Source organism: Rhodanobacter sp. DHB23 (genome assembly GCF_014842975.1).
In the GTDB taxonomy this organism is placed as follows: Bacteria; Pseudomonadota; Gammaproteobacteria; order Xanthomonadales; family Rhodanobacteraceae; genus Rhodanobacter_A.
Genome location: NZ_JACYXK010000024.1, coordinates 1 through 57671, shown reverse-complemented (window position 1 = coordinate 57671; position 57671 = coordinate 1). Strand labels below are relative to the sequence as shown.

The 57671-nt window shown below is 64.6% G+C and carries 43 protein-coding genes, 1 tRNA gene and 1 pseudogene; 14 read left to right on the top strand and 31 right to left on the bottom strand.

The window, feature by feature from the left end; genetic code table 11:
• Positions 1–46: 46 nt before the first annotated feature.
• From IHE47_RS06620 to IHE47_RS06605, 4 genes are all read right to left on the bottom strand, one after another.
• The gene (locus IHE47_RS06620) at positions 47–544 is read right to left on the bottom strand and encodes a hypothetical protein (RefSeq protein ID WP_192105097.1); all 498 of its coding nucleotides are present in this window, start codon (positions 542–544) and stop codon (positions 47–49) included.
• 116 nt (positions 545–660) lie between these two features.
• Positions 661–1575, bottom strand: a complete 915-nt coding sequence (locus IHE47_RS06615; RefSeq protein ID WP_192105096.1) for a 5'-nucleotidase — start codon at positions 1573–1575, stop codon at positions 661–663.
• A 174-nt stretch (positions 1576–1749) separates the two neighbouring features.
• Positions 1750–2511 carry an NAD kinase gene (locus IHE47_RS06610; protein ID WP_192105095.1) on the bottom strand — a complete coding sequence of 254 codons (762 nt, stop codon included), beginning with the start codon at positions 2509–2511 and terminating at the stop codon, positions 1750–1752.
• A gap of 146 nt (positions 2512–2657) precedes the next feature.
• Complete coding sequence (locus tag IHE47_RS06605; protein WP_343227452.1) at positions 2658–7451, bottom strand: NAD-glutamate dehydrogenase; 4794 nt, start codon at positions 7449–7451, stop codon at positions 2658–2660.
• Here IHE47_RS06605 and IHE47_RS17965 point away from each other — a divergent pair.
• The 3 genes from IHE47_RS17965 (at position 7425) to IHE47_RS06595 (ending at position 12617) form a co-directional block, all read left to right on the top strand.
• Positions 7425–7619: a hypothetical protein gene (locus IHE47_RS17965; RefSeq protein WP_343227453.1), complete on the top strand. Its 195-nt coding sequence runs from the start codon at positions 7425–7427 to the stop codon at positions 7617–7619. The two genes, IHE47_RS06605 and IHE47_RS17965, sit on opposite strands and share 27 nt — an antisense overlap.
• A gap of 353 nt (positions 7620–7972) precedes the next feature.
• The gene (locus tag IHE47_RS06600) at positions 7973–9160 is read left to right on the top strand and encodes an efflux RND transporter periplasmic adaptor subunit (RefSeq protein ID WP_192105093.1); all 1188 of its coding nucleotides are present in this window, start codon (positions 7973–7975) and stop codon (positions 9158–9160) included.
• A gap of 277 nt (positions 9161–9437) precedes the next feature.
• Positions 9438–12617: a multidrug efflux RND transporter permease subunit gene (locus tag IHE47_RS06595; protein ID WP_192105092.1), complete on the top strand. Its 3180-nt coding sequence runs from the start codon at positions 9438–9440 to the stop codon at positions 12615–12617.
• Positions 12618–12796: 179 nt separating this feature from the next.
• Here IHE47_RS06595 and IHE47_RS06590 read toward each other — a convergent pair whose 3' ends face one another.
• Positions 12797–13957, bottom strand: coding sequence for an acyl-CoA dehydrogenase family protein (locus IHE47_RS06590; RefSeq protein ID WP_192105091.1), 1161 nt, complete (start codon positions 13955–13957; stop codon positions 12797–12799).
• A gap of 176 nt (positions 13958–14133) precedes the next feature.
• On the opposite strand from IHE47_RS06590, the gene IHE47_RS06585 reads away from it, so the two are divergent.
• From IHE47_RS06585 to metH, 3 genes are read left to right on the top strand one after another with little or no spacing between them, the layout of a single operon-like run.
• A complete protein-coding gene (locus IHE47_RS06585) occupies positions 14134–15066 on the top strand; it encodes a metalloregulator ArsR/SmtB family transcription factor (protein ID WP_192105090.1) in 933 nt (310 codons plus the stop codon).
• Between the two features lie 10 nt (positions 15067–15076).
• On the top strand, positions 15077–16159 hold the full coding sequence (locus IHE47_RS06580; RefSeq protein ID WP_192105089.1) for a homocysteine S-methyltransferase family protein: 1083 nt from the start codon (positions 15077–15079) through the stop codon (positions 16157–16159).
• A complete protein-coding gene (metH, locus tag IHE47_RS06575) occupies positions 16159–18954 on the top strand; it encodes a methionine synthase (protein WP_192105088.1) in 2796 nt (931 codons plus the stop codon). The genes IHE47_RS06580 and metH overlap by 1 nt, the downstream gene beginning before the upstream one ends.
• Positions 18955–18997: 43 nt before the next feature.
• Here metH and IHE47_RS06570 read toward each other — a convergent pair whose 3' ends face one another.
• Complete coding sequence (locus tag IHE47_RS06570) at positions 18998–19330, bottom strand: lipid-A-disaccharide synthase N-terminal domain-containing protein (RefSeq protein WP_192105087.1); 333 nt, start codon at positions 19328–19330, stop codon at positions 18998–19000.
• A gap of 99 nt (positions 19331–19429) precedes the next feature.
• On the opposite strand from IHE47_RS06570, the gene IHE47_RS06565 reads away from it, so the two are divergent.
• From IHE47_RS06565 to IHE47_RS06540, 6 genes are all read left to right on the top strand, one after another.
• A tRNA-Val gene (locus IHE47_RS06565) sits at positions 19430–19504 on the top strand.
• A gap of 821 nt (positions 19505–20325) precedes the next feature.
• Positions 20326–20769, top strand: coding sequence for a hypothetical protein (locus tag IHE47_RS06560; RefSeq protein WP_192105086.1), 444 nt, complete (start codon positions 20326–20328; stop codon positions 20767–20769).
• 134 nt (positions 20770–20903) lie between these two features.
• Positions 20904–21581 (top strand): hypothetical protein, encoded by a 678-nt coding sequence (locus tag IHE47_RS06555; protein ID WP_192105085.1) that lies wholly within the window; start codon positions 20904–20906, stop codon positions 21579–21581.
• A gap of 219 nt (positions 21582–21800) precedes the next feature.
• Positions 21801–22658, top strand: coding sequence for a GIY-YIG nuclease family protein (locus IHE47_RS06550; RefSeq protein ID WP_192105084.1), 858 nt, complete (start codon positions 21801–21803; stop codon positions 22656–22658).
• A 548-nt stretch (positions 22659–23206) separates the two neighbouring features.
• Entirely contained in the window at positions 23207–23401 is a 195-nt protein-coding gene (locus tag IHE47_RS06545) for a hypothetical protein (protein WP_192105083.1), read from the top strand.
• Entirely contained in the window at positions 23402–23947 is a 546-nt protein-coding gene (locus IHE47_RS06540) for a hypothetical protein (RefSeq protein WP_192105082.1), read from the top strand.
• Here the strand turns inward: IHE47_RS06540 and IHE47_RS06535 are convergent.
• From IHE47_RS06535 to IHE47_RS06425, 23 genes and pseudogenes are all read right to left on the bottom strand, one after another.
• Positions 23910–24470 (bottom strand): hypothetical protein, encoded by a 561-nt coding sequence (locus tag IHE47_RS06535; RefSeq protein WP_192105081.1) that lies wholly within the window; start codon positions 24468–24470, stop codon positions 23910–23912. The two genes, IHE47_RS06540 and IHE47_RS06535, sit on opposite strands and share 38 nt — an antisense overlap.
• A gap of 182 nt (positions 24471–24652) precedes the next feature.
• Positions 24653–24766, bottom strand: a pseudogene (locus IHE47_RS17855) (glycine zipper 2TM domain-containing protein); the annotation flags it as partial.
• Positions 24767–25118: 352 nt separating this feature from the next.
• Positions 25119–25391 (bottom strand): hypothetical protein, encoded by a 273-nt coding sequence (locus IHE47_RS06525; RefSeq protein ID WP_192105079.1) that lies wholly within the window; start codon positions 25389–25391, stop codon positions 25119–25121.
• Between the two features lie 55 nt (positions 25392–25446).
• Positions 25447–26199 (bottom strand): hypothetical protein, encoded by a 753-nt coding sequence (locus IHE47_RS06520; RefSeq protein ID WP_192105078.1) that lies wholly within the window; start codon positions 26197–26199, stop codon positions 25447–25449.
• Between the two features lie 331 nt (positions 26200–26530).
• Positions 26531–27322, bottom strand: a complete 792-nt coding sequence (locus tag IHE47_RS06515; RefSeq protein ID WP_192105077.1) for a hypothetical protein — start codon at positions 27320–27322, stop codon at positions 26531–26533.
• Positions 27323–27499: 177 nt separating this feature from the next.
• Complete coding sequence (locus IHE47_RS06510; protein WP_192105076.1) at positions 27500–28963, bottom strand: YadA-like family protein; 1464 nt, start codon at positions 28961–28963, stop codon at positions 27500–27502.
• 120 nt (positions 28964–29083) lie between these two features.
• Complete coding sequence (locus IHE47_RS06505) at positions 29084–29320, bottom strand: hypothetical protein (protein WP_192105075.1); 237 nt, start codon at positions 29318–29320, stop codon at positions 29084–29086.
• Between the two features lie 323 nt (positions 29321–29643).
• Positions 29644–30219 carry a hypothetical protein gene (locus IHE47_RS06500; RefSeq protein ID WP_192105074.1) on the bottom strand — a complete coding sequence of 192 codons (576 nt, stop codon included), beginning with the start codon at positions 30217–30219 and terminating at the stop codon, positions 29644–29646.
• A 15-nt stretch (positions 30220–30234) separates the two neighbouring features.
• Positions 30235–32001: a type IV secretion system DNA-binding domain-containing protein gene (locus IHE47_RS06495; protein ID WP_192105073.1), complete on the bottom strand. Its 1767-nt coding sequence runs from the start codon at positions 31999–32001 to the stop codon at positions 30235–30237.
• A 1-nt stretch (position 32002) separates the two neighbouring features.
• Positions 32003–32281 carry a hypothetical protein gene (locus IHE47_RS06490; RefSeq protein ID WP_192105072.1) on the bottom strand — a complete coding sequence of 93 codons (279 nt, stop codon included), beginning with the start codon at positions 32279–32281 and terminating at the stop codon, positions 32003–32005.
• 120 nt (positions 32282–32401) lie between these two features.
• Complete coding sequence (locus IHE47_RS06485) at positions 32402–33484, bottom strand: UvrD-helicase domain-containing protein (RefSeq protein WP_192105071.1); 1083 nt, start codon at positions 33482–33484, stop codon at positions 32402–32404.
• On the bottom strand, positions 33465–35069 hold the full coding sequence (locus IHE47_RS06480; protein WP_192105070.1) for an AAA family ATPase: 1605 nt from the start codon (positions 35067–35069) through the stop codon (positions 33465–33467). The genes IHE47_RS06485 and IHE47_RS06480 overlap by 20 nt, the downstream gene beginning before the upstream one ends.
• A gap of 205 nt (positions 35070–35274) precedes the next feature.
• Positions 35275–36090, bottom strand: a complete 816-nt coding sequence (locus IHE47_RS06475; protein WP_192105069.1) for a hypothetical protein — start codon at positions 36088–36090, stop codon at positions 35275–35277.
• Between the two features lie 332 nt (positions 36091–36422).
• Positions 36423–40523, bottom strand: coding sequence for a MobF family relaxase (gene mobF / locus IHE47_RS06470; RefSeq protein ID WP_192105068.1), 4101 nt, complete (start codon positions 40521–40523; stop codon positions 36423–36425).
• A gap of 13 nt (positions 40524–40536) precedes the next feature.
• Positions 40537–40875, bottom strand: a complete 339-nt coding sequence (locus IHE47_RS06465; protein WP_192105067.1) for a hypothetical protein — start codon at positions 40873–40875, stop codon at positions 40537–40539.
• A 129-nt stretch (positions 40876–41004) separates the two neighbouring features.
• Positions 41005–41181 carry a hypothetical protein gene (locus IHE47_RS06460; protein WP_192105066.1) on the bottom strand — a complete coding sequence of 59 codons (177 nt, stop codon included), beginning with the start codon at positions 41179–41181 and terminating at the stop codon, positions 41005–41007.
• A complete protein-coding gene (locus IHE47_RS06455; protein ID WP_192105065.1) occupies positions 41178–41399 on the bottom strand; it encodes a hypothetical protein in 222 nt (73 codons plus the stop codon). The genes IHE47_RS06460 and IHE47_RS06455 overlap by 4 nt, the downstream gene beginning before the upstream one ends.
• Before the next feature lie 45 nt (positions 41400–41444).
• Positions 41445–42809: an AAA family ATPase gene (locus IHE47_RS06450; protein ID WP_192105064.1), complete on the bottom strand. Its 1365-nt coding sequence runs from the start codon at positions 42807–42809 to the stop codon at positions 41445–41447.
• Positions 42802–43269, bottom strand: coding sequence for a hypothetical protein (locus IHE47_RS06445; protein WP_192105063.1), 468 nt, complete (start codon positions 43267–43269; stop codon positions 42802–42804). The genes IHE47_RS06450 and IHE47_RS06445 overlap by 8 nt, the downstream gene beginning before the upstream one ends.
• The gene (locus tag IHE47_RS06440; protein WP_192105062.1) at positions 43262–44167 is read right to left on the bottom strand and encodes a hypothetical protein; all 906 of its coding nucleotides are present in this window, start codon (positions 44165–44167) and stop codon (positions 43262–43264) included. The genes IHE47_RS06445 and IHE47_RS06440 overlap by 8 nt, the downstream gene beginning before the upstream one ends.
• A gap of 47 nt (positions 44168–44214) precedes the next feature.
• Entirely contained in the window at positions 44215–44373 is a 159-nt protein-coding gene (locus IHE47_RS06435; RefSeq protein WP_192105061.1) for a hypothetical protein, read from the bottom strand.
• A gap of 107 nt (positions 44374–44480) precedes the next feature.
• Positions 44481–44957, bottom strand: coding sequence for a hypothetical protein (locus IHE47_RS06430; protein WP_192105060.1), 477 nt, complete (start codon positions 44955–44957; stop codon positions 44481–44483).
• The gene (locus tag IHE47_RS06425) at positions 44954–46063 is read right to left on the bottom strand and encodes a site-specific integrase (RefSeq protein WP_192105059.1); all 1110 of its coding nucleotides are present in this window, start codon (positions 46061–46063) and stop codon (positions 44954–44956) included. The genes IHE47_RS06430 and IHE47_RS06425 overlap by 4 nt, the downstream gene beginning before the upstream one ends.
• A 380-nt stretch (positions 46064–46443) precedes the next feature.
• Here IHE47_RS06425 and IHE47_RS06420 point away from each other — a divergent pair, with 380 nt between their 5' ends.
• Together IHE47_RS06420 and tssA are read left to right on the top strand one after the other, a co-directional pair.
• On the top strand, positions 46444–49821 hold the full coding sequence (locus tag IHE47_RS06420) for an autotransporter domain-containing protein (RefSeq protein WP_192105058.1): 3378 nt from the start codon (positions 46444–46446) through the stop codon (positions 49819–49821).
• Positions 49822–49961: 140 nt separating this feature from the next.
• A complete protein-coding gene (gene tssA, locus IHE47_RS06415; protein WP_192105057.1) occupies positions 49962–50999 on the top strand; it encodes a type VI secretion system protein TssA in 1038 nt (345 codons plus the stop codon).
• A 28-nt stretch (positions 51000–51027) separates the two neighbouring features.
• Here the strand turns inward: tssA and IHE47_RS06410 are convergent, their stop codons facing one another.
• Together IHE47_RS06410 and IHE47_RS06405 are read right to left on the bottom strand one after the other, a co-directional pair.
• Positions 51028–52146, bottom strand: coding sequence for a hypothetical protein (locus IHE47_RS06410; protein ID WP_192105056.1), 1119 nt, complete (start codon positions 52144–52146; stop codon positions 51028–51030).
• A 10-nt stretch (positions 52147–52156) separates the two neighbouring features.
• Entirely contained in the window at positions 52157–55063 is a 2907-nt protein-coding gene (locus IHE47_RS06405) for an S-layer family protein (RefSeq protein ID WP_192105055.1), read from the bottom strand.
• Between the last annotated feature and the right edge of the window lie 2608 nt (positions 55064–57671).

Below are 57671 nucleotides of genomic sequence, written 5' to 3'. Positions count from 1 at the left end.
GCTCAGCGAGCCAGAAGTAAGTGAACCCGACCCTCGTTTCCCAATCCTATTTCGGCCATCCGAACATATGCATTGTCTGTGCATGAAACCGATCACGACACGCTACGATGAACTGCCGAACTTGTGCCACGTCACCACCACCATTGGCCTTAATGACTTCAGCTGCGGACATAGCATCAGGGTATACACCGTGCTCCATCGCGTAGCCGGCAATTTTTGCCAAGACCTGTATGCAGGGTTGTGAAATAGTCCCTCTGATCATCCTCTCCTGTAATTCGTACCACTCAATTCCATAAAGCGCTTGCTTCAAGAAGAAAGGAAAATCCGCCCATGGCTTCTTACCGGACAATGGCGACATTTTCATCTGCAAGTAAAGGTCATAAAGACAGTTGCAACTAGTGAAGATGTAGAGTGCCGCCCTTGCATCTTCCGTTAAACTCATCTCCGCAATAGCTTTCTTATTGACAAAATCACCCTGGAAGAATGCGTAAGAACCGCGCTTCAACGCCTCGCCGGTTCGACCTTTCTGTCCAAATGCAAACATGGCCTCACCCCTGAATGAACCACAAAAAAATTTATGCCACTTTCAGTACAAAGGCAGAAGAAGGCGCATCTATCTAGAAATTTTTAACACTTTCCAGGCCATCCCTTGATCATCCGTCATCGGTTGCTCACCCCATGCGGCACATGCCCCGTCGCCACATGCTTGCGCGCGGACTCCACGTTGGCCGGTGAGTCGTCGAAGAAGATATCGGCACCGAAGGCATCGAGGAAGGGGCCTTTGTCGCGGCCGCCGAGGAACAGCGCCTCGTCGATGCGCACGCCCCAGCGGCGCAGGGTGAGGATCACGCGCTTGTGCGCGGGCGCGGAGCGCGCGGTGACCAGGGCGGTGCGGATCGGCGAGTTCTCCGCGGGGAACGCCGCCTGCAACCGGTGCAATGCGGTAAGGAAGCCCCGGAACGGGCCGACCGAGAGCGGCTCCTCGGCGTGCTCGCGCTCGCTGCGGTGGAAGGCTTCGAGGCCTTCCTCGCGCGAGACGCGCTCGCCCTCGTCGCCGAAGATCACCGCATCGCCATCGAAGGCGATGCGCAATTGTTCGCTGGCGCGCGGCGGCGCCACGCTGGGCAGGATGGTGGCCGCCGCCACGCCGGCCTTGAGCGCACGGCCCACGTCCTCGGCGTTGGCGGAGAGGAACAGGTCAGCCTTGAACGGCGCAATGTAGTCGGAGGTGGGCGCGCCGCTGGTGAAGGCGGCGCGGCTGATCTCCAGGCCGTGGTGCTGGATCGCGTTGAAGATGCGCAGGCCGGTGTCGCCGGAGTTGCGCGACAACAGGATCACTTCCACCGGCGGCACGTCGCCCGCCAGCTTGTTGAGGCCGAGCAGTTTCTGCACCAGCGGGAAGGCCACGCCGGGTTGCAGGATCTCGTCCTCGTGCTCGATCTGGAAGTTGCGGTAGGCGTCCAGCCCTTCGCGCTCGAACAACTCGTGGCTGTTGCCCAGGTCGAACAGGGCGCGCGAGGAGATCGCGACGACGAGGCGGTTGTCGGTGGCGGCGGAAGAGTCGTGGGTCGGCATGCGGTCAATCTAGCGCATGCCATGCGCACAGCGTGAGACTCGCTTTGCGTAGGCGCACCCTGTGCGCGATTGCCTTGCGCTCCGATCGAAGCAGTCCGCAATCGCGCACAGGGTGCGCCTACCGAGAAGCCGCTTCGCATCCAGCCTTGCCCGCGGTGTGGGGAAAAAAGCGGGTCAGTCCGCGGCGAACTGCTCGTCGAGGATGCGCTGCTCCAGGTTGTGCTCGGGATCGAACAGCAGGCGCACGCCCTGCCCCTCGGCCTGGCGCACCGACACTTCGCGCACGTCGCGCACTTCGTGGAAATCGGCGGTGGCGCTGACCGGGCGCTTGCCGGGATCGAGCACGCGCAGGCTGACCCGGGTGCGGTGCGGCAGGATCGCGCCGCGCCAGCGGCGCGGGCGGAACGGGCTGATCGGGGTGAGCGCCAGCACGTTGGCGTCCAGCGGCAGGATGGGCCCGTGCGCGGAGAGGTTGTAGGCGGTGGAACCGGCGGGCGTGGCGACCATCACGCCGTCGCAGATCAGGTTGGGCAATTTCACCGCGTCGTTGAGCTTCACTTCCAGATGTGCGGCCTGGTTGCTCTGGCGCAGCAGCGAGACCTCGTTGAAGGCCAGCGCGGTGTGCGCATGGCCGGCCGTATCGGTTACCTGCATTTCCAGCGGGAACAGTTCGGCGGCATGCGCACGCGCCACGCGCTCGGGCAGCTCGTCCACGCGATGCTTGTTCATCAGGAAGCCGACGCGGCCGAGCTTCATGCCGTACACCGGTACGCCCAGCGCGAGATGCGCGTGCAGGGTGCGCAGCATGAAGCCGTCGCCGCCCAGCGCCACGATCAGCTCGGCCTCGTCGGCGGGCACGTCGCCGTAACGCTCCACGAGCTTGCGCCGCGCCTGCTGGGCGACGCTGGTGTCACTGGCGACGAAGGCTATGAGCATGGGATTCGGGATTCGGGATTCGGAATTGGGGATTCGGAAAAGCCGGCGCCCCGGCTCTTCCGATCATCCCGGCAAGGCACGCGGCAAATCAAGCTCGCGTGCCCCGCTTTTGCGAATCCCCAATCCCTATTCCCGAATCCCGGCCTTCAACCCACCGGAACCTGCGCCAGCTGCGCAAGACGGCGCACGGCCACCGAGGCGATCGGGTAGTCGGCGTTCTGGGTGAGGATCTCGGCCAGCATGCCGCGGGTGTGCTGCAGGGTGGCGTCGTCGCGCTGCAGCCATGCCTGCACCGGCGAGACGTCCTTGCCGCCGCCGCCCAGCTTCAGCACCTGCTGCGCCAGCGCGCGATGCTGGTGGTTGAGCTCGTCCAGCAGCGAACCGCGTGCCTGCGCGTGCCAGTGGCCTTCCACCGGCAATGCCTCGATCTGGCCGCGCAACCATTCGAGGTCCAGCGCCTCGCCCAGTTCGTAGAACACGCCGGCCACCTTCTCGACGGGCTGGCCGGTCTGCTGCGCCACTTCGACCATGTCCAGCGCGGCGCGCAGTTCCGACAGCCTGGCCAGGCGCACGGCCAGCTCGGCGGGCAGGCCCAGGCCTTCCCACTTCTCCTGGCTGCAGGCGAAGTCGCCCTTGCCGGTCGGCGTCAGCGCTTCGGGCAGGGCCTTGCGCAGCGCGCTCACGCCGGCCTGGTAGCGCTCGACGTTGGCGGCGATCTCCAGCGTGCCGCCGGGACGGTTGAGCAGCCAGCGCGTCATGTGGCGCAGCAGCGACCAGATCTGCATCACCGCGTCGACCTGGGTGCCCTCGGCCACCTTGCTGTCCAGCGCCTCGATCTCGGCCCACAGCTCGCGCGCGTCGAGGATCTCGCGCGCGGCGGTGTAGGCCTTGGCGATCGCCGCCGGGCCTTTGCCGGTGTCCTCCTGCATGCGCATCATGAAGGTGGCGCCCATGCGGTTGATCGTCGAGTTGGTCACCGCGGTGGCGATGATCTCGCGCTTCAGGCGGTGGCGCTGCATGTGCGCGGCGTACTTCTCGTGCAGCGGCGCGGGGAAGTAGCGCACCAGCTCCTTGGAGAGGTACGGGTCTTCCGGCACGTCGGAATCCAGCAACTGCTGGAACAGGCGGATCTTGTCGTAGGAGAGCAGCACCGACAGCTCCGGACGGGTCATGCCCTGGCCGCGCGTCTTGCGCTCGGTCAGCTCGGCCTCGCCGGGCAGGTTCTCCACCTGGCGATCCAGCGAACCCTCGGCTTCCAGCGTGCGGATGAAGTGCGCCATCGAACCGAGGCGCTTGGCCGACTGGTGCTCCATCAGGGTGATCGCCTGGTTCTGGCGGTAGTTGTCCCACAGCACCAGTTGGCCCACCTCGTCGGTCATCGCGGCGAGCTGGGTATTGCGCGCGGCCTCGGTGAGCTCGCCGCGCTGCACGGCGTCGTTGAGCAGGATCTTGATGTTCACCTCGTGGTCGGAGGTGTCCACGCCGGCGGAGTTGTCGATGAAGTCGGTGTTGAGCAGCACGCCCTTCTGCGCCGCCTCGATGCGGCCCTTCTGGGTCATGCCGAGGTTGCCGCCTTCGCCCACCACCTTGCAGCGCAGCTCGTTGCCGTCCACGCGCAGGCCGTTGTTGGCGCGGTCGCGGGCGTCGGCATGGGTTTCGCTGCTGGCCTTGACGTAGGTGCCGATGCCGCCGTTCCACAGCAGGTCCACCGGCGCCTTGAGGATGGCGTTGAGCAGCTCGTTCGGCGCCAACTGCGTGACATCGGCCTTGAGGCCCAGCGCCGCGCGCACCTCCGGCGACACCGGGATGGCCTTGGCCGTGCGCGGCCACACGCCGCCGCCGGCGGAGATCAGCGACTTGTCGTAGTCGTCCCAGCTCGAACGCGGCAGCTTGAACATGCGCTCGCGCTCGACGAAGGAGCGCTCCACGTCCGGGTTCGGGTCGAGGAACACGTGGCGGTGGTCGAACGCGGCCAGCAGCCTGATGTGGCGCGACAGCAGCATGCCGTTGCCGAACACGTCGCCGGACATGTCGCCGATGCCCACGCAGCTGAAGTCCTCGCTCTGGCTGTCGCGGCCCAGCGCGCGGAAGTGGCGCTTCACCGACTCCCACGCGCCCTTGGCGGTGATGCCCATGCCCTTGTGGTCGTAGCCGTTGGAGCCGCCGGAGGCGAACGCGTCGCCCAGCCAGTAGCCGTGCTCGATCGAGATCGCGTTGGCGATGTCGGAGAAGGTGGCCGTGCCCTTGTCGGCGGCGACCACCAGGTACGGGTCGTCCGCGTCGTGGCGCACCACGTCGTGCGGGTTCGCCACCTTGCCTTCGACCAGGTTGTCGGTGATGTCGAGCAGGCCGTTGATGAACAGCTTGTAGCAGGCGATGCCTTCGGCCAGCTGCGCGTCGCGGTCGCCCCCCACCGGCGGCTTCTTGACGAAGAAGCCGCCCTTCGAGCCCACCGGCACGATCACGGTGTTCTTCACCATCTGCGCCTTCACCAGGCCCAGCACCTCGGTGCGGAAATCCTCGCGGCGGTCCGACCAGCGCAGGCCGCCGCGCGCCACCGGGCCGAAGCGCAGGTGGATGCCTTCCACGCGCGGCGCGCACACCCAGATCTCGCGGTACGGCACCGGCTTGGGCAGCTCGGGCACGGCGTGCGAGTCGAGCTTGAAGCTGATGTAGTCGCGGTACGCGCCGTTCCACTGCTGGAAGAAGCTGGTGCGCAGCGTGGCGTGGATCACCGCGACGAAGCTGCGCAGGATGCGGTCCTCGTCGAGGCTGGCCACGTTCTCCAGCAGCAGGTTGATCGCGGCCTCGATGGTCTTGCACTGTTCGGCGCGCGGCTGCGCCAGCGCGGCGGCGAGACCGTCGACCAGCACGGGATTCGCCGCCTGCACGCTGGCCGGGATCAGCGCGGACATCTCGTCGTGCAGCAGTTTGCCCGCGGCCTTGCGTTCGTCGGCCGACAGCGATTCGCGGCGCGGGTCGAACTTGGCGAGGAACAGCTCCACCAGCAGGCCGGCGATGGCCGGATAGTTGTTGAGCGTGTCCTCCATGTACGACTGCGAGAACGGGCTGCCGGCCTGCAGCAGGTACTTGCAGTAGCCGCGCAGCATCGCGATCTGGCGCCAGCTCAGCTGGGCGCCCAGCACGAGACGATTGAAGCCGTCGTTCTCGGCGTTGCCGCGCCAGATCTGCTCGAACGCGTGCTCGAACAGCGAACCCACCTGCTCCACGCTGAAGGTGAGCTTGCCCACCGGCTGCACCTCGAAGTCCTGGATCGACAGCGGCACGCCGTCGCCCTGGATCTCGTAGACATGCTCGGTCAGCACGCGCAGGCCCAGGTTCTCCAGCTGCGGCAGCACTTCGGACAGCGCGATGTCGCCGCCGGAGCGATAGACCTTGAAGCGCAGCGTCTCCGGCGCCTTCGGCGGATGGTAGAAGGACATGCGCAAGGCGTTGTCGCCTTCCAGCAGCGACAGCTGGTACACGTCCTCGGCGGCCACCGCCGGGCTCACGTCGTCGATGTAGCCGGGCGGAAGCGCACGCGCGTAGCGGTTCGCCAGCACCACGCCTTCGTGCTCGCCGCGCTGCTTCACCAGCGCGTCGCGCACGTCGTCGTGCCAGTTGCGCGCGATCGCCGCCACGCCCTGCTCCAGCGCGGCCAGGTCGTATTCGGGCTGGTCGCCGATCTTCGGGCGCAGCACGATGTAGAGGCGCGCCAGCGCGTCCTCGCCCATCAGCACCGAGGAGTCGACCTGCTCGGCGTGCAGGGCTTCGCCCAGCAGCGCCTCGATGCGTTCGCGCACCGAGGTGTTGAAGCGCTCGCGCGGCACGAACACCTGGCAGGCGAAGAAGCGGCCATAGCGGTCGCGGCGCATGAACAGGCGCGTGTGCGCGCGCTGGCGCAGCTCGAGGATGCCGCTGGCGATGGCGGACAGCTCGTCCTCGCTGCTCTGCAGGAGCTCCTCGCGCGGCAGCGTTTCCAGCGTATGGCGCAGCGACTTGCCGGAGTACGAGTCGCGCTTCAGGCCCGAGCGCGCCAGCACCGCCTCCACCTTGTGGCGCACCAGCGGCACGTCCTGCGGGCGCGCCATGCCGGCGCTGGAGGTGAACAGGCCGAGGAAGCGCTGTTCCGACACGGCACGGCCGTCGGCGCCGAAGCGCAGCACGCCGATGTAGTCCATGTAGCCGGGGCGGTGCATGCGCGAGCGCGCATTGGTCTTGGTGAGGATGACCGCGTCCACCGCACCGGACTGCGGCAGCTCGCTGGCCGCCAGCGTCTTCAGCGAGCGCGGCGCCAGCGACTGTTCGTTCCTGCGCAGGATGCCCAGCCCGGAGCCGTCGATGGCACGCAGCACGCGGTCGCCGTCGGCGTCGGTCACTTCGTATTCGCGGTAGCCGAAGAAGGTGAAGTTGTCCGCGGCGATCCAGCGCAGGAACTCGCCGGCCTCGCGCGCCGAGGCCGCGTCCAGCGCGGGCTTGCGCTGCGGCAGCTCGTCGGCGATGGCGAGCGCCTTGTCGCGCATCGCCGCCCAGTCGCCCACGGCGGCGCGCACGTCGTCCAGCGCGGCCTCGACCTGCGCGACCAGTTGCGCCTGTTCGGCGGCATCGGCCACGCGGTCGATCTCGAAATGCATCACCGACTCTGCCACGCCCTGCCCGCCGCCCAGCTCCAGCAGCTTGCCGCCGGCGTCGCGTCGCACCGGCAACACCGGATGGACCACGGCATGCACGCGCGAACGCGCCGACACCACCATGCTCACGGTGTCGATCAGGAACGGCATGTCGTCGGTGACGATCTGCAACTGGCCGTGGCCGGCCTCGGGGTTCAGCACGCGCACGGCGGCACGCCCCGGCGTGCGCTGCTGCATGAAGTCCAGCAGGCCGCCCACCACGGTCGCCCATCGCGCCGGGGTGTGCAGGCCACGATCGCCCTCGCTGATCCGCGCGAAGAAGGCTCCGATAAAAAATTGCGCCTCATCAAGGCGCTGGGCGGGGAATCCGGTTTGCTTCAGCGCCTCGAGAACGGCGGACTGAAACGGAACTTCATGGTCTGCACGAATGGCATTCATGGCATCTACTGTGTAGTGGAGACGAAAGTGACGCGATAAAGCCCCAAAAGGATACGCTTCAATCCATCGTTGTGCCTTGTGCATAGCGTCATGGACGGCGCTTCATTCATGCTCGCGGGGACAGTACGCAAACGCATCGTCGAAGCCCCGATGCAGACGCGCACGGCGGGCACGCGACGTCACCGGCGCGACATCACGGCGACACATGGCGGAAACGCGGCACCGCTTCCCCCGCGCCCGTCCGGACCGGTCGCCCGGAAAACCTCCCGCAAGCCCTTCAATAAATTGTGAACCGTGCGGTATAGTAGCGAGCCGCGAACCCGCACCTGCTCTTTTTACGGCGCGCGTGAAGCGCCGTCATCCGACCACGATCAGCACGCCCCGGAGTCCCCATGAAATCCCCGTCCCTGCGCGCCCCCGCGTTGTGCCTCGGCCTGCTGGCCCTGACCGCCTGCGGCAAGAAGGAACAAGGCCCGCCGCAAATGCCGCCGCCGCAGGTGGGCGTGGTCACCGTGCAGCCGCAGAACGAGCCGCTGACCAAGGACCTGGTCGGCCGCCTGTCGTCCTTCCGCAGCGCCGACGTGCGCGCCCGCGTGTCCGGCGTGCTGCTGAAGCGCGTCTACGTCGAAGGCTCCGACGTGAAGAAGGGCGACCTGATGTTCCAGATCGACCCGGCGCCCTACCAGGCCGCGCTGAATTCCAGCATCGCCAACCTCGCCTCGGCCAAGGCCACCTACACCAATGCGCACGTGGTGGCCGAACGCGACCGCCAGCTCATCCCGCAGGGTTACATCGCACGCGCGCAGCTGGACGCCGACGAGGCCACCGAGCGCAGCGCCGCCGCCGCCGTGCAGCAGGCGCAGGCCGCCGTGGAAACCGCCCGCATCAACCTCGGCTACACCCGGGTGGTGTCGCCCATCGACGGCCGCTCCGGCCAGCAGCAGGTGACCGAAGGCGCCATCGTCGGCAACGGCACCGCCGACACCGGCGCCAGCGCGACCCTGCTCACCACGGTGGACCAGATCGACCCGCTGTACGTGAACTTCACCATGAGCGTGGCCGACATGGAGCAGCTGCGCCAGGCGCAGACCGGCGGCGGCGTCACGCTCGCCCAGCCGAACACGGCCACCGTGCGCGTGACCCTGCCCGACGGCAGTACCTATGCCGAACCGGGCGTGCTGGACTTCACCGCCGCCACGGTGGACCCGTCCACCGGCGCGATGAACCTGCGCGCGCAGATCCCCAATCCCAGGCACAGCCTGCTGCCCGGCATGTACGTGACGCTGAAGGCGAAGCTGGGCGAGCAGCACCAGGTGTTCCTGGTGCCGCAGACCGCCGTGCTGCGCGACACCGCCGGCGCCTACGTGTTCGTGGTCGGCGGCGACGGCAACGTCAAGCGCCACGACGTCGCCACCGGCGGCATGAGCGGCAGCAACTGGGTGGTCACCGGCGGCCTCGCGGCCGGCGACCAGGTGGTGGTGTCCGGCGTGCAGAACGTGCGCGACGGTGCGCCGGCCAAGGCTTCGCCGTGGCAGCCGCAGCCGGCCGCGGGCGGTTCCGCAGCGGCAGCCGGCAAGTAACGGAAGAGCCTGCTCATGATCCCCAAGTACCCCGCGTTGCCGTCGAATGGCTGCCAGGTGGTAGTGCGTGGCGCCGGCCTGACTGGCCGTCAGGCCAAGCCGCGCGCTGCCGCATGGCGGCCATTCGACGGCAACCCGCAGGGCCGGGTCTGTTTGCCCGCATCCCTGCGTCATCACTCAGTCGTGGACCGACGTCCACTCCTTCGCTCTTCCTTGGCCTACGCGCAAACAGATCCCGGCGCGGGGTGCTTGGGGATCATGAACAGGCTCTAAGACCATGCCGAGTTTCTTCATCGACCGCCCGATCTTCGCCTGGGTGGTGGCCATCCTGATCTCGCTGGGCGGCGTGCTGGCCATCCTCAACCTGGGCGTGGAGTCGTACCCGAACATCGCGCCGCCGCAGGTCGTGGTGAACGCCACCTACCCCGGCGCCAGCGCCGACACCACCGAGAAAACCGTCACCCAGGTGATCGAGCAGCAGCTCACCGGCATCGACCACCTGCTGTATTTCAACTCCTCCTCCAGCGCCACCGGCAGCTCGCAGATCACGCTCACCTTCGAGACCGGCACCAACCCGGACATCGCCCAGGTGCAGGTGCAGAACAAGGTGTCGCTGGCCACGGCGCGCCTGCCCAGCGAGGTGACCCAGCAGGGCGTGGTGGTGGCCAAGGCCAACGCCGGCTTCCTGATGGTGGTGGCGCTGAAGTCGGACAACCCGAGCATCGACCGCGACCACCTCAGCGACATCGTGGCCTCGCAGGTGCTGGACCAGGTCTCGCGCGTGCCCGGCGTGGGCAGTACCCAGCAGTTCGGTGCCGAATACGCGATGCGGATCTGGCTGAACCCGGACAAGCTGCAGGGCTACAACCTGTCGGCCGCGCAGGTGTACAACGCGATCTCGGTGCAGAACGTGCAGTTCGCCGCCGGCTCGATCGGCGCCGACCCGGCCCTGCCCGGCCAGGGCCTCAACGCCACCGTGTCCGCCGAGGGCCGCTTCACCACGCCCGAGCAGTTCGCCGACATCATCCTGCGCGCCAACGCCGACGGCACCGTGGTCAAGCTGGGCGACGTGGCGAAGATCAGCTTCGGCCCCACCAGCTACGGCTTCGACACCACCTGGGACGGCAAGCCCATCGCCGCGTTCGCGATCATGCTGCTGCCCGGCGCCAACGCGCTGGACGTGGCCACCGCGGTGCGCGCGAAGATGGACGAGCTGGCCCCCAGCTTCCCGCAGGGCGTGAGCTGGTTCAGCCCCTACGACAGCACCGCCTTCGTGCACATCTCCATCAACGAGGTGGTGCACACGCTGGTCGAGGCGATCATCCTGGTGTTCCTGGTGATGCTGCTGTTCCTGCAGAACGTGCGCGCCACCATCATCCCCACCCTGGTGATCCCGGTGGCCCTGCTGGGCACCTTCCTCGGCATGCTGGTGCTGGGCTTCACCATCAACCAGCTCACCCTGTTCGGCATGGTGCTGGCCATCGGCATCGTGGTGGACGACGCGATCGTGGTGATCGAGAACGTCGAACGCATCATGACCGAGGAGAACCTGCCGCCGAAGGAGGCCACGCGCAAGGCGATGGGCCAGATCACCGGCGCGGTGGTGGCGATCACCGTGGTGCTGGCGGCGGTGTTCGTGCCGTCGGCGCTGCAGCCCGGCGCCTCCGGCGTGATCTACAAGCAGTTCGCGCTGACCATCGCGGTGTCGATGGCGTTCTCGGCCTTCCTCGCGCTGTCGTTCACGCCGGCGCTGTGCGCCAGCTTCCTGCAGCCGGAGCACCACAAGAAGAAGAACATCGTCTTCCGCAAGTTCAACGACTTCTTCGACTGGACCACGCACACCTACACCGGCCACGTCGGCGGCGCGATCAGGCACGCCCCGCGCTGGATGGTGGTGTTCGCGCTGATCGCCGTGCTGGCCGGCTTCCTGTACACCCGCCTGCCCGGCAGCTTCCTGCCCGAGGAGGACCAGGGCTACGCGATGTCCATCATCCAGTTGCCGCCAGGCGCCACCAAGCAGCGCACCAGCGCGGTGATGGCGCAGATGCGCGCGATCCTGGACAAGGATCCGGCGGTGGAAGGCGTGCTGCAGGTGACCGGCTTCAGCTTCATGGGCTCGGGCGAAAACGCCGGCATGGCCTTCATCAAGCTGAAGGACTGGTCGCAGCGCCAGGGCACCGCGATGGACTTCATCCAGCGCGCCAACCGGGCGCTGTACGGGATCCGCGATGCGCGCATCTTCGTGGTCAACCTGCCCACCATCCAGGGCCTGGGCCAGTTCGGCGGCTTCGACATGTTCCTGCAGGATCGCGCCGGCCTCGGCCGCGACGCGCTCACCCAGGCACGCAACATCCTGCTCGGCAAGGCCGCGCAGGATCCGCTGCTCACCGGCGTGCACCCGAACTCGCTGGAGGACTCGCCGCAGCTCAACCTGAGCGTGGACCGCGTGCAGGCGCAGTCGATGGGCCTGTCGGTCAGCGACGTCTACAACGCGGTCAGCATGATGCTGGCGCCGGTGTACGTGAACGACTTCACCTATGGTGGCCGCGTGAAGCGCGTGATGATGCAGGCGGACTCCGCCTACCGCATGAGCCCGGACGCGCTGCAGCACTTCTACATCCCCAGCAGCACGCAGACCAACGCCAACGGCACGCCGGCGATGATCCCGCTCGCCAACGTGGTGCAGGCGAAGTGGGGCATGGGCTCGCCCGCGCTGACCCGCTACAACGGCTATTCCGCGGTGGAAATCGTCGGCTCGCCCGCGCCGGGGCACGCCTCGGGCGAGGCGATGAACGAGATGCAGAAGATCGTCAGCCAGGACCTGCCGAAGGGCTTCGGCAACGACTGGACCGGCCAGTCCTACCAGGAAATCCTCTCCGGCAACGCCGCCACGCTGCTGATGGTGCTGTCCATCTTCATCGTGTTCCTGGCGCTGGCCGCGCTGTACGAGAGCTGGTCGATCCCGGTGGCCGTGCTGCTGGTGGTGCCGCTGGGCCTGCTCGGCGTGGTGGTGTTCACCATGCTGCGCGGCCTGCCCGACGACATCTACTTCAAGATCGGCCTGGTCACGGTGATCGGCCTGGCGGCGAAGAACGCGATCCTGATCGTGGAGTTCGCGGTGGCCGAGCAGAAGGCCGGCCGCACGCTGCGCGAAGCCACCGTCGACGCCGCGCGACTGCGACTGCGCCCGATCCTGATGACCTCGCTGGCCTTCATCCTCGGCGTGTTCCCGTTGTTCATCTCCAGCGGCGCCGGCGCCAACGCGCGCCACGCCATCGGCACCGGCGTGATCGGCGGCATGCTGTTCGCCACCTTCCTCGGCGTGCTGCTGATCCCGGTGTTCTACATCGTGGTGCGGCGCCTGCTGGGCGACAAGATGGACGGCGACGGCAAGCCGCAGGCGGCCTCGGGCACGAACATGCAGTCGTTCGACTCCAACCCGCAACACGGGCATTGAGAGTCGGGGAATCGGAAAGCCCGTTCCCGCAGCCTTGAAGCAAAACGCCCCGGCACCTGCCGGGGCGTTTTTGTATCGCGGCCGACACGGCAACGGGACTTTTACGGGCCCAAAGCGCATCGAGCCACGCTGCTCTCCCGAATCCCGAATCCCGAATCCCGAATCCCGAATCCCGGCTCTTACCGCAATCCCGTCTCGTTGCGCGCGATCACGATGCGCTGGATCTCGCTGGTGCCTTCGTAGATCTCGGTGATCTTGGCGTCGCGGAAGTAGCGCTCCAGCGGCATCTCGCGCGAGTAGCCCATGCCGCCGTGGATCTGCACCGCCTGGTGGGCGATCCACATCGCCGCCTCCGAGGCGGTGAGCTTGGCGATGGAGGCCTCGGTGCCGAAGCGGCCGCCGTTCCTGTCCGCCTCGCCCTTCGCCCACGCCGCGCGCAGCGTCAGCAGGGTGGCGGCGTCGAGCTTGCACTTCATGTCGGCGATCTTCGCCTGGGTCATCTGGAACGTGCCGATCGGATGGCCGAAGGCCTTGCGGTCGCGCGACCACTGCAGCGCGGCCTCGTATGCCGCGCGGGCGATGCCCACCGCCTGCGAGGCGATGCCGATGCGCCCCGCGTCGAGCAGGCTCATGCCCATCGCGAAGCCCTTGCCCTCCTGGCCCAGCAGGTTCTGCTTCGGGCACACGTAGTCGGTGAACTCGATCTCGCAGGTGGCCGAGGCGCGGATGCCCAGCTTGGGTTCGCTCTTGCCCGCGTGGAAGCCCGGCAGCTGCGTGTCGATGATGAAGGCGGACACGCCCTTGGCACCGATGCCCGGCGTGGTTATGGCGAACAGGATGATGTAGCGCGCCACCATGCCGGAGGTGATCCAGCTCTTCTTGCCGTTGATCACCCAGTCGCCGTCGGCGTTCTTCGTGGCGCGGGTGTGCATGGCCGAGGCATCGGAACCGGACTGCGGCTCGGTCAGCGCGTAGGCGCCGATCGCCTCGCCCTGCGCAATGGCGCGCACGTACTTCTGCTTCTGCTCCTCGGTGCCGTGCTTGAGGATGCCGTTGCAGAACAGCGAATTGTTGACCGACATGATGGTCGCGGTGGCGGCGTCGGCCGCGGCGATCTCGATCATCGCCAGCGAGTAGGCGATCGGGTCCATGCCCGCGCCGCCGTACTCGGTCGGCACCTCGATGCCCATCAGGCCGAGCTGGCCCATCTCGCGGATGTTCTCCAGCGGGAACTCCCCCTTCTCGTCCAGCTCGGCTGCCACCGGCGCGATGCGCTTCTGTGCGAAGTCGCGGGCAATGGCCTGGATAGCCAACTGGTCTTCGGTAAAGCTGAAATCCATGGGGGACTCCGGTAGCGAAACGGGGGATGAAAAGCCGGTCATTTTAGCCGCGTCGGCCGCTTCGCCTTGTGCGGGCGCAACAAAGGCCGGGCGTGGATGGAACGAGCGCGGCGCTTGACGCACGGCAAGCCACGGCCCAGACTTCGCATCTCTTTATCGCGATATAGGGATAACGCATGGATCTGGCCACTGCGTCCAGCATCTTGCGCCTGCTGGCCGACCCCACCCGCGTGCGCCTGCTGGCCCTGCTGGAAGGCGAGGAGCTCACCGTGGCCGAGCTGGCTGCGGTGCTGCACCTGGCGCAGCCGCGCGTCTCCACCCACCTCGCCAAGCTCAAGGAAGCCGGTCTGGTGCGCGATCGCCGCGCCGGCGTCTCCGCCTACTACCGCGCCAACGGCGAGGGCGACGAACACCAGCATGCGCTGATCGCCTCGCTGCGCGAGAACATCGACGACGCCCTGCTGCGCGAGGACGCCGCCCGCCTGCCCGGCGTGCTGGCCAACCGCGCCCGCTCCGAAGGCTGGGCCGACACCGTGGCCGGCGACATGGAGCGCCACTACTCGCCCGGCCGCACCTGGGAAACCCTGGCGCGCGCGCTGTTGCAGTTGCTGGGCACCGGCGACGTGCTGGACATCGCCTCCGGCGACGGCATCACCGCCGAACTGCTGGCGCCGCACGCGCACTCCATCGTCTGCGTGGACTCCAGCGAACGCGTGGTCGAAGCCGCGGCGAAGCGCCTGCAGGCCTTCCCCAATGTCGAAGTGCGCGCGGGCGACATGCACGCGCTGGAACTGGGCGAGCGCCGCTTCGACCTGGTGCTGATGCTGCACGCGCTGACCTACGCCGAGCGCCCCGCGCAGGCGGTGGCCGAAGCCGCGTGCCTGCTGCGCCCCAACGGCCGCCTGCTCGCGGTGACGCTGGGCAAGCACGACCACCGCGCCGCGGTGGAGCCGTTCGACCACCGCAACCTCGGCTTCACCGAAGCGGAATTGCACGACTACGCCAGCGCCGCCGGCCTGCAGGTGCTCAGCTGCAACCGCATCAGCCGCGAGCGCAAGGCGCCGCATTTCGAAGTCATCAGCCTGCTCGCGCAAAAGCCGAAGAAGTGAGAAACATCCCATGAGTGCCCTGCCCTGGCTGCACCCCGAACGCGTCGCGCTGCTCGAAGCCGCGCTGGCCGAACGCATCCTGATCCTCGACGGCGGCATGGGCACCATGCTGCAGGGCCACCGGCTGGACGAAACCGGCTTCCGCGGCGAGCGCTTCGAGCATGGCCATGACGGTGCGCACGCACATCACCACGATCACCCCGGCTGCGACCTCAAGGGCAACAACGACCTGCTCACGCTGACCCAGCCGGCGATCATCCGCGGCGTGCACGAGGCCTACCTCGAAGCCGGCGCGGACCTGGTGGAAACCAACACCTTCAACTCCACCCGCATCAGCCAGGCCGACTACAAGCTGGAACATCTCGCGCACGAGCTGAACCTGGAAGGCGCCAGGCTGGCGCGCGCCGCCTGCGACAAGTTCACCGCGCTGACGCCCGGCAAGCCGCGCTTCGTGATCGGCGTGCTCGGCCCCACCAGCCGCACCGCCTCGCTGTCGCCCGACGTCAATGACCCCGGCTTCCGCAACGTCACCTTCGAGGAACTGGCAGCCAACTATCGCGAGTCCGCCGCCGGCCTGGTCGACGGCGGCGCCGACATCGTGATGGTGGAAACCATCTTCGACACGCTCAACGCCAAGGCCGCGCTGTACGCGCTGTCCGAGCTGTTCCGCGAGCGCGGCGCGCGGGTACCGGTGATGATCTCAGGCACCATCACCGACCGCTCCGGCCGCACGCTTTCCGGCCAGACCGCCGAGGCGTTCTGGTACTCGGTGCGCCACGCGCGGCCGCTGGCGGTCGGGCTCAACTGCGCGCTGGGCGCTGCCGACCTGCGCCCGCACATCCAGACCCTGGCCGACACTGCCGAATGCTTCGTCAGCACCCACCCGAACGCCGGCCTGCCGAACGCCTTCGCCGAATACGACGAGACGCCGGAGCAGATGGCCAGCGTGATCGGCGGCTTCGCCCGCGACGGCCTGCTCAACCTCGTCGGCGGCTGCTGCGGCACCACGCCGGCGCACATCAAGGCCATCGCGGAAGCCGTGCGCGACTACCCGCCACGCGCACTACCCAGCGAAGCGAAGGAAGCCGCGTAATGCCCCGCCACACCCGTCTCTCCGGCCTCGAACCGCTGGTCATCACCCCCGACCTGCTGTTCGTCAACGTGGGCGAGCGCACCAACGTCACCGGCTCCGCGCAGTTCCGCAAGCTGATCAAGGAAGACCGCTACGAAGAGGCGGTGGAAGTCGCGCGCCAGCAGGTCGCCAACGGCGCGCAGATCATCGACGTCAACATGGACGAGGGCCTGATCGATTCCGAGGCGGCGATGGTGCGCTTCCTCAACTTGATCGCCGCCGAACCGGACATCGCCCGCGTGCCGGTGATGGTGGACTCCTCCAAGTGGAGCGTGATCGAGGCTGGCCTGCGCTGCCTGCAGGGCAAGGGCATCGTCAACTCGATCTCGATGAAGGAAGGCGAGGCGGCCTTCCTCGATCATGCGCGCAAGGTGCAGCAATACGGCGCCGCCGCGGTGGTGATGGCGTTCGACGAGCAGGGCCAGGCCGACACCGCCGAGCGCAAGATCGCGATCTGCTCGCGCGCTCATGAACTGCTGACGCAGGAACTCGACTTCCTGCCCGAAGACATCATCTTCGATCCGAACATCTTCGCCATCGCCACCGGCATCGAGGAGCACGACAACTACGCGGTGGACTTCATCGAGGCCACCCGCGAGCTGAAGCGGCGCTTCCCCGATTGCCACATCTCCGGCGGCGTCTCCAATGTCTCGTTCTCGTTCCGCGGCAACGACACCGTGCGCGAGGCGATCCACTCGGTGTTCCTGTACCACGCCATCCAGGCCGGCATGGACATGGGCATCGTCAACGCCGGCGCGCTGGCGATCTACGACGACCTCGACGCCGAGCTGCGCGAGCGCGTGGAAGATGTCGTGCTGAACCGCCGCAAGGACGCCACCGAGCGCCTGCTCGAGATCGCCGACCGCTACAAGAAGAAAAAGGGCGAAGCCGTCGTCGAGACGCTGGCCTGGCGCGAGAAGCCGGTGCGCGAACGGCTCAGCCACGCCCTGGTGCACGGCATCGACCAGTACGTGGTCGAGGACACCGAGGAAGCGCGCCTGCTGGTCACGCGCCCGCTCGACGTGATCGAGGGCCCGCTGATGGACGGCATGAACGTGGTCGGCGACCTGTTCGGCGCCGGCAAGATGTTCCTGCCGCAGGTGGTGAAATCCGCCCGCGTGATGAAGAAGGCGGTGGCCTACCTGCTGCCCTTCATCGAGGAGGAAAAGGCGCGCACCGGCGACGTCGGCAAGAACAACGGCAAGATCGTGATGGCCACGGTCAAGGGCGACGTGCACGACATCGGCAAGAACATCGTCGGCGTGGTGCTCCGCTGCAACAACTTCGAGGTGATCGACCTGGGCGTGATGGTGCCCACGCAGAAGATCCTCGACACCGCCATCGCCGAGGGCGCCGACATGATCGGCCTGTCCGGCCTGATCACGCCTTCGCTGGAAGAGATGAGCCACGTGGCGCGCGAGATGCAGCGGCAGGACTTCCGCATCCCGCTGCTGATCGGCGGCGCCACCACCTCGCGCGCGCACACCGCGCTGAAGATCGAGCCGCACTACAAGTCGCCCTGCGTGTGGGTGAAGGATGCCTCGCGCGCGGTGGGCGTGGCGCAGTCGCTGGTCAGCAAGGACCTCGTCGACGACTTCATGGCGAAGATCCGCTCCGAATACGCCGAAGTGCGCGAACGCCACCGCAACCGCGGCCCCGGCAAGCAACTGGTGCCGTTGGACAAGGCACGCGCGCAACGCTTCACCTGCGACTGGGCGAACTACCTGCCGCCGCAACCGGCCAGGCCAGGCCTCACCGTGTTCGACGACTACGACCTCGCCGAACTGCGCGGGTACATCGACTGGAGCCCGTTCTTCAACGCATGGGAACTGGCCGGCCACTACCCCGCCATCCTCACCGATGAAATCGTCGGCGCGCAGGCCAGCGAACTGTTCCGCGACGCGCAGGCGATGCTGGACAAGCTCATCGCCGAAAAGTGGCTCACTGCCCGCGGCGTGATCGGCTTCTGGCCCGCCGCCAGCGTGGGCGACGACATCGAACTGACCGCTCTGCTCCCCTCTCCCTCCGGGAGAGGGGCCGGGGGAGCGGGTGCGGGCGAAGCGCTGACTTCCGGTGCAACCGAACCCTCATCCGCCCCTTCCGGGGCACCTTCTCCCGAAGGGAGAAGGGAAAGCGCCATCGTGCTGCACCACCTGCGCCAGCAGGCCGACAAGCCCGTCGAGCGCCCCGACTTCTGCCTGTCCGACTTCATCGCGCCGAAGGAACACGGCAAGCGCGACTGGATCGGCGGCTTCGCCGTCACCGCCGGCCTCGGCATCGAGCCGCACCTCGCGCGCTTCCACGCCGAACACGACGACTACTCGGCGATCATCCTCAAGGCGCTGGCCGACCGCCTCGCCGAGGCGTTCGCCGAACGCATGCACGAACGCGTGCGGCGCGAGTTCTGGGGCTACGCCGCCGACGAGCAGCTCGACAACGAGGCGCTGATCGCCGAGCAGTACAAGGGCATCCGCCCCGCCCCCGGCTACCCCGCCTGCCCCGACCACACCGAGAAGACCGCACTGTTCCAGTTGCTCGACGCCACCAACAACGCCGGCATCGAACTCACCGAGGGCTTCTCGATGTACCCGGCCGCCGCGGTGTCCGGCTGGTACTTCTCGCACCCGGGCAGCCAGTACTTCGTGGTCGGCCGCCTGACCCGCGAACAGGTGGAGGACTACGCCAGGCGCAAGGGCTGGTCGCGCGAGGAAGCCGAGCGCTGGCTGGCCCCCAACCTCGACTACGACCCGGAATGAGGGCAAGGCGGGGGCGTGCCCGACACGTCCCCGCATCAACGGATCAGGCGATCTCGTCGCCCGTGACGTTGTTCTTGTGGTGGCGCAGGTGCACCCAGAGGTTGTAGACCGAGACGAACGCCGGGAAGAAATTCGAGATGATGCCCACCGAATCGTTCTTGCCGATGGTGAAGTACGCCAGCAGCAAGGCGCTGCCCAGCACCGACAGCCACCAGAACGACAGCGGCATCACCACCCGCTTCAGCTTGCGCGTGTAGTAGAGCTGCACGAACCAGCGGCTGGTGAACATCACCGAGCCCAGCAGGCCGACCGCCTTCCACGGCGTCAGCTGGAACTGCTGCAGCGCCTGCAGGGCGTGGGAAAGGTCGTGTGACATGCGGCAGGTCCGGTCGGCGGCGAAGCCCGGCATTTTACGCGATGGCTTCGCCATGGTTGACCTGCCTGCCCTCACCCCGTATATTTGCGCGCTCCCGGCGGGCGGTTAGCTCAGCGGTAGAGCACTGCCTTCACACGGCAGGTGTCACAAGTTCGATCCTTGTACCGCCCACCACTAGTTCCAGCAATACAAGCACTTACGAAAAAGCCCGATTCGCACCGAATCGGGCTTTTTTGTGCGTTTTGTGACTCAGGTGTACCGTTCGCGTACCGGCGTTTCATGACGTTTCGCAGCGTTTCAACGGGGCTGTACCGCACACGTACCGCACCGCCGCTCACGTTGGAGAAATGCGACGACCGGATACGTTTCGTGCAGGCATGCCAAAGGCCGCCACAGGCCCCGAAGCGGGACGCCGTGACGGCGAAACAACAGGCGACCAAGCCCGCGCAGCGCCGGAAATTCCGGGCTACGCGAGGAAGCGCGTCGACGCCGAAAAACGAGTTGTTGCGCGATCGTGTCAGATTCGTTCGATGCATTTCAGCCGAAGAATTGGCTGGGTCTTGACGCGTTGCAACGCTTGAAACTAGATTGAATGCAACCCGTCGTTGGCTACAACGGGCCAGACCAAACCCGCGCAGCGTCCTGAGGACGCTCGCGATGGAAAATCAAGCCAATCCTACTGTCGGCCGACACGGTGCCGACGCCCTAACGCATCTGCTCGCTCGGTACGGCGAGATGATGCTACTCGGCGACCTTGCAGTCGAGCTTCGGTCGACTTCTAACGCATTGCGTTTGCGCATTTTGCGCGGCGGCGATATGCCGCCCGAGTGCCCCCAGCACCTCCGCCTGAGTCGAGCGCACAGATACATGACTCGTGACGTCGCTGCGTGGCTGTTTGGCGAGGCTGAGCCCACCGTGCCACCTTTGCCTACTCGGCCCTTGCCTGCACGACCCCGTGGACGTCCGCGGGGCTCTGTTGCACGGAGGGCTGCACGATGAAGACCGCAACCCACAAACTGCGCGAGGTGGTCCGCGCCGAGCTCGGCGTCGATGACACCCGAATCATTGAGATCTTGGCGGTGGGACGTCGTGCTGGCCTAGCTGAGGACGACGCCCTGGCTACGGTCTGGCTTGCGGAGCGAGATCCGATGCATTACGCGGGGTCGCGTGGGCCTCGACCAAGGGACCCACTCCTGCGTGCGCTGCAGGTGGAAGGTGAACGGCAGGCTGCGATGGCTGCAGATGATTTGGACACATCGACGCCCGCGGCAGTCGAGGCGGCGGAAATGCTGGCCGAAGTAATCGCATCCTCCTGGCGACACGGCCGCGCACGCGGGACGCGACCGCAAGTTGAGCGGCGGGCAACAGCGCGACGTGAGCAGGCAGCAGCTGCCGGCCAAGACAGCTTCCGCGGCTTCGGCTGGGGGGTGCCGGCATGAGCACCATATACGTCCGCGCTCGATCAGGCGTCAACGTGCTGATCACACCATCATCGACGGTCCGAGATACCAGCATTAGCTACAGAGCCGCTGGAGTGTTGTCACGGATGTTAGACAACGCTGAGGGATTCGGCATGACGGCCGAAGACTTAGCGAGAGGCGCGGGTCGTGAGGGACGCGATGCGATACGTACCGCACTGCGCGAGCTGCAGGATGCTGGATACATAGTGCGGCGATCCCAACGGACCTCGAGCGGCACATTCGGAGGCCAAATACTGTACGTCTTTGACACGCCGCAGGCCTCAAAGCACCGAGAGCCTGAAAATCCGCTCGCGGGAAAACCACCCGCTGAAAAGCCGCCCGCTGAAAAGCCGGTTCGGAAAAGCAGTAAAAGCACCACCCAAGTAACTACATCAACACGAGTACGAGCAGCAGCAGCAAGTCTGCACGTGCCTGCTGCTGCAAATATTTCGCCTCAAAAATTTAAGAAAAAAATCGTACACCCCAACGGCGTCGAGAGCTGGTACGACTCCGACGTAACCGACGCCCAAATGCTTACATCCGACGAGCACGATGATGACATTCGTGCTGCTGTCGCTGCAGTCGAAGCGCGCGGCCAAAGCCCCGTCGCCTCGGTGGTCCGACGCGAGATCAAAAAGCAGCGATCAAGGCCTAGTGGTGAGACCATGCAGAAAAGCCGAGGCATGCAGGCGATGGATGCGCTGGACGAAGTGATTGCTCAGATCAAGCAAGGTCGGACGCAGCTAGCCACTGGATCTAAGCCAGCGCTACCGCATGATCCGCACGAATAACTCGTCACCAGCCGCCGGAGACGCGAAGCCGAGCGTGCCACTTCGTGGCTCAGCCGCCCTGCGGGCTCGGCCCGCTGTCGGGCTGCCTGTGCGGCCCTGCTGCCGTGGAGGGGCAGCTGGATCTGGCCGACGATTCCGCAAGCTCTCTGCACGTGTTTGAAGTCCACCTGCAGCCTTCCCTGCCCCGCCGTATGATTCGCGGACCAACAGGGGACACACATGCTCACGTTCAATGCTTTGCTTGAATCGGCCGGGATTTCGCCCAAGGAAACCCGCATGGCACGGCATCAACGGAAGCGCGGCGAACTGGGTGTGACGCCGGCAGACTTGTGGCGCAAGGAGGATGGCTCGTTTAAGCGGTACCAGGACTATCAAAGTGAAGACAAATTTGGCGACGCGAAGTACATCGCCAACTTCGTGCCCGGTCCTGTAGGTGAAACGCTGTTCGTTGGCCTCTACCGCGTTTTGAGCAAAAGCATCTGCAAGGATCCCAGCCTCACCTGTCCCATCAGCGGGCATTCGGTCCTGGAGCATCAGTTCTACGAGACCGAACGCGTCGAGGCCATGGATCCCTTTATTGGGAAGGTGGTCGTTGAGTGGGGACCCGCACACATCGCTTGGGTCCAACGTGCCGATCGACAGCCCAAGGACATCCTGGAAATCCGGAAGAGCATCACGGAACCCGACTTCCCTGGGTATATCGAATTCATCAGCACCATTCGCAAACTTCCCGATGAGCCCAGCTCATGGCGGTCGAATCTGTCGACAGCCCGGGGCATCTATCTGCTCGTGTCTCTGAAGAACGGGAAGAACTACGTCGGGAGCGCCACGGGGAGCGACGGCTTCTGGGGGCGGTGGATGGACTACCTGCAAAACGGCCACGGTGGCAACGACGGCCTGCAGTTGACCGCGGACGCGGACTACCAAGTGACCATCCTTGAGGTTGCGGCATCCAGTGCGACTGTCTCAGAAATCATCGAGCTTGAACATCACTGGATGCGCAAACTCATGACGACCACATACGGCCTCAACACCCAGCCGATGCCGGGCAAGGCCAAGGTGAAAGCGAAGGTCTAGAACAGGCTAACGGAGTCGCTGACCAGGCGTAGGAAGTGCTGCATCTCGTCGCAAATGAACTCCATCCGTCACACCCCGATAGCTGATGCACTGCGAGCGGCCGACTGGGGCTAAGCTCGCCACTTCGCGGCTCGGCCTCCCTGCGGGCCCTGCCCGCTGTCGGCCCGCTTGTGCGGCCCAGACGCCCCATCCGCCGTGGACGGGCTGTTGAAGGCTTGGAGGGAATGGGTTTGGCGGGAAAGGCATAGGCGCCATCAGGTCGGCCTCCCGATTGTCATGACCAAGACAATAAGTATGAGCATGCCGGCACCCCCGAGAAGGACGCCAACATCAGTTGCACCCGCAAGTCCCCCAGTAATCACACCGACGACGCCGACGGCGGTGATGAGGAGGCGTTGTGCAGTTCTGCGTGTCATAGTGACTCCCTGCATTCTGCATTGAATAGGAGTCCTCACTGTAGATCCACCGATTCATCCAGTTGGTCCGCCAACGCTTGATTCAACGGGCCGTAAGCGGCACGGATCACCCCACCTCAGGATGCGCCTCACATGATTGAATTTCTGAAAGGGATGCTCGATGGCTTTCGCAAAGGCAAAGCGAAGCCGTGGAGCGTAGTTGTGGCCGGCTATTTCACGCCGTTCACGGGCCTGATGAGGTCGATCTTTTCGTGGATCGATCAGGCTACAGTTGAGGCTCAGCGCCGGCACGATCAAAAAATCGCTGATCGACACAGGAGCACGTGAATGGGCTTCTACCTCTGCATTCTTGGCGTGCTTACCGCTGGTGGTTTCCTGGCCTGGAACATCAATCGCCGCATCCGAACCAGCACCAAGCCGGGCAATGATGACTCCGCAGCAGCGATCAAATTTTTCGGTTTTGGTCGCATTCCTTACGAGCTGATTCCTGACGATCGTCCGCCGGCCTCAGACTGCTATGTGAAGGATGGATTCGGATCACTCGCGACCTTCGAGTTGATGTCGCTGCGCGGCGTAGCCCTCGACACTTTGCATATCGATCATTTTGCGTTGGACGCATCGCGAAAAGGAAAACGATTGGCCGAGTCTGTGCTACGTGGTTTCGCACGGCTAGTAGCTGAGCAAGCTCCACAGATCAAACGCATCACATTCGACCTATACCGCTCCAGCGAGGGCAGTGAAATCACAAAGTTGGCACAGGCACGCTCCAACTTACTGAATAGGATCGGCGCGCGCGAAGTAGCCCAGCACCAGCCAAACATGCACTGCATCTGCGTTAGTGGAGTTTGGGACAAGGCGCACTGGAGCAACTGAAATTCTGTTGCGCTTTCTCCAGCGCTTCTAGGCGCTTCATCAGATCTTCGACGATATTCCAACCGACGCCTTGCTGGACACAGCTTTCAAGCTCCGTGATGCGTTGCTCAAACATGAATGTTCGCGCCGGCCGAGCCCCAATGAACACTAGCGTTGCCCCCTGTGCACGCCACCGTTCAATGGCGGATTTCAACTCCGGCATGCCCATGCAGGTCGAGCAGAATTCTAAAATCATCGCCGCGAAATCGTCCAAACCCAGCCAAGACATCAGAGTGTCGCCTTCGCCATCATTCTCATCTACACACCACGCGCGATCTTCAAGCACCTGCACCCACTGCGATGTGTCCAACCATCTAAAAAGTACGATGCAACCATCCTCGGGAGCGAGCTTAAGTCCTTCACCTTCGATTTTTTCAGCATCGCAGATTTCGCATTCGGTACGGCGGCAATTTTCATTCCGCGCCGGCCAGATCCGCACACCGCGCTCGTAGTTGAAATCCTGTAGCAGGCTGATGTTGCTCATGGCGCAACCTCCATCGGCACAACGCGGGCTGGCTGATTCCAGCCACCACCGATGAGCTGTACATGCTGACCTGCTTGGAGTCGCACATCAGCCGCCTGCGTGACATTCACGATCTGGCCACTGTCCAACCGAACGGTGACTGACAGCCCAGCCTGAGTGCCGGCTGCATCACCCAGCTTGTTGCCTGCGACAGCGCCTCCTACGGCCAGCGCAGCTGTGGCAACTAGCTTGCCGTTGCCCTGCCCCACTTGATGCCCCAAAAGGCCGCCGACGGCGGCACCGATCAAGCTATCGCCCTCCGTAGTACCTGGCGTTTGGTGGATGGTGACAGCGCGCACGCTCAGCACTGTGCCGAGCTGCACCTGCTGAACCTGCTGCACTTGGCCAGCGTTGTAGCGGTCGGCGCTCGATTGCTGCCCTCCGCCTAGTGCCGAAGGAAGTGTGGCGCAGCCGGCGAGAGTCAGCCCGAGCGCTACCACTACACCGCGGGCAAGGGCGAAGGGAATGACGGGAAGGATCTTATGGAACGTGTTCATGAGTAGCTCCCTGTTCGTTGAGTGACGACTGGCGAAGGCTGGAGGGGGTCTCGTAATCGATGCCCCTCCCCCACTTGTTGGAGTTTTCGTGGTCAACACGCAGGGAGAAGGCTCATTGGCAATCGGAAGGCCAGTTATCGACGGGGCACCACTTTTGCGAAGCAGCTGTAGCTGCCGGCGCGGGCGTCTGTACGGCCGCCTTGGCGATCTGCTCAAACATGGTTTGCTGCGCGTTCTGTTCGGCCAGCACGTGCCGAATTTCAATGTGCCCAGCAATCAGAAGCGCAACGAGAGAGGTCGCTGACAACAAGACGCGCAGGTTCTCGATGGCGAGGCTGGCCACCATGGTGGCCAGGTCGGCGATGGTGTCGATGAGGTACTTCATGATGTGCTCCTTGGGGCTGAAGTGCAGGAACCGCTGCTGCGGCTGAGGTGAGAAATCAGGCGTAAGCCGTCCAGTGATCGACCGGCCAGACGCGCAGGCCATCAACCTCCGTAAGCGGTTCGATCTTGCTGGCACGCTGGAAGCTCGACAGGCGCACGGTGTTGCTCGAACCATCGACCTTGCAGCGGATCGGCTCACCCGTGAACTTGCCAGGCAGCGGTGTGCAATCGCCCTGCATGCCGCCTGTTGCTTCCCTGCGTGCAGCGATGGGGCGCAACGTGACTTGCGTGCGGCCGTGGCGCGCAGTGACTTCGTAGTAGTCCACGTTGGTCTGCTCGTAGCCCCACATGCTCATCAGCACATCGCCCACGGTCAGGGTGTGCGGCTGGTTGCGCTGGGCGCGACGCTCGTTGGTGCGCTCCTGCATACGCATCACGCCACCGGCCCAGTCGTTGCAGTGTTCAGTCCGCAGCTCCTCCGAACGGAAGCTGTAGCGGAACGCGGGTTTGATTGCCTTGCCGTAGAAGGCTATGGCACACAGCTTTCCGGCGGTGTTGGTGTAGTGGAAGATCGCGAAGGCATCACCCGCCCCGCGAATCACATTGGTGACTGTGCCAGTGAACTGCGCGCGGCGGGCCTGGTCGCGCTTCTCGGTGGTCATGCTGGCCGGATGCGTCGTGGTGGTCATGGCTTGTGCCTCTTGGTCGTGTGATGGCTGCTGCTTCGGCTTCTCCCGCCCTGCCTCGGAGGGAGCCTGCTTTTCGGCTTCTGGCTGGAGGCTCGCGCGCTTTTGAAATTGATCGATCACACCTACGCACTCCATTTGAAGTCCTGCCCCGTCGGTCGCCTTGTAGCGACGGGCGCTGAGGCAGGGAGCGGATGCAAGGGGGGTCTTGAGTGAAGACGTTCAGTGTCCGGTTCAGCCGTGTCGGCTGAATCCGGCGCTGGGCGTCGGAACGCCCTTGCATCCGCGTACTGCCTCTGCGACCGCTTGAGCGAAAAGGCGACCGACGGGGTAGGACGATGGAGTCATGGATCGAGGCGATTTCATGCGCGAGCTGGAAGCCGCTTTGCGCTCCTACCTCTCGAAATCCATTGTCGGGTAGCGCCTTTTTCGCGCAATACAAAAACGGCCTCGGTCACAGTGGTATGCCGATCTGCAGTCCGATAAAGCCGCTCTCGCACGCACCAAAGTTGGGGACAGCAAAAAGACTCGCTGCCATGCCCGATGGTGATTCGATTCGAAACAACGCTGTGCCCATCGCCGGCGACGTCGGGATCTCACTTCGGCGATAGCCGGATGCAACACCACCTGACAAGCCCGCATCCACGTGCCAGTTCTGCGGGTTGCCGATGTGGAGTGGCGTCCACTCTGCAAGGGCGTAGGCCGTCAGACGTCGATAGCTGTTGTTGTAAGCCCCCATTGAAAGCGCCCAGTCGCCCGCGCTTCCCTCAGGGCGATAGGTGATACCCAGACCGGGGTTGATCTGGTTGAGGTCGCGACGTGCCCATTGCTCGCCGTGAATGGACGCCACGTTCAGATCGAGCGTGACGTCTGCTGCCTGTGCAGGTGACGATGCGCCGACTCCTCCGACGCCGGCGATAAGGAATCCCAGGGCAATTACCGCCTTTTGCCAGCTCTTCGCTTGGTCGATCACCTTTTGAAGGTTCTCTGGCGTGAGTTTCCTTTTTCCCACCACGGGCGCGGGCTCGTCCGCCGACGGCCCCGCGGGTGTTGGTGATTCGAGAACCGGGGCTGGCCGCGGCGTGACCGTGGTATTCGACTGGGGTGCCAAGCCAATGAGATCTGGCAATTCGTGATGATGCCGGCGGATAAGAAGACGAATCGCAGTTCCGCGATCGCGAGGGGACAGTGCACGCAGCGCGGAGGCTGCAGGTTCATCATCTTGGAGTCGGGTTTCTATGCGCACTGGAATTCTCCTGGTCAGGTGAGGCAACCAAGTGCCGCCTCTATCTGTTAGGAGTTTTCGTGGTCGGGATTCCCCGGCATTGCCCGTCGATGGCCGCTTGCATCGCTTCTATTGCCGGGAATTCCCGGCAAAGACCGGCGACACCCGGCATTTGCCGGGTGTCGCCGGTGAAGCAAATCACCAGCTGTATCCCATGCCGGCACCGAGGCTGCGTTCAAAGCCCGACACCTCGCCGTGCACCGAAAACGACACGTGGCCGTTTTCGAGCACGTGGCGATAGCCCACGGCCAGCGCGGAGTGTCCACCCGCCCAGCCAGCGCCCGCTGCCAGGCTGTCGTCACCACGGAAGTTGCTGGACATGGCGACTGCCGCCGACCCTTCCGACGCCACGCGCGCCACGGCCTCGCCCAGCTGGCTGAACTTCCAGTCGGTGTAGGCGTTCGCTTCTTGCAGCGCCGCCGCGGTCTGTGCATCGGTGTAGCTCTGCGCCCACGACCGCACCTGTTGCACCTGCGTGTCGGTGTAGTCGTCGGCGGTGCTAACGGCGGCCTGCTGGGCGGCCTGCACCTGGCCGACGTTGGCGGCATCGGTGGAGGCCGACCCGGCGGCCAGGTTGTGGATCTGCGTGCCGCCCGCACCCGCCAGTGTCACGCTGGTCTTGCTGCTGCTGTCGTAGTTCACGGCCAGCGGATCGTTGTTGCTGGTGCCGGCGGGACCTTGCGGGCCTGCAGGACCAGCCGGCCCTTGCGGCCCGGCCGGAATGTTGCCCACGAGGGTGTTAACAGCGTTCAAGCCGTTGTCCAGCGCGAGCAGCGCGCTACCCACGTTGTTGTAGGTGCCGGCCGCGCCCGGCGCCGTCAGGACATACGATGGGGCGGTGAACACGCCACCGTTAAAGGTGGCGCCGCCGCCGAATGTCGCGATGGCCGGTGTCAGCTGCTCCACGTTCACCGCATCGTTGCTGTTGATGCCGTCGGCTACGTTGACGATGCGGCGCGTGTTTCCCGGACTACCCACGCTCACCGTGTTGTTTTCGTCCGCCACGCTGTTCATGCCGATGGCGACACTGCCTGCACCGGTGGCCTGTGCGCCGTAGCCCAACGCGATGCTCTGCGGGCCGGTGGCTGCCGAATCCGAGCCCAGCGCGATTTCGCCGGTTCCGCCGGCACTGCCGGCAATTGCATCGTCGCCCATTGCGAGCGCATCGGCGGTGGTGGCTTGCGCATTGAAGCCACCGGCGACGCTCGATGAACCGTTGGCTGTGGCCTGCACACCGATGGCCGTGCTGAACACGCCGCTGGCTGCCGATAACTCACCTATGGCCGTGCTGGCCATCCCACTGGCCCTGGCCTGCTGGCCGAGGGCTGTGCTGGACATGCCGCTGGCCTGTGCGTATTCGCCAACGGCCACGCTGGCCGTCCCGCTGGCGGTGGCGTTTATGCCGAACGCATTCGAATCGACGCCGGTGGCCTGCGCACCGTACGAATTCGTGGTGGTGGTCGCGCAAGGCGTCGGGTTTCCCTGGGCGTCGGTACCGCCAGTGCACACGGCGGCATACCCTCCAGCGTCGGTCACTTGCGTGCCGGTGGTCTGCGCGTGGACCGACGATGGTGCAAGGTAGGCTGCGATCGCAGTTGCCATAGCAGCAGCCGTAAACATTGAAATGTGTCGCATGGGTGGGTCTCCTTTTGATGTCCCACCCGTTGGGAGTTTTCGCGTTCAATGGTTCAAACCGCTGAGCGCACCCACACTCTCACGCAACTACTTTTCTCCTGCGAAGATGCGGCTATGGTAGGCGAGGATCAGGGACTCCAGCGCTTCCCGGCGGCGCATGTTCGTGCTGTCCATGATTTCTTCAAGCTTCCTGAAAGTTTCATTCGGCAGCAGAAGATCGAGTCGCCGCATCTTTGGTCCTGACGGGTCACGCGTCAGAAACCGCATACGCATCGCCTGGCGAGTCATCTTTAAAGTGCTGCGATGTACTGGTCTGTGACTCATTTCGGGATCTCCGGAGGGGTTACCAGCGACGCCGGCGGCCCCGCGAGAGGCCGGCGATGACAAAGACGGCGACTATTCCAACGCATGCGAAAACAAGCGTCGCCGGCAGCCCGAGGTGCCTCACGATTTTGAAGATCGTGGCGTAGATGAGACCGTGGATGATGGAAGAGAGCAAGGCGTGAAGCATCGTGGTTGGCTCGCTAGTGATGACGCATGCCACGCACGATCCGGCGAACGTGTCATGCAGGAGATATCGAACTGTCGTGCATCCCGGATCTCCGTCCACGACGAGTTCTCACCTATTGGGTGTTTTCGCGATCACGTCAGAGCATCACCGGCAACGCTGTGGCCACGCCCGCCGCAATCGCAGCCATCGCGGCGCCCAGCATCAGTCGTTCATGCCTGTCAGGCCAAACCAGTGCGACCTTCGCAGTAAAGAATCCGGCTGCGACGGCCATGCAACCGACAGACGCTGCGATGGCGTCACCACTGCGCAAGGCTTCAAGCAGTGCAATGAATGGAATGAGGCTGGCCACTAACGCCACGCCTGCACGAGCGTGTTCATTACCTTGTCCATGGCCAGCGGCCGCAAGGCCGACAAGGCTGGCACCCGCCGCCGAAGCCGTCACAGCGGCACCATGGTTCGTGATATACGCCAATGCCAGCCACGCGAGAGCTGGCCACGCTACAAGCGGCATGGCGACCCGAAATAGCCAGCGGATTGCCGCACCTTGTCGGCCAGCCAGCATCGGCGCAAACAGCTCCATGGTTGCCAGCAAAATCGCGATGCCTATGGCCGGCCCGGTAGGTAACACAATGCCGAAATAGAGGAACCCTAGCCAGCACAAAAGTGCCGCAACAAGCAGCCGGATCAGGAACCCTTCGAGTGCGTTCTGCATGTTCGGTCTCCAGGTTCACAGGAAGTTGAGAGGGCCGCTGTCAGCGTTCATTTGCTCGGCCTCAGGTTCCGCCTCGTCACCCTCGTCAGCGAACCCAGTCGGAAGACCCGCAACCGAACCCTCCGATGCCGGCTGCACGAGCGCAGGCGCGGCCCTAGGCAAAGAACCATTCCGCCAGGTTGCAGACTCGATAAGCCGTTCGGCACCGGCACTCCGCGCTTCAGGGAATGGCTGCACCAACTTCCCGAGCGTGTCTTCGATGTGCATGACCAATTCGACGCCCACCGGCGGCTCCTGTCGGCGCACGCGCAACCCCATCAGCTCACCTGGGTGGATGACGGGATCGCGCACCACCTGCTTTGTCTTTCCCTGCACGGCACCGCTTTCGGCAGTTGAATTGATCCGCATGACTTCCCGCTCACCCACACGCTTGCAGACTGCCTCGGCAGTCTTGTCGCTGCTTCGCATGTAGATCCGAGTGGACTGCATGGCAAGCATGGGCGCGGCTTTCTCGCCACCCACCTTGGCCGTCAGCTGGGATTCGTCCTGCAATGCCGTGACCATTCGCATGCCACGCGATCGGCCCAACTCCGCAATCTGCTGGATCTTCGCGAGTGCTGTAGCTCCAAGTTGCGGAAACTCATCGAGCACGCTCCAATACCCGCCAGCTGAGTCAGCACTGATTTCCGGCAAGAGCGGGCTCGATGCGATCGCAGCCACGCTGGCGAGCATTGCGCCAAAGATGCTTTCGCAGGCCGTCTGGTAGACCGTATGACTGTTCAGCACAACGATTTGCACGTTGTCATGAGCTTCGCGCAATAGCCAGCGCCGAAGACTAAAGCGCTCTCTGTCGCTGTCAGCAGCGTCCAGCGCTGCATAGTTCAGTAGCCACGTTGTCCCTGTAGCCATGACCGACAACACAGCCTTTTCGCCCTGCGTCAATTCATCTGCGTCGATGAACGCACTTGGCATGAGCGTTTTTATCTGGGCATTACCCTCTGCAGCGCGACGGATCAGCGTGAAGGGATCGCCGCTGAGCGAACTGGCAAGATCCTTCCAGCTCCATACAGAACCATGACGCAGTTCCGCGCGGATCAGTCCGGCGATCACCACACCCGCACCATCGTGGAAGACTTTGTTCTGACCTTCGCCTCGACCCGCGACGCTTGCACCGAACTCGTCTGCGAGTGCCGGGCTGTCAATGTCGGCACTCGCATCCCACACTGCCGCGCGTTCATCCCACGGGCCAAGGAGAACCGTGCTCTTCGCGTTGTAGTAACGCTCGATGAAGTCCCCCTTCGGGTCATGCAGGATGATTCGATCACCGCGAGCGATGGCCTGATCGATGATGCTCGTCAGTACCACCGTCTTGCCGCTACCCGGCAGACCCACGGCATAGACATGCCCGACTTCACGCGACCGGGCCAGATGGACGCCGCCGATTTCGATACCCCGCACACCTCCTCTCTGCTGCCCAGCACTGAACTGCTTCACCTCTCCCTCCTGTAGCGCCCGTACCGCAGCGATTGGATCGGAGTAATAGCGCGCTCCACGATTGTGCGAATCGCGCTCCTGTGTGCTGGCCAGCCAGCCGCCAAGAGCCGCACCGCCACAAGTGAGACAAAATGCGATGGCGCTCTGCACGAAGCCCCACGCCCCAGCAGCGAACGTCGGAATCAACGATGGCATGCCAACCGCAAGGGGCGTCGCAATAGCCAACCCAAGCGAGCTACCAAGTACTGCACCGGCCGCGATTTCCTCGATGCGAACCTTGATCTGCATGTCAGACCTCCTCGCCTTTCGGCCGAAGGGCAATCAGCATCAACCGCAGCGCGACCTGCATCCGCAGCAGCAGTGAAGGTCGTAGCCAGCGTGCGCATTTACGCCATCGGCGGCGCTTGTGCTGGATCAATGCCCACAGCACGAAAGTTTCGCGTGCGTCTTCATCCATCGACGCCGGGAATACACCCGGCACCTCGAAACGGCTCAACCACGCGTGCTCTTCAGCCGACGTTGGGATGCCGTGATCCGTGTATTCGTAGTGGTGAGGTTCTTCGGACACCCTCGTTGCTCCTGTGGCTGCAGAGCGAAACGCCCCGCCTACCAGTTAGGAGTTTTCGCGTACAACCTCCCGCTCACACCAACTCGAGTACCCCTTCAGCCTTTCGCTCTTATCTTCCTATCACCATCCAAGATCGGCGTCCTGAGGCAATCCCAGGACCGAGGGCTTTTTGATGACAAATGCCACGCTGAACCGGGCACGGGTCACGGCCACATAGAATTTTTCCGGGGCCTTCAGTTTCGTGGGATCCCGATCTTTGAGGTAGGCGAGCATGGGTTCGGTTGGGAAAATAAGGACCCGATCGAAAGTGCTGCCTTTGGCGACACCAAAGTTCATCGCAGCCAGCCCAAGAGTCTTGGCGCGCTTGTCGTGGCGCAGGAGTGTCACCCGTTCGAACCGTCCCAGGTATTCGGACACCCGGCTCTCGGGCACATAGAAAATTCCATCATGCTCTGTGACTTCGACGTCAGAGGACTTTGTTTTTGGCATGTCCGGATAGAGCGCATCTGCGAAGTCGCAGATCACCTGGTTGCAGCGGTAACTGACCGTGCGCTCGTGCAGCACGCACACGGATGCACGCGCCTTGAACCAACCCAGCAACCCAGTCCCCTGATGCTTTTTCCCCTTTTGGGAGTCGTTGGTGGAAAAGGTGTGCTGACGAGGGTCGCCCACCATCGTTACTGCGATCTGGGACTTCATTAGCAGATCCAACATATCGAGGTCGTACCCCGCCATGTCCTGGACTTCGTCGACAAAGATATGGGTGTAGATCTTTTCGAGCCGTCGAATCACCGCTCCGTCGGTGGCTTCATTCAGTACCACCGCAAGGTCCGAGACTCCGTCCTTAAACAGGTCACTGTTACTGTCCAAGAAGTAATGCCGATCCGATTTTCTGGCGTATTTGTGGTGCTTCCCCTTGAAGTTCAGTCCCTGAACTAGGAACGTGTCCCCGAATCGCGCGCGTTGATACGGTTTGATGCAATGAGCGATGAGGAACGAGAACCACCCCACGACCATAATGTGCGCGGGGATCGTCCCAACCTTCTGCTGGATGCGCCGGACGATTTGGCTTTGGTTTTCATTCGTGTAGGTGGTGATCAGGACACGGCCGTTCGTCACAGCCAACGCCGCCTCGACGATGTGCTCTGTTTTGCGGGATCCTGCGGCCGCGAGGATGGCGCAGTTACGCGGGCTTGAAGACATTGGCGATGTACTCCGGCATGGTGATCTTCGTTGCTGACTCGAAGATCGCTAAAGCCGCCTCGGTCTTGTGCTCCAGCATCCAGTCGCGAACGGCGTCCTTGGACTCGTGCTTGGCTCCCAGGACTGTGTTGAGAACCTCAAGATCGTTGGTCGCCACGATGCACGGTTCCAAAGTTTTCAGGTTGGGATCACTCCCCGTGTGGATAGAGACAAAGGCATTGCCGCTATAGGCCGAAAAGCGAGCCTCGATCTCGCCCTTCGATTTCCCATCATTGTCAGTGACAACCCACACGCGCCGTTTCAGCGGAACGGCCAAGTCGAGGAAGCGCTTATGGGACAGTCCCACGCTGATCACATCGATTCCGTCACGTATAGGGAGATGCCCTTTGGAGTCGATGTAGCCACGCTGCACCACCAACTCATCCGACGGCCCTTCCACCAAAATGACCGCCTTGGCGAGCACCAAGCGCAAGGTGTCGTATCCGGCCAATTTCTTGAAAAATCGCACCGTTTCATCTGGAACCTGGGAGAGCCGAACAGCGGAGTCGTTCTCACCCAGTAGGATCAGGTTTTCCAGACCCAGTTTGTTGAGGACAAAATTGCTGTGCGTGGCAACGACAATTTGTTTGCCTTCGCATTGCTGCTCGATGCGCTCCAGCAACATGTGCAGGTGATCGAACGACAAGTGCGCCTCCGGCTCCTCGATGAGCACAACGTGCGCCCCGTCGGCCTTGCGGCCCACAGCCAGCACTGTCTTCAGTGCACTTTGTTCACCTTTGCTCGCAAACATGAGCGGCACATCGTCGAGGTGCGCCGTCACGGTGTTCTCCCACGTGGTTCGCTGAGAAATATCGATGGCTAGGCTCAGGGCACGTGTGGTGAGCGATTGCCCACTTGTCTTCAGTTTGTCGTTGATGTCCTTGACTGATGGCTGCTCTCCAAACGCCTGCCGGAGGCTCCGATATTGTCGTGCCAACTCGACACGCTCATTCGGTGCCAAGTGCGTCTGAATGATCTGCTGCAGGTGGTAATCCACACCCGCCTGAAGGCGGACAGCCGAGGGATCAACCATCGATGCGGTGGCCGGAATGCTCCGCGCGGTCACTCCACTACCAGAAAAGCCCAGCCACTCCACCTTGTAATACTCGGTGGGAACCAGCGTGACATCGTTCGGCTGGGCGACAAATGCCTTGTATTCCTTGTCAAACCGGGCAACATCGAAGCGTGCCCAGATGCGGACCCCGCAAGTGTCCTCGTTCAGCGTGTTGTTGGTGCCCTGCAAAAGATTCGCGTCACCGCCATCCTCCAAGTACACCTCGATCAGGATCTCCGGCGGCACAGCCGTGCGGCTGGCCTTGAGGTCGTCGATGTATTCCGTCGTGGCCGCCTGATTGACGTAATACGGCGACAACTCTTGAGCGAATGCCCGGCCATTGACCCGCCCGGTGAGCGCCAGATTGATCGCCTCGATTAGGGTGGACTTCCCGCTGTCGTTTCCACCAACGAGGATGTTGGTTCCTGGCGTGAGATCGACCGTGAGATTCCGAAACTTGCGATAATTCCGTACTACAACCTTCCGAATCATGACTCCCCCCCTGTTGCAGCAATCCTTAATTAACGGCCTTGCATCAGGCCTGCCTAATGACCACCCTCCACATAATTTGTGCGCAGCGTAAGCGCACTCGCCGATCACTGGCCATCGCGATACGCGCATGCTGCTCCGCTACTACCACCCCGATGCGGCCGAGCTGGCCAAGTGGCTTGCCTAGAGATCAGCGCGGGCCTCAATTTTAGCTCTGCGGTGGTAGTTCCGCCGGCGCGAGCGAATAGCGGCCAATCCACTCTTTCGTGGCTCTTGCTTCAGCATCAAGCACAGCTCGGAACGGCGCGGTCATCCGAATCATGATGGCATCGGTGCCGGGCTGCTTAGCGCCGAAGTTTTGCGTGATGTAATCAAGAGAATCCAGCAAGGAATCGAGGCGGCCATCGATCACGGCTTCGTGGTGAGCAATGCGATTGCGTGCTTCATAGATCACTTCCAGATGTCTGGCGACATCCACGCGCTCAATGGCTTTGTTCGGGAACAGTCGGCGCAGGACTGGCTTCCACAGTGCAGCTTCGTAGTCGACCGAGAACAGGCCTTTCCAGAAGGACAACGTCAACTGCGCAATGGTCTGGCCAACGCTGACTTGGATTTGCGCCTGACGAGCACGAACTCGGCGAGCACGTGGTAGTCCGGCGGGTACACCGTTTGGGTAGGCCAAGGTGTCGAGCGCCTTTTTCTCGGCGTTCGTGAGCTTGGCGTAGGCAGCTCGCTGGGCATGGACAATGGCCTTCTTGATGCTGTCCACCTCCTTGCCATGCCAGACCAAGTGCGTGCGCGGCGGGGCGGTGAGCCAGTTTGGAACCCCTAGTTTCGCGCGGAGCTGCTCGCTGATGGCATTGCGGAGGCCGATTTCAATAAGAGCGATAACCGGCATGATCGCAGCGTTCAGTCGTAGCGACTGGTTATGCAGCTCAATCGCGTCCTGTTCCGTTCCGGTGATGGTCAGGAAAGGCGTTAGCCGCTCAGGCGAAAGGAGCCATACAATGGAGCCGTCATTCATTCCGTTGCCTTGCAAGAGGTCACGAGACGCTATATTATCGCTGGTGCAACACCCGGATCAGGTGGGCAGCGCGGTTCGCCGTGACGCACCCCGGGTGCCCTCTAAGAAGAGCGCCCCAAGGGCGCTCTTCGCTTTTATGAGGTCTGCAGAAAGCGAGTTTGGCAGGAAAGGAGTGAGGGTGATGCTCTGGGTGCAGTGCAGTCCGCGGAGCGGGCTGTCTGATGGTCTGCGGTGTTCACGGCAAAAGGCGTGTCCGCAGGTGCGTCGCTCCACAACCCACGGCTTTTCCGCCACCTGTGACGGCGAGGATGGAAGCCACCCAAGCTCGGAATTCACCACTTGAGCCCTTTGTCTCGCCTGGATCGGTGCCCGTCGTCCGTTGGCGTCTGACTCTTGCCAGCATCGACCTTCGTCGTCTTAGGTTCCGCTCCGCGCTGTGGCGCCGCTTGCGGGCCTTCTTCAAGTCTCGATCCAGACCCAACTTTCGTCGTCTTAGGTTCCGCCCCGCGCTGTGGCGCCGCTTGAGGGCCTTCTTCAAACCTCGATCCAGACCCAGCTTTCGTCGTCTTAGGTTCCGCCCCGCGCCGTGGCGCCGTTTGCGGGCTTACTTCAAACCTCGATCCAGACCCAGCCTTCGTCGTCTTAGGTTCCGCCCCGCGCCGCGGCGCCGTTTGCGGGCTTTCTTCAAGCCTCGATCCAGACCCAGCCTTCGTCGTCTTAGGTTCCGCTCCATCGCCCGCGAGCCTTTCAAGGCGTTGAATTTCCGCCTCTCGCTCGCCTTTGATGGTCTTTTCCACGGCACGCCTTGCCAACATCCCCCGCACCGCGCCAGCCGTGCGCCCGTCGGTTTGACTGCGCACCTCACGGCCGCGCTGTGTTTCGCTCATCGCGTGGCTGCGCTTTGTCAGCGCCTCGCTGTGCAGCCCACCCTTACCGTCGTGGGCATACCGGTGGCCATGTCGGTCGTACTCGACTCCATGTTTGGCTGCCATCGCATCCCAGTCGCGCTGCGGCGGAATTAGCTTCTGTTGGTCGGCCTGGTGGGTCTCTAGTGCGCGCCGCGCCAGATCCTGACTGTTGGCCGTCTCGCCGCCACCCCGCATGCGGTGTTCACGACGCCCTTGTTCAAGAACAGCCTCCCGACGAGCGGTTGCGGCAGCCTGGTGCCGGTCGATCAAGCCCTTGATACCGCGTTCCTCAGTGAAAGTACGACCACCGTCTGAACTACGTGCCGTGCGCCCGTCGGCCGATCGCACAAGGATCTTCTGCGCCTTGGGGTCTTGCCAGTTCAGTTTCCGGCCGGTGTCCGCAGCCTCCCACCTGGCATGCGCGACTACCTGCATACCCCTGACCTTGGCCTTGCTTCGCTCCGCGCCCGCACTGGCTGCCGCCACCTTCATATGGCGGATGGGGTTTACCATGCTCCGCCCTCGACGCGCCGCCTTCAGTCTCGCCTGCGCCTGTATGTCGATGTTGCGAAGCATTTTCTTGGTGTTGCGATCAAAGCGCCGGCGTGGCGCCTTGGCTGAGTAGTCCCGGATCTGATTCCCAAGCCGCTCCGCGCCCTGCCCGATGGCATGCCCCGCCGTACTGGCAATCCGCTTCCAGTTACCGCCTCGTACCTGTTCTCCCCGCTCCTTTTGCGACACCGGCTGGCTGCGCGCTTCGCGCGCGGGCCGACGTTCAGCGTCAGGCGTCACTGATGCCGAACGTCGGCCAAGATTATGGCCTTCCTCCGACCTGCCATGCTCCGGCAACGCCATTTCCTTTCTGCCTGTCTGGCTTTCGATCTGGGCAGCAAGCTTCTTGCGGTCATCCGTGTGGACAATGGCCCGTTCTCGCGCGCGAGACAACGCGACGTAAGTGCGCTGCCGATCTGCCAGCTTGCGTTGTCCCGAACGCATATTGGCAATCACCACATCCACTGTTCGGCCTTGCGCCTGGTTGGCCGTCTGCGCATAGGCCAAGTCGATCTTCGCCCCTTGTCGGGAATCGATGGCGTGGCGGCGGCCTGTGGTGTCCGTGGCCTCGATACGGCCATCCTCTCGCACGCAATCAACGATCAGATCCGAACCATTCTTGATCCGCTCCCCGTCCTCGGTGCGGATCGTCCCCTTGGCGACGATCCGGTCCCCGGTACCGATTCGAGTTTGCACTCGCTCGCTCACCTGGAGTTTGTTTGACTTGGCCGGATCAAATATCCACTCGCGCCCGTCAGCACACAGTGCAGTGACTCTCCCATCCTCGATCCGGGTGACCTCAGCCAGCTCGCCACGCTTCGGGCCACCCCGAAAATCCCGCCCTGCCTCGACGACATCGCCGGCGCGATAGTGCGCAGCATCAGCCCGCTCCGTTTCAGTCATCTGCCGATCCCGCAGCGTCGAAACCCACTGCACGTCATGAACCTGGTCAACATCCACGCGACGCTGCTGGATTGCCTTATTGACCTCATCACGGTCGGCGCGGGAAAGCGTCACGACAAGGGTGTCCCTCCCTGCGGCAGTCTCCCGCATGTAGTCATCCGCGACTGCCTCGGCAGCGGCGCCTGCAGTGGCGTGTTCGCGCACGTCCACCTTATCCAGCGCATCGGAAACCTTCCCGCTCAGCGCGTCATAGACGGCTTCCCGCAAGTGCTCGTTGCGCTGCCGCTTGATGTCGGTCAGTTCATGGGTTGCATCCGCATGAGCGGCCTTGATCTGCTCGAAGGCGGCGCCGGCCCCCACGCTACCAATCTGATGATCGTCGCCGACGAGAATGACACGCGCACCACTTTCCTGAGCCCGACGGAGCAGGTCGCGTTTGTCGCCGGCACTGACCATGCCGGCCTCGTCGACGATCCATACCTCCGGCTGCCTACGTTGACCCGGCCGATCACGGGAATGATTGGCTGCCGCGACCGTCTGCGCCTCCGCACCAATGGCATCACCCAAGGTCTTGGCCGCACTGTTGGTCGGCGCAAGTGCCTGCACCCGCCAGCCAGCCTCCCGCGCCTTCTCAGCAATGGTCGCCAGCACGGTGGTCGTTTTGGCCGTACCGGCAAACCCCTGGATCACGTGGAGGCCGCTTTCGCTGGACAAGATGCCCCGCACAGCCGCACGTTGTTCTGCGGAAAAACGATGGCCCGTAAGAGCCTCCTGGCACTCAATGGCGGCATCGATGATTGCCGCCGAATTGTCGCCGTACTGGTTCTCGCCGATCCGTGCCTGTCCTTTACCGGACGCGGCGATCGCCTGCGCCGCCGCCAGCATCTGCCGCTCGGTTTCCTCCCCCTGCCGTGTGGTGAACCCGGCCACGTTCGCTCGGCGCCCACCAGGCACATCCTGCATCGTTTCGCGTGTGACCAGATCGCCGCGCTCATGGGCGCGCTGAACCGCTTCGCCCAGCGTCACTTCATCGGCCCGTCCCTGCGAAAACTTGCGCGCTTCCGCCATGATCTGGCGCGCGGTGAACCGTGTCTCGCGTTCAGAAAGGTGGGTAATCGCGTCCCGAACGGCGGCATCTTCCGCCGCTATGGCCAGTTCGGATTCACCAGCCAAAATGCGATCGGCAGGCCGCTGACCAAGAACATATCCAGCTTGCGCTGCCTGAGCTTCCCAGCGTTGATGCAGTAGCGCTGGCGGAACATGTTCCTTGGGGCTACGGGTGTCGAGTGTGACCGCCTCGCGCGCCGCCGCGCTTGCAGTTTTGCGGCTCAAATTTCGCTTGGCTAGCCCATCGTCTACCTCATTCCGACGACTCGAAAGATCATAATGAAGATCGTCTGGAATGCCTAATAGATCAAAGCAAACTGCTCCTTTGTCATTCACTTTCCAATTGATCTCATAGCCAGCCCGCCGCGCACCATCAGCGAGGGTATTCATGTAGACGTTGCCGGCTTCGATCTGACAGGCATAAAGTCCCTGTCGGCTGTCGATACTCGCCCAACGCCCAGTAACAGGATCGCGTGTCGCGTTGGCAATTACGGCGTGACTGTGGAGCTGTGGATCAAGATTGCGCGACGTCGAATGACGAACGACACCAGCGACGAGGTTTCCAGTGTTTCGGTACGCATACCCACTGGTTGCATCCCGCTGGCGGGTGATTATTACGTGCGCTTCGATGTGGTCGAGTGCCGCCCTGACAGCCATATCGTGGGCAGCCGTCAGCCGCTCATCCTTGTTCACAAGCGCCGCAATGCTCACGCTTTTCGGCGCACTGAAAGTCACATCCCATCCCGGTGTATGACGCTGGGGATTCTTGACGGCTGTCGCTCCGAACGAACCCGCCAGCACATCGCGGAACTCGGTTGGGTCGATGTCACCACGTAGACCCAAATCTGCCGCGCCACGCCCATACCACGCTGCCGCGCTTTGGTCGGACAGATAGTAGTCGTCACGCTCGCTGTAGTAGTTGAACGCCAGCGCAGCGCTCTTGATTTTCTTCAAACCAAGCATGTTTGAAATCTCCTCACTTCTGATCCACAGGCCAACGTGTTTCTGCCCACTGTCGGAACTTCAGCAACCCACCATTGATGCGCTCTGCACTTGCGTTGAGTTCGGCGGCCAGCGCCGTAGAAATCGCCTCTGTCAGCTCCGCCCGGAATTCGACGAACTGCGTGTTTTGCTCATCCCGCATGGCATTGAGTTGTTCCCAAAGCCGATCATCCCGATCTTCGGCAGCGCCACGCTCTAGCGCGGCGGCTGTGAGGTAGGCGTTGATCGACATGCCAAGACTCGCGGCATGTCTTGCGATCGCCTCCGCGTTCTCCGACGACACGCGTAACGTGAGTTTCTTCTCGTCCTGCATGGCTGTTTTTCTCCACGATTTAGCTGCAAGCCATGACGGCATGGCGGCGGCACCTGAAACCGCGCAACAACGTGGTTTCAGGGTGTTGTGACGGCACAATGACGGCAGAAAGCGACGGCCCCCATGCCATCACCCGCAAACCGCATTACCGTTGGGTTTGCCGGGGTTTTGAGCGCCGAAGGCGCTGCCGCAGGCGTGCATGGTGTGTGCGAACGAGCGCAGCTCGCGAGCAAGCGGACTTGTCCGCGACTTTCCGGGGCCCGCGCAGCGGGCATGAATGTTCGATTTCACAGATTCGATGCTCATGCCGGTTTCGCCTCCGGGCCTGAATTCGCATCCGACGCCTTTGCTGCAGCACCTGCTTTTTGCTGTGCGATACGGATCAGGTCACGCGTGCAACCTGCGGTTCGAGCGAGGCGCAAAAGCTCCCGCTCGTCCCGCTCACGCTCGGCGGCTTGCTCCGCTTTGAGTTGCTCGCGGAGCTTGGCGATTTTGGCTTCAAGGGTTTGGATCTTCTTGCTCATGTTCACGGTCTCCTTTGTTGGCTGTACCTGTTGAAGTTTTCGCGATCAGATCGCTACTGCCCGCGTCGCGGCGTGGACGACGACACGGTTGTCTTCAACCCTAATTGCGACATGGGAGACCCCGCGGTCTTTGAGGTCGAGCAGTTGATCGACCACGGCGCTTTCGACAGCGCGCACTACCTCACGGACGCCGTAGTCCTTGAGCTTTTCAGCTTTCGTCACGAGTTCGATCAGCAGTTCCGCGTCCACGCTCACCACCTCAACGCCAGCCTCACGCGCGAGGCCCATCAGGAAGCGGCCAACGATGGCGGCAAGCGCCCGCCGGCTCAGAGGTTCAAACGGGAAAATGGCGTCCAGACGTGCCAGCACTTCGGGCAGGAATCCGCTGCTTTTCAGTTCGTCCTTGACCTTGCGCGTGCGCTCGGAAGGATCGGTGGTGGCCGCCGCGATCTTGCCGATTTCTGCCTGCTGCGCATTGCTGGTCAGCACAATCATGAAGCCCGAGGCGTCATAGACCTGCCCGGTCGATTGCTCGGTCAATCTGGCCTCGTCCAGAAGACCCATCACCGTCCGCAACACCACGGGATGTGCCTTTTCAACCTCGTCCAACAAGATCAATCCCGTACCAAACCGGCCAATTTCGCGGCAGAGCTGCCCGCCCTCTTCCGCCCCCGTATATCCCGGGGGCGCACCGATCAGGCGCTGCACGCTGTGCTCGGCGCTCAATTCGTTGCAATCCACGCGAATCATTCGCCCGGCGAAAAGCTCGCCTGCCAGTGCCTTCGCCAGTTCGGTTTTCCCCGCGCCTGTGGCGCCCACAAACAGCGCGGTCATGACCGGCTTGTTGGGGCGTGCCAGTCGTGCCCGGCGGAACGCTGTCTGCACGCACTCATGCACGACCACGTCTTGGCCAATCACCCGCTCACGCAGAAATTCTTCGATGCGGGCAGGATCGAGGTGAGAAAAATCAGCACGCTGCCCCTGTGGTGCCTTGGCACCAAGAAAATCGTCAAGCTGAGCTTGCTGGTCGGTGGGGATGAGGTCGAAAACGTTCTTCATGACTTTGCCTTCGAGGATGAGGATGAGCGCCGCGCTCGCCGCCGCAGCGACCGCTGCGGCACCGATTCCGAGGGCCGGTTGATCGAGTGACAGGAGTGCCACCTGGGCACCCGCTCCCACGACAAATGCGCAGGCAGGGAGCGCCAACTTCAGCGTCCCGAAGTAGTACCGGAGCTTCACCTCCGGCCAGCGTCGCAAGCGGGCATAGGCCAGCGCTGCTGACACTGTGAGCAACCCGCCGGCAAGGTCTTCCAGGTGCGAAAGGAAAAGGAACGCAACCACAACGCCAATCGCAATACGGACGCGTGACACACCCTGCGGCATGGCCGGATCGAGGTTCGGGTTATTCATGGCTTGCTCCTTCGCGCTTGTCGCCATCGGAACCCGGCATAAGCTCGAAAATTTCGGCCATGCTTGATCCATCCAGTATCCCGACGAGACGAACAAAGCTCGCGCCGCTCCATACCGCCACAGCAAGCGATAGTTGTATTGCCAAAAGAGACACTGGGGATCGCTGCAAAATTGAATAGGCCGGGCAGACCGCGCTGATAAGCGCCCCAGTTATCAATGCAAGTAGCGGAAGCGCCATCTTCCGAGTCGTGAAGTAGTACCTCAAGCCGACACTTGGCCAAAGAGACAGTCGCGCGAGAGCGAGTACGGCAACCATGCACGCCATGCCAATAGCAATTGCAACCAAGTGCGCGAGATAAACACTGGCACCCACACAAACGCATGTGTAGGTCAGATCTTCCGCGACGTTCCACGGCAAAAGCCGCAATTGAAGATTTGGACTTCCGATGAGCTTATTCATGACCTTCTCCGGTTTCTGCAACGGCTGTGGAAGGCTTCGCCGGCGTTGAAGTCGGCACATCGGTCGGATGGTTGGTATCACCAACCGCAACAGGCGGCATGGCATAGGGCACCACCGACATCGGCGAAGTGGTGCCATCACCCACTGCGATCTGCACGGCAATGCCCGTACTGGCCCCTTGGAAACCACCACGGCTCACTTGGATAAGGAACGTGTGCCAACCCTTGCTGAGATTGAGCGTGGCCGTCTGCGACGCGGGTTCATTGGCAAGGGAGAGCGGCTGGCCCAACGGCTGGCCATCAATGGTGGCTTCCACCGTACCCACCCCTGCGGCGACACGCAGGATTGAGATCGATGCGGGCGCATCGAGCTTGAACCAACCTTGGAATTTTTGCGCCCAGTCCGGGCCGCCTCGCGCCGGATTCTCAGACTGAAATTCGGTCAGTTGAGCGGGTTCCGCAGCAGCCTCAATCTGCGAGAGCTGGCCGAATTGGTCTCGCTGGAAGGTGGAAGATTCGACCCAGCCTGACGCGATCCCGGCGGGTGGCGCAGTTGGCTTGACCATCGCCTGTGGAACCAGGGGCGGTGTGCCACGCATTGCCTCTGCTGGCACAACCGCTGGTGCAGTGCCACCTACCACCGCTGGTGGCTGTGTGGCCGCCACCGGAAGGGCCAGGGGTGGCTTGATGACCGGAGCAGGCGGCAAGGGCTTGCGAAGGACCGTTTCCGCCACGGGCACGTGCTCAGGCACGAGTGCAGTTCGAGAGAATCCCCGGCGAGCCACCGAAGCAAGTGAAAGCAAAACGACGATCGCGATGAACGCGACGGGGATCAGAACTGCGCGCGGTTGCCGACGTGCCCAGGCTTGTACGCGCTGAGCGATGGTTTCGTTTCCCATGCTGTCCTCCTGTTGAAGGGGGCAGCAGAAATTGGTGCCCCTATATGTTAGGAGTTTTCGCGGTCGCGCTCGGATTCGGAGCCACTCACGTGCTTCTTTTTCGGCTTGCTCGGACTATTCAGCAGGTGGCTGCCGAGAAGCGTGCCAAATGCCAAAAAGGTGAGAGTTCCCAAGAACTCAATCATGTAGAGGTCGAAACCGTTCATCACCTCAATCTTCGCCCTGATGCTTGCGCATCACACGAGCCTTGCGGGCCTCATCAGTTGATCTCGCTCTCGCGCCTTCAGCACTACGAGCGTCTTCGCCAACGAAGCTAGGGAAAGCTCTCGTTCAAGAAAGCCAGTACGGAATAGAGGAGTGTCAGCAACACACCGGTCCAAAACCACGCCTCTACGTTGCCAGTACAGAATCCATATCGCTGAAAGTCGGTGACCGTAACCGCCTGCGGCGTGTGTTCCAGCGAACCTAGCCACGGACTGGCCAGTGGCATGCAGCTCTGAAAATCACCATCCACACAGAGTTGCGGCCCATCAATTTTGTTGAACACTTCAATGCTCATCTTCTGGCCACGAAGCGCAGAGATGGCACCCTTCACGGTCACAGTGCCAAGGGTTGTCTGGATGCTGGAATCCACGGATGAAACAAAGGTGCCAAGATCAAGCTTCTGAACAACTACCAATGGTGTGCATGCCTGCCAGATGAGAAGCATCGACGGAGTAATGATTCCAAAAATGATCATGGCCGACAGGCCTGCCAGACGCAGCCTCTTGCTAAGGGTCGTACGGCTCATGGCATCACCTCCGATGTCATCGAACTTGCGGCAACCATGGCCACATCGCGCAGACGCATGGCAAAGTCTTCTGGATCTGGGTGGTAGTAACGAAGAAGCATGGCGGGCGACGTATGCCCCACGATCTTCATCAACTCGTGCAAGCTGAAAATCTTCGCAAGGCGGCTACAGGCTTCGTGACGAAGATCATGGAAGGTCAGATCAGCAAGGAAGTCAGGCGCAGGGATGACCCCGCTTTTCGCACAGTCAGCCAGGTATTGGGCACGACTGCGCTTGACGGCCCGACCAAACGCCTGCGTTATCGAATGCGGCTGAATCCCGCCAAGCAAGGAAGTCTCCGCCACCTCGTCCTTGCTCTTCTTCGCAGGCAAAAGTTCCCGCAGCACCTTGATCGATTCAGGCGACAACGGGACACCACGCGTTTTGCCCGCCTTTGTGATCTGGCCGGGCAATTTGGTCACGCAGGCATCCAGATCCACCATCGACCAGCGCAGCTTGCTGAGTTCACCGCGGCGCATGGCAGTTTCCACGGCAATCCGAACAGCAGCAGGTAGCCAAGGGGAGTCGCTCGAATCACAGAGAGCGGTTATTTCTGCGGAGCTGACGCGACGTTCGCGTTCGGTCGCCCCCTTGAGCTTCAGCGCCTCAGCCGGGTTGCTCAGCCCCGTCATGTGCCAATCTACCCGCGCGCACTCGAAAACAGCATGCAGGATGGTCAGTCGACGATTGATCGTGGCCACGGCGTAGCCTTGCTCGATCCAACGATCGCAGAGTGAGCGCACATTGCCGCGGGTGACGCGGTCGAGCACAGTCTTTGCAAGTGCTTCTTCTTTCAATGCCTTGATGTGATAGCCCTCGACCTTGGCACCACGGTGCTTGGGGGTCTCCGTGGTCTGGTACTTTTTCAGCGCTTCCGCCAGAGTCATCCGGTCGGCTCCGCCAACGTCGCGCCACGCGCCGCGCTCGATTTCTCCCTCGATCTTCCTGGCCCACGCCTCCGCGTCCACCTTGCGTGTGAAGGTTTTGATTAGTTGTGGGACGCCAAATCGAGACTTGCGGATGAGCACTCTGTAGGTGCCCGCTTGTGTTTTTGTGATGGTTGCCATGCCTCCATCGTAGGAAAACTTTTTTCCCTGTAAATACAAGAACAAAGTGTACTTTTCGCGTACCGCGTGACAGACAAATACCGCTGAACCCGTTGGTGCACCTTGCTTTGCGGGCGTTAGAAATTCGCCTTCACACGGCAGGTGTCACAAGTTCGATCCTTGTACCGCCCACCACCGAATCGAAGACGAAGGGCCCGGCCATGCCGGGCCCTTCGTCTTTCTGCCCCTCCGACGCAAGACGCACGCTGCGCGGCATCCGGCATTTCCATTTCTCCGCTCTCAAACGTCTCTAGCTCGATGGATGCGTCCCGCCACGGGGAGTGGCCGGGCACGAATCGACACGGTGCAAACCAGGCGCATCAGACGGGGAGAGAAGTTACGTGAGCAAGTTCAATCTGCGGCCGCTGCCTTTGGCGCTGGCCTGCCTGCTGGCACCCTTCCACGCGGCGGTCGCCGCCGATACCAGCACCACCATTCCGCTGGACCTGATCCAGGAGAACTACGGCGGTGGCCAGTACGGCTACCGGCTGGGCATCAACGTGGGCGTCAACGGCGCCACGCCCGAGGAATACCTGTTCGACACCGGCTCGGACTCCTTCAACATCGACGTGGGCCACGGCTCGCCCGCGTGGTTCCCGAACCAGCCGGGCGTGGCGCAAAGCGCGCCGTACGCCTACCTGTACGGCAACGGCACCTACGGCTACTGGCAGACCTCCACCACGGTCGGCAGCCTGCAGTTCTACAACTCGTCCACCGGCACGCAGGCCGCCAGCTACGCCACGCCGCAGGGCCTGCCCGTGGCCACGGCAACCGACTGGCTGGTCACCCCGCAGAGCGCCGGCGGCGACACGCTCGGGCCGGCCATCACCACCCAGGGCGGCGTCACGCTGTACCAGGACCTCACCTGGCAGCAGAGCCTCAACCAGGGCAACCCGCCCGAGGAAGGCATCTTCTACGGCACCTTCGGCGCCGGCGACTTCGGCAACGGCGTGCCCGGCATGCTCACCGGCAGCGGCTACATCGTGGAAGCCAACGGCACCGGCAAGGCGCCCGGCGCCTGCGCCCAGGCCTGCCTGATCGTCGGCCTGACGCCCGCGCTGCGCGCGCAGTTCCTCAGCGTGGTGCCCTGGCTTCCCACCCAGGGCCAGACCAGCCCGTTCCCGCTGTCGGGCGCGCCCTCCGCCTACCAGTTCGACACCGCGTTCCTGTACACGCTCACCAGCGGCGGCCAGAGCGTGAGCGCGCCGATGATGACGCTGTTCGACACCGGCACGCCGAACATCATGCTGATCGACAACGGCGACCTCGGGCTGGCCAGCGGCGAGCAGGCCGCCGGCAACATCAACCAGTACGGCGACCTGGTCCCCGGCATCACCCTCACCGCCACCGGCCTCGCCGTCACCGCGAACGGACTGGCCATCTCCGGCCTGCCGACCTCGGTGACCAGCGGCAACGACAGCCAGGGCGACTACAGCAACGTGGTCACGCTGGGGCCCTACGGCGGCTTCCCCGATGCGGCGATCTACGGCCTGTCGTTCTTCATGCACAACGCGGTGATGTACGACCTCGCCAACCAGGCCACCGCGTACACGCCGTTCTACATTTCCACCGCCGACATCACCACCGGCTTCACGGTGACGCCGGACATGGGCCCGCTGGGCCTGGCCGGCACGATCTCCGGCAGCGGCCCGTTCGAGGTGGCCGCGGGCGGCATCGCCGACCTCAGCGGCAGCAACACCTACACCGGCGCCACCCAGGTCGCCAACGGCGGCTGGCTGGCGCTGGCCGGCCCGGGCAGCATCGCGGCTTCGTCCAGCGTGCAGGTGGACGGCATCCTCGACGTCTCGCGCACCTGGCAGCCCACCGCGCTGCAATCGCTCTCCGGTACCGGCCTGGTGCAACTGGGCGACACCACGCTGGACCTCACCAACGCCAGCAGCAGCTTCGGCGGCCAGATCACGGACGGCGGCATCGGCGGCGGCATCGGCGGCAGCCTGGTCGTGTCCGGTGGCCGCGAGACGCTCACGGGCAGCAACACCTATACCGGCGCCACCGGCGTCGGCGCGTCCGCGGCGCTGGACGTGGAAGGTTCGCTGGCCAGCGGCGTGGTCAACCTGGGCATGCTGGTCGACAACGGCAGCATCCACGGCAACGTGGTCGACGGCGGCCTGCTGCTCGGCCACGGCAGCATCGGCGGCAGCCTGGCGGCGACCGGCATCGTGGCGCCGGGCAACGGGCCGGGGCAGTATCAGACGCTCGCCGTGGCCGGCAATTACACCCAGGCCGCCCGTTCGTCCTACCTGGTGCAGCTCGATCCGGCGCAGGCCGGCGTGTCCAGCCTGATCGCGGTGGGCGGCAGCGCGACCCTGGCCAGCGGCGCCGGCATCGGCCTGTCGTCGGTGTCCGCCGGCCTGTACCAGACCGGCGCGCGCTACACCGTGCTGGATGCGGGCACGGGGCTCAGCGGCCACTACCAGCTCGTCGGCGATACCGCGCTCAGCGCCGTGCTCGGCATCACGCCCGGCTACGACGCCAACCATGTCTACCTCACCGTGACGCAGACCCGTCCGCTGACCGCCGCCGGCGGCACGCCCAACGAAGTCGCCACCCTGGGTGGCGCGCAGAGCCTGGCGCCGCAGGCATCCGGCACGGGCCAGGCCGCAGTTGCAGGCATGCATCCGGCGGCCTACCGCGCCACGGCCGCCGGTTCCGCGCCGGCGGCGGCGTTGTTCACCGTGCTCGCCAACCTGCCCACCGATGCGGCGCTGCGCGCCGCCGCCGACCAGCTCTCCGGCGAGATCCACGCCACCGCGCAGGGCGTGTTGCTGGAAGACAGCCGCTACGTGCGCGACGCGGTCACCGGTCGCCTGCGCCAGGCCGGCGAAGGCGCATCGGGCGATGCCGGTGGCGCAACCGTGCAGGACGGCCAGGGCGGCCTCGCCTGGTGGGGCCAGCTCGTGGGTGCCTGGGGCCAGCAGGACGGCGACGGCAATGCCGCAGCGACGAAGCACACCAGCGGCGGATTGCTGCTCGGCGCGGATCATGCCCTGGGCGACGACACGCGGCTGGGCATCGTCGCCGGCTACACGCAGACCTCGCTGGATACGGCGGCGCGCGACTCGTCGCTCTCCAGCCACGACCTCGATCTCGGCGCCTATGCCGGCACCCAGCTCGGCGGGCTGGGCCTGCGGGCAGGTGCCGACTACAGCTGGCACACGCTCGACGGCACGCGATTCATCAGCGTGCCCGGTCTGGCCGGGCACGAGGCAAGCCGTTACGACGCCGGCACCGGCCAGGTGTTCGGCGAGGCCGGCCACCTCTTCACGTTCAAGCGCTCGACGCTGGAGCCCTTTGCCCAGGCCGCCTGGGTGCACCTGAGCACCGACGGCTTCCGCGAATACGGCGGCGCCGCGGATCTGGACGGCCGCGGCGCAAGCCGCTCCATCGGCTACAGCACGCTGGGCGCGCGCGCGACCACCGGCTTCCCGTTCCACGGCGACCAGCGCGTGAGCGTGCACGGCATGCTGGGCTGGCGCCGCGCATGGGGCCGCACCGACACCGCCACGACGATGGCGTTCGCCGGCGGCGCGCCGTTCGTGGTGGCTGGCCTGCCAATCGCCCGCAACGCGCTGGCCGCCGACGCCGGGCTCACCGTGCAGGTGGCGGAGCACGCCTCGTTCGACCTGTCCTGGCAGGGCCAGCTCGCTCGCCAGGCGGTGGACAGCGGGTTCCGCGGCAGCTTCGACTGGCGCTTCTGAGCGCCTTGTTCGCGGCCTCCGCACGACCCGCGCAGGCGCACGCCATCGCGCGTGCGCCTGCGCGTCCCGGATGGCCTGCGCACGGCCCGCGCGCCTGGGCCTGATGTACCATCCGGGGCTCGTACTCAGGGGAAAAAGCCATGGCACACCGCGATCTCGAATCGTTGCTGGCACCGTTCGACGATGAAACCCCCAGCGGCCCCGACCTGGAGTACGACCCGGAGTTCCAGAACCTGGAGCGCACCGCCACGCCCAAGGCCGAACGCGCCGTCGGCGACAGCGTGAAGACCGCCGAGGAACCCGACTGGGACAAGGTGTCGGACATGGGCGAAGCCCTGCTCGGCCGCAGCAAGGACCTGCGCATCGCCCTGCACCTGACCGCCGCGTGGACGCGCATGCACGGGCTCGCCGGCTGGACCGATGGCCTGGCGTTGATCCGCGGCCTGCTGGAAAACCAGTGGGACAGCGTGCATCCGCAACTCGATGCCGAGGACGACAACGACCCCACCGCACGCGTCAACGCGGTGGTGCCGCTTACCGACATGCAGGGCGTGCTCGGCTACTTCCGCAGCACGCCGTTCGTGCAATCCCCGCGACTGGGCCGCTACTCGCTGCGCGACCTGCGCATCGCCAACGGCACCATGAAGGTCTCGGCGGAGAACGAATCCGCCCTGCCGAGCATGACCGACATCGAGGCCTGCTGCCTCGACTGCGCCGAGGAGCAGCTGACCGACGCCGCCCAGGCGACGGCGGCGGCCATGGAACACGCACGCGCCATCGACGCCGCGTTCAACGATCGCATCGGCACTGCCGGCCCGGATCTCAAGCCGCTGCTCGGCGAGATCTACGAGCTCAAGAAATTCCTCGATGGCGAGATGGCCAAGCGCGCGCCGGCCGGCGAAGCCGGTGCAGCGGACGGCGACGATGCCGGCGACGGCTCCGCCGCCCCTGCCGCCGCGAACGCGGCCGGTGGCCGCATCGAAACGCCGCAGGATGTCATCCGCAAACTCGACGAGATCTGCGAGTACTACGCGCGCCGCGAACCCTCCAGCCCGGTCCCGCACATCCTGCGCCGCGCGCAGCGGCTGGTGGGCATGGACTTCGTCGGGCTGATGAAGGACCTGGCGCCGGGCGGCCTGTCGGAATTCCAGGTCATCTCCGGCGCCAACGAGGAATGACGGGGCCGCGCCGGGAAGGCGCGGCCGCTCAATCGACGCCGAGGCAGACCGGTGCGCCGCTGCGCACGAACAGCATGTGGACGGTCGGGTCCCAGCTGAGCGTCATGCCCCCCGGCAGGCCCGCCGTGATGCCGGCATCGGCCGACTGCGTGATCGGGCCCACCGTGGCCTGGTCGCCATCGCCGAAATGCGCAGTGGCGCTGACTGTGTAGCTCTGCGGATTCGCGCAGGCCGTCCCGTCGATCGCCTGCGACACGGCGGCGTTGCGCCGCGTGATGGCCGGCAGGCTGCCGTGCCCCAGCGTGAGCGTGCCCTGCCCGCGGCAGCTCGCCGTGAGCGTGTAGTCGATGCCCACCTGCAGCGGCGGCGCCACCTGCAGTGTCGCCACCGCCTCGGGCTGCCTGGTGCAGCCCACCAGGAACGCCTTGCGCTGGGGCACCACGTGCAGCACGTAGCCGCCCGGTTTCAGGCTTGCGGTGTTCGCCAGCGTGAGCGCGATGCGTTGCGGCGTGATGCTGGTGATGGCCGGTTGCGCGTCGACGGGCCTGCCCTGCGCGTCGGTGAGGCTCAGCTGCGGATTGGCGCATTGCGCGTCCAGCAGGTTCGCGCCGAGCACGACGAAGGCCAGCGGCTGGTCGGCGGGATGGATCACGAACAGGGGTTGCTGGTCCGGAGTCTCCACCGCATCGATCACCGGTGGCGACGGCTTGTCGGCGGGCGCAGCCCTGGCGAGCTGGTCGACCGCCAGCGCGAGCGATGTCGCCAGCGCCTGCGCATCGCCGCCGCGACAGGCGGCCGAAGCCTTCAGGTAGGCTTGGGTGCGCTGCGCGGCGGCGTTCGCACGCAATGCCGCACCCTTGATCCTGCCGCCGAGGATCTCCACGGGCTGGGCCGTCGCACTGCCCAGTTGCTGGCGCAACGCGTCGCCGATCTGCGCCAACTGCTGCCCGACCGTGGACAAGGCCGGATCCGGGCGCGCCTGCGTCCGCTGCGCAAGGGCCTGCCGCGCCGCGTCGAGTTGCGCGAGCACGTAGTCGCCGGTGGGGCGGGCCGCGTCCTGCGCCGCGATCCGCCCGTTCCATCCGGCCGCCGCCAGCAGCAGGCCCAGGCCGGCAAGCACCGCCGGCAGGCGTCGCGGCCCGTGCATTCGCCGTGGCTCACTCATTGTCCGGGCAATCCGCCGACGCCGGCTGGCCGGGCTGGCAATCCTGCTGGTCGGCCGGCAGCAGGATGCCGGACGGCACGATGCCGAACGAGCGGTAGTTCGCGGTGATCACGCTGGAGTCGATGTAGGTGTCGCCGTGGTTGCCGTTCTGCGCGCGGCTGGTCAACGCCGAAGTCGGCACGTTGACGGTGGGCGCGCCGGCCACGCCGAGCAGGCCGCCCTGCGCATCCACGGCGTAGAAATACGCCGGCGGCGAGCCCACGTCGGTCACCACCTGGGTGCTCACGCCGGTGACGTAGATCGGCGCGCCGGCGGTACCCATGTGCCCGGTCGACGACCAGGTGCCGCTGCCGTCGTACAACCACGTGGTGCCCAGCTGCAGCAGGTTGCCGCCCCGCACGCCGAGGTACAGCGAAGCGGTACCCGCGTTCACCGTGTACGCGCTGCCGCCCACCGAGGCCAGCGTCAGCGTCTGCGCGTCGGTGAAGCTGAAGCCGGCCGTCGAGGAGAACCCGCCCAGCGTGGAGACATGGTTGCCCATGAATTGCGCGGCCGAGCCCAGCGTGGTCGGGCCGACCGCGCTGCCGGTCAACGTGGTGGCCGTGATGGCGCCACTCGCGCCGCCGTCGATGCGGCCCGCGGACTGCAGCGACACGAGGTTGGCGGACAAGCTGCCGTCGATCGCCAGGCCGCCGCTGGTCGTCTGCAGCGTGATGCTGCTGCCGCCGTTGACCGCGCCGGTGACGTCCAGCGCCTCGCCGTCCAGCAGGGTGAAGCCGTTTGCCGTGAAGTTGCCCAGCGCGGCGATCATGTTCGGCGGGTCCAGCGTGGTGCTGCCCGTCGACTGGCCGGTCAGCAGGCCGGCCGTGATCTGGCCATTGCTGCCTTCGCTGATCGAGCCGCCGGAAACGAGCGTGGTCGTGCCGCCGCCGCTGTCGACGCCCGCGTTGATCGCAAGGCCGCTGCCGCCATCCAGGGTCACGGCGCTGCCTGCGACGTTGCCGTTGATCGTCAGCGCACCTGCCGTGGTGGCAAGGCTGGTCGCGCCGCTGCCGCTGTCCACCGCGCCGGCCACCGTCATGGCCTGCGCGTTCGTCACGCTGATGCCGTCCGCGCTGAAACCGCCCAGGCTGCCGATCCGGTTCGCACCGTCCAGCGCGGCCGCGCCCGCGGCGTTGCCGACCAGCGTGCCCGCGGTGATGACGCCGCCGCTGCCTTCGCCGATCGCGCCGCCCGAGGCCAGCGTGGTGGTGCCGCCGCCGCTGTTCACGCCGCCATTGATGGTGATGCCGCCGTTGCCGGCGAGGCCCACGGTGCCACCGGCGACGCTGCCGTTCACGGTCAGCGCCCCTGCCGTGGTGGCGAGGTTCGTCGCGCCGCTGCCGCCGCTGACCGCGCCGGTCACGCTCAGCGCCTGCGCGTTCGTCAGGCTGAAACCGTCCGCGCCGAAGTTGCCCAGGTCCGCAACCCTGTTGGCGCCGCCCAGCGCCGTCGCGCCGCTGGCGCTGCCCGTCAGCGTGCCCGCCGTGATCACGCTGCTGCTGCCCTCGACGATGGCGCCGCCGGAAGACAGCGTGGTGCTGCCCGCGCCGCTGTCCACGTTGCCGTTGATGCCGAGGCTGCCCTGCCCGCTCAGCGCGACCGAACCACCGGAAACGCTGCCGTACAGCGTGAGCGCCCCCGCGGTCGTCGCGATGCGGGTGGCGCCGCTGCCGCCGTTGACCGTACCGGCCACGGTCAGCACCTGCGCGTTCGTCAGGCTGAAGCCGTTCGCGGTGAAGCCGCCCAGCATGCCGATCTGGTTCGCACCGTTCAGCGTGGTGCTGCCGGTCGAGCTGCCCGTCAGGGTGCCGGCGGTGATGATGCCGCCGGTCTGCGCGATCGAACCGCCGCTGCTGGTCAACACCAGGGCACTGCCGGCCACGACGTTGCCGGCGAGGGTCACGCCCGACTGGCCGCCGAGGGTGACGTTCTTGCCCGACAGTGCGCCGGCGGCAGTCAACGCGCCGCCGTTGGCGGCCAGCGAGAGGTTCCCGGTACCGGCATTGATGGCGCTCGCCGGCAAGGTCAGCGCCCCGCCGGCAACCAGGCTCACGTTGTTGTTGCCGGTGTCGGTCAGGGAAGCGATGGTCAGGCCGTTCTTGTCCACCAGTGCAACGCCAGCCCCGGCGACGGTCACGTCGCCGACGAAATCGTTGCCCTGGTTGGTCAGCGCAATGCCGCCGCCGGCCTGGATCGCGGTCGTCCCTCCGACCGTGAGCGGCCCGCTGCCCTGCTGCACCGCCCCGCCGGCATTCAACGACAGGTTCGTGCCCACGCTGAGCGGCCCAAGCGTGGTCGTGGCCGCCGGATTCGCCTCACTGATCGCCAGCGCGCCGGCGACGACGCCGCTCACGCCCAGGTCGCTGCTCGCCTTGATCGACGAAATGCCCGAAATGGTGCCGCCGATGCCCGTGGTGCCGCTGCCCGTCAGGCTGACGTTCACCGCCGTGGTGTAGCCGGTGTAATCCAGCGTCCCCTGGCTGCCGGCGTCGAGGCTGCCGGACAGGCTGCCGTCGGCTCCCGAGTGCATCAGGACGTAACCGCTCCCGGTATCGACCAGGTTGCCGATGCCCGCGAAGGTCCCGGCGAGATCGGTCGCCGTGCCGCGGTTGGCTCCGCTCAACGCCCAGTCCTGGTTGGCTGCGACGATGGTGCCGATGCCGCGGTCGGCAATGTTCTCGAACGACGTCCAGCCCACCGTGCCGTTGTTGCCCGCGTTCGCGCCGGTGAGCGTGTAGGTCTGGCTGCTGCCCGTGAGCGTGTCGCTGTTCCCGCTGCCCGCGACCGTGGTGACGCCGCTCCACGTGCCACCGATGCCCGTGCTCTTGTTGCTGCCGTCCGACAGGTCGAACGTCACTGCCGTGCCATAGCTGCCGTAGCTCAGCGTCTTCGCCGTCAGGTTCCCCGCGAGGNGCTGCCCGCGGTGCCGAAGTTCACCGCGCCCGTCGCATCCGCGATGTTCTCGAACGACGTCCAGCCCACCGTGCCGTTGCTGCCCATGTTCGCGCCGGTGAGCGTGTAGGCCTGGCCACTGCCCGTGAGCGTGTCGCTGTGGCCGCTGCCCGTGACTGTCGTGACACCCGTCCAGGTGCCGCCGATGCCTGTCGTCGCCCCGCTGCCGTCCGACAGGGCGAACGTCACCGCCGTGGCGTAACTGCCGTAGTTCAGCACCTTCGCCAGCAGGTTCCCGGCGATACTGCCCGCGGTGCCGAAATTCACCGTGCCCGTCGCATCCGCGATGTTCTCGAACGAGGTCCAGTTCACCGTCCCGTTGTTGCCTGCATTCGCACCGGTGAGTGCATAAGTCTGGCCACTGCCCGTGAGCGTGTCGCTGTGGCTGCTGCCCGCGACTGTCGTGACACCCGTCCAGGTGCCGCCGATGCCTGTCGTCGCCCCGACGCCGTCCGCCAGGGCGAACGTCACCGCACTGCCGTAGCTGCCGTAGTTCAGCGTCTTCGCGGTCAGGTTCCCGGCAATGCTGCCCACGGTGCCGAAGTTCACCGCACCCGTCGCATCCGTGATGTTCTCGAACGACGTCCAGTTCACCGTGCCGTTGCCGCCCGCATTGGCACCGGTGAGCGCGTAGGTCTGGCCGCTGCCCGTGAGCGTGTCGCTGTGGCTGCTGCCCGCGACTGTCGTGACACCCGTCCAGGTGCCGCCGATGCCTGTCGTCGCCCCGACGCCGTCCGCCAAGGCGAACGTCACCGCCGTGCCGTAGCTGCCATAGTTCAGCGAGGCCGCCGTCACGTTCCCGCTGACGCTACCCGTCGTGCCGAAGTTGACCGTGCCTGCCGCATCGCCCAGGTTGCCGATACCGGTGAAGCCGCCCGGCAACAGCGTCGCCACCGTGCCGGCATTGCCGCCGGTCAGGTTGTAGACCTGACCACCCGTCGCCTCGATCGTGCCAACGCCCGCGTCGGCGATCTGCTCGAACGACGTCCAGCTCACCGCGCCGTTGTTGCCCGCGTTCGCGCCGGTGAGCGTGTAGGTCTGGCTGCTGCCCGTGAGCGTGTCGCTGTTCCCGCTGCCCGCGACCGTGGTGACGCCGCTCCACGTGCCACCGATGCCCGTGCTCTTGTTGCTGCCGTCCGACAGGTCGAACGTCACCGCCGTGCCATAGCTGCCGTAGCTCAGCGTCTTCGCCGTCAGGTTCCCCGCGATGCTGCCCGCGGTGCCGAAGTTCACCGCACCCGTCGCATCCGTGATGTTCTCGAACGAGGTCCAGTTCACCGTGCCGTTGCCGCCCGCGTTCGCCCCCGTGAGCGCATAGGTCTGGCCATTGCCCGTCAGCGTGTTGCTGTTGCTGCCGCTGCCCGTGACCGACGTGACGCCGCTCCACGTGCCACCGATGCCTGTCGTCGCCCCGACGCCATCCGCCAGGGCGAACGTCACCGCCGTGCCGTAGCTGCCATAGTTCAGCGAGGCCGCCGTCACGTTCCCGCTGACGCTGCCCGCGGTACCGAAGTTCACCGCACCCGTCGCATCCGCGATGTTCTCGAACGACGTCCAGTTCACCGTGCCGTTGTTGCCTGTGTTCGCACCGGTGAGTGCATAAGTCTGGCCGCTGCCCGTGAGCGTGTCGCTGTGGCCGCTGCCCGTGACCGTCGTGACACCGCTCCACGTGCCGCCGATGCCCGTCGACCTGTTGCTGCCGTCCGACACGTCGAATGTCACCGCCGTGCCGTAGCCACCGTAATTCAGCGTTGCCGCCGTCAGGTTTCCGGCGATGCTGCCCGCGGTGCCGAAGTTCACCGTGCCCGTCGCATCCGCGATGTTCTCGAACGAGGTCCAGTTCACCGTACCGTTGTTGCCTGCATTCGCACCGGTGAGTGCATAAGTCTGGCCGCTGCCCGTGAGCGTGTCGCTGTGGCCGCTACCCGTCACCGTCGTGACGCCACTCCACGTGCCGCCGATGCCCGTCGTCGCCCCGACGCCGTCCGACAGGGCGAACGTCACCGCACTGCCGTAGCTGCCGTAGTTCAGCGTCTTCGCGGTCAGGTTCCCGGCGATGCTGCCCGCAGTGCCGAAGTTCACCGCACCCGTCGCATCCGTGATGTTCTCGAACGACGTCCAGTTCACCGTGCCGTTGCCGCCCGCATTGGCGCCGGTAAGCGTGTAGGTCTGGCCACTGCCCGTGAGCGTGTCGCTGTTATTGCTGCCCGTGACCGTGGTGACACCACTCCACGTGCCGCCGATGCCCGTCGTCGCCCCGACGCCGTCCGACAGGGCGAACGTCACCGCACTGCCGTAGCTGCCGTAGTTCAGCGTCGCCGCCGTCACGCTGCCCGTGACGCTGCCGCCCGTGCCGAAGTCCACCGTGCCCGTCGCATCCGTGATATTCCCGAACGATGTCCAGCTCACGCCACCGCTGCTGCCCTTGTCCGCCACGCTGTTGTCCAGCGCGTAGGTCTGGCCACTGCCCGTCAGCGTGTTGCTGTTGCTGCCATTGCCCGTCACCGTCGTGA

Coding starts and splice junctions, on each gene's coding strand:
- IHE47_RS06620 (WP_192105097.1), bottom strand. CDS start 544: ATGTTTGCATTTGGACAGAAAGGTCGAACCGGCGAGGCGTTGAAGCGC.
- IHE47_RS06615 (WP_192105096.1), bottom strand. CDS start 1,575: ATGCCGACCCACGACTCTTCCGCCGCCACCGACAACCGCCTCGTCGTC.
- IHE47_RS06610 (WP_192105095.1), bottom strand. CDS start 2,511: ATGCTCATAGCCTTCGTCGCCAGTGACACCAGCGTCGCCCAGCAGGCG.
- IHE47_RS06600 (WP_192105093.1), top strand. CDS start 7,973: ATGAAATCCCCGTCCCTGCGCGCCCCCGCGTTGTGCCTCGGCCTGCTG.
- IHE47_RS06595 (WP_192105092.1), top strand. CDS start 9,438: ATGCCGAGTTTCTTCATCGACCGCCCGATCTTCGCCTGGGTGGTGGCC.
- IHE47_RS06590 (WP_192105091.1), bottom strand. CDS start 13,957: ATGGATTTCAGCTTTACCGAAGACCAGTTGGCTATCCAGGCCATTGCC.
- IHE47_RS06585 (WP_192105090.1), top strand. CDS start 14,134: ATGGATCTGGCCACTGCGTCCAGCATCTTGCGCCTGCTGGCCGACCCC.
- IHE47_RS06580 (WP_192105089.1), top strand. CDS start 15,077: ATGAGTGCCCTGCCCTGGCTGCACCCCGAACGCGTCGCGCTGCTCGAA.
- metH (WP_192105088.1), top strand. CDS start 16,159: ATGCCCCGCCACACCCGTCTCTCCGGCCTCGAACCGCTGGTCATCACC.
- IHE47_RS06570 (WP_192105087.1), bottom strand. CDS start 19,330: ATGTCACACGACCTTTCCCACGCCCTGCAGGCGCTGCAGCAGTTCCAG.
- IHE47_RS06560 (WP_192105086.1), top strand. CDS start 20,326: ATGAAGACCGCAACCCACAAACTGCGCGAGGTGGTCCGCGCCGAGCTC.
- IHE47_RS06555 (WP_192105085.1), top strand. CDS start 20,904: ATGACGGCCGAAGACTTAGCGAGAGGCGCGGGTCGTGAGGGACGCGAT.
- IHE47_RS06550 (WP_192105084.1), top strand. CDS start 21,801: ATGCTCACGTTCAATGCTTTGCTTGAATCGGCCGGGATTTCGCCCAAG.
- IHE47_RS06545 (WP_192105083.1), top strand. CDS start 23,207: ATGATTGAATTTCTGAAAGGGATGCTCGATGGCTTTCGCAAAGGCAAA.
- IHE47_RS06540 (WP_192105082.1), top strand. CDS start 23,402: ATGGGCTTCTACCTCTGCATTCTTGGCGTGCTTACCGCTGGTGGTTTC.
- IHE47_RS06535 (WP_192105081.1), bottom strand. CDS start 24,470: ATGAGCAACATCAGCCTGCTACAGGATTTCAACTACGAGCGCGGTGTG.
- IHE47_RS06525 (WP_192105079.1), bottom strand. CDS start 25,391: ATGAAGTACCTCATCGACACCATCGCCGACCTGGCCACCATGGTGGCC.
- IHE47_RS06510 (WP_192105076.1), bottom strand. CDS start 28,963: ATGGCAACTGCGATCGCAGCCTACCTTGCACCATCGTCGGTCCACGCG.
- IHE47_RS06505 (WP_192105075.1), bottom strand. CDS start 29,320: ATGAGTCACAGACCAGTACATCGCAGCACTTTAAAGATGACTCGCCAG.
- IHE47_RS06500 (WP_192105074.1), bottom strand. CDS start 30,219: ATGCAGAACGCACTCGAAGGGTTCCTGATCCGGCTGCTTGTTGCGGCA.
- IHE47_RS06495 (WP_192105073.1), bottom strand. CDS start 32,001: ATGCAGATCAAGGTTCGCATCGAGGAAATCGCGGCCGGTGCAGTACTT.
- IHE47_RS06485 (WP_192105071.1), bottom strand. CDS start 33,484: ATGTCTTCAAGCCCGCGTAACTGCGCCATCCTCGCGGCCGCAGGATCC.
- IHE47_RS06480 (WP_192105070.1), bottom strand. CDS start 35,069: ATGATTCGGAAGGTTGTAGTACGGAATTATCGCAAGTTTCGGAATCTC.
- IHE47_RS06475 (WP_192105069.1), bottom strand. CDS start 36,090: ATGAATGACGGCTCCATTGTATGGCTCCTTTCGCCTGAGCGGCTAACG.
- mobF (WP_192105068.1), bottom strand. CDS start 40,523: ATGCTTGGTTTGAAGAAAATCAAGAGCGCTGCGCTGGCGTTCAACTAC.
- IHE47_RS06465 (WP_192105067.1), bottom strand. CDS start 40,875: ATGCAGGACGAGAAGAAACTCACGTTACGCGTGTCGTCGGAGAACGCG.
- IHE47_RS06460 (WP_192105066.1), bottom strand. CDS start 41,181: ATGAGCATCGAATCTGTGAAATCGAACATTCATGCCCGCTGCGCGGGC.
- IHE47_RS06455 (WP_192105065.1), bottom strand. CDS start 41,399: ATGAGCAAGAAGATCCAAACCCTTGAAGCCAAAATCGCCAAGCTCCGC.
- IHE47_RS06450 (WP_192105064.1), bottom strand. CDS start 42,809: ATGAATAACCCGAACCTCGATCCGGCCATGCCGCAGGGTGTGTCACGC.
- IHE47_RS06445 (WP_192105063.1), bottom strand. CDS start 43,269: ATGAATAAGCTCATCGGAAGTCCAAATCTTCAATTGCGGCTTTTGCCG.
- IHE47_RS06440 (WP_192105062.1), bottom strand. CDS start 44,167: ATGGGAAACGAAACCATCGCTCAGCGCGTACAAGCCTGGGCACGTCGG.
- IHE47_RS06435 (WP_192105061.1), bottom strand. CDS start 44,373: ATGAACGGTTTCGACCTCTACATGATTGAGTTCTTGGGAACTCTCACC.
- IHE47_RS06430 (WP_192105060.1), bottom strand. CDS start 44,957: ATGAGCCGTACGACCCTTAGCAAGAGGCTGCGTCTGGCAGGCCTGTCG.
- IHE47_RS06425 (WP_192105059.1), bottom strand. CDS start 46,063: ATGGCAACCATCACAAAAACACAAGCGGGCACCTACAGAGTGCTCATC.
- tssA (WP_192105057.1), top strand. CDS start 49,962: ATGGCACACCGCGATCTCGAATCGTTGCTGGCACCGTTCGACGATGAA.
- IHE47_RS06410 (WP_192105056.1), bottom strand. CDS start 52,146: ATGCACGGGCCGCGACGCCTGCCGGCGGTGCTTGCCGGCCTGGGCCTG.